Source organism: Bacteroides fluxus YIT 12057 (genome assembly GCF_000195635.1).
Taxonomy (GTDB): domain Bacteria; phylum Bacteroidota; class Bacteroidia; order Bacteroidales; family Bacteroidaceae; genus Bacteroides; species Bacteroides fluxus.
In genome coordinates this window covers 1-55025 of record NZ_GL882613.1, presented here as the reverse complement: position 1 = coordinate 55025, position 55025 = coordinate 1, and the positions used below count along the sequence as shown (strand labels likewise).

Genomic DNA, 55025 nt, shown 5'->3' with positions numbered 1-55025 from the left:
TTCAGTAGTAAAATTGTTGTTTCAGTAGTTTTTTGTATGCTGTCCGATGACGAAAACGAGTCTATGGAAGGAGTTTTGGCTGTGTGTATTTTGTGTTTTTTGTGATGACAGGATGGGATATATATCAAAATTCCGGCAGTATTGTCTTGTTACTGCCGGAATTTTGATATATATGTGTCCGTGAATTATAACCTCGCTGCTATACCGTTATGAGTGTGAAGAAAAATATTTCAGGAACTGCGTGCGCTCGAATGTATTGACTCCCTTCGGGTCGTTTACATTCAGGATGCCTTTGAACTGATTGATATTTTTCATTCCTTGGCGTTCCATCCATGAATCGAGGAAACGGGTGTATTCCGAAATAACCGAGTAGGAATTCTGATAAAGCACGCTGCATATTTCGACTGCGGAAGCACCCGCCAATATTGCTTTGACAACACCTTCCGGTGAATGGATTCCTCCTGATGCGGCATAATCCAGTTTGCCGACAGACGCGGATGCAATGCCGATCCAGCGCAAGGCTTTCGCCAAGTCCGCTTCATTGCTGAATATATTGCCTGATATCTGGGTCAGCTTTTCAATATTGATATCCGGTTGATAGAAACGGTTGAACAATACGACTGCGGCTGCTCCATTGGCGTACAGCTGGTCGATGAGGGCGATAGGATTGGTCAGATTATCCCCCAGCTTCATGATTACGGGAATCTTGACCGTTTTCTTGATATGGCTCAGAATGTCGATATGGCGTTGCTCAAAAGAACCGTACGTGTATTGCACATCCGTCTGCAAAGCCAGAATATTCACTTCCAACGCATCGGCGCCCGCTTCTTCTATCTGTTTCGCAAAGTCAATCCAGTCTGCATCCTGGTAACAGTTTATACTGGCAATGACAGGAATGTCGCAGAGTTGCTTGCTTTCTTTGATCAGATTCAGATATTCACCTAATTTATGTTGGCGGATATAGCCTACGAGGTAATCACTGCCTTCGGGATACATATTGGGGTCTCCCATCCAGTCGGCCTCCATCATGATTTGCTCCTCGAAAAGTGATTTGAGCACGATGGCACCTGCACCTGCTGCAGCCAACTTCTGATTTTTAGCGGCACTGTCTGTAAGCCCGGAACTGCTGACAATAATAGGGTTCTTCAGTTTCAACCCTGCAAAAGTAGTTTCTAATGTTGCCATGATAATGGTGATTTAATGATTAATAGTTTCTTTCTCCAAAAATTCTGCTTCCTACACGTATCAGAGTACTTCCGGCATCGATAGCTTCGTGATAGTCGTGAGACATTCCCATAGACAGTTCCCGGAATGATTCTTCATGGGCGAACCAGCTTGATTTCACTTCCTGGAAGAAGCTGTCTAATGAACAAAATTCAGCCTTGATTTGTTCGGTATTGTCCGTGTTTGTGGCCATTCCCATCAGTCCGCAAATCCGAACATGCGCAAGGTCTTTCCATTCACCGGATGCCAGCATCTCGCGGCACTCTTCAAAGCTGAATCCGAATTTGGTTTCTTCGCGTGCAATGTGCAGTTGAAGCAGGCAATTCACGGTTCTGCCCATTTTCGCTGCCTGTCTGTTGATTTCGACAAGCAGCTTATAGGAATCCACCCCATGAATCAGTGCTACGTATGGAACAATGTATTTTATTTTATTGGTTTGCAGATGTCCGATGAAATGCCATTCTATGTCTTTAGGAAGGCTTTCGTACTTGGCGGTCATTTCCTGCACCTTACTTTCTCCGAACACACGCTGCCCGGCACGATACGCTTCTTCTATCGCCTCATTGGGGTGAAATTTGGAAACAGCTACCAGTCGTACCCCTTCAGGCAGTTCGCTCAGTACTTGTTTTAGATTCTCTGCAATCATCTTTGTTGAATTATAAATCGTGATTAATTTACACTTCCGGTTTGTCATCCGGTTCGGCGCTGTACGGATATACATCCATAATGGCTGTCTCTGCCACTGAAGCAATCTGATAGTCGGCCATAGTGCCTTTCATGCCTTCATCCAGTTTCTTCACGGCGTCGCGCAGGTCGGCAGCCTGTACCAGTACCTGGGTAGATGTTTTCTTTTCAGCGCCACTTTTTTCATCGAGGGTGATGAATACTAATTTGCATTTAAACCAGCGGTCCGCAGCTTCTTCCTCACTGGGGAATAGTTCGCTGTAGTTGGCGCGTTTGATGTCCGATACGGTAAATTCTCCGGAAATGAAAGGAGTCATCTCTTCGATGATACGTGCTTCTGCTTCCGTAAAGCTAAGCGCATCTACGAGATAGGGTTCAGTTACTTTCTTTTGCATTCCGTTTTCCATTGTTTTCTCATAACGGATTTTGCATTCAAACCATGTATGCATTGCCATAATTTTCTGTTTTTTTAAGTTGATAGTTGCTGCAAAGATAATGTTTACTGATTAGAAACCTTCTAATTTTCGGGAACATTTTTTGGAGACGTAAGTACCGCCGGGATTATGTTAATATCGTGTCGGCAGGAAGTTAACATCGTGCAAACACGATATTAATATTTTGTGCTACACGATATTAATGTTTTGTATTAGGGTGTTTCCTTGATGTCTTTCCATATGTTTTATAGCATGTTTAACTATTGTTTACATATTGCCTTCTCTTATTGTTTTGATATTCACCTATATTTGAAATGGAAAAATGAAATATTATTCCAAATATGGAAAACAAAGGCGAAAATATGGAAAAACAGGATGAAAACTATAAAGTGCCTAATCTTGAAAAAGGGATTGCGGTACTTGAATATCTTTCAATTGATTCTGTAGGCAAAAATTTGCAAGATATAAAAAGGGAACTTGATATTTCGCAAACAACGGCTTATCGTATTTTGAATACATTGGTACGTCTGGGCTATTTGATTTATAATGAGAGTACTAAATGCTATAAATTATCGCGAAAACTACTGTCGTTGGGTTACAGGTCGTTGCATGAACATAATTTGCTTGAAATCGTATTGCCTCATTTACGCAATCTGCGTGATCAAGTGAAAGAGACCGCGTGTTTTGGAGTATTAGGTGATAAAAAGGGTATTTTTATAGAGCAGGCTCAAGGCTATCACACTTTCCGGTTTATTCTTTCGCCCGGTAAGCCTTTTGAATTGCATTGTTCGGCACCCGGTAAGGCGATAATGGCTTATCTGCCGGAGAGTGTGCGCGACTACTATTTGTCTCAAATGGAATTTGTGCGTTATAATGCCCGGACCATCGTTACCCTTGAGGCTTATTTGAAAGAGCTGGAAAAAGTAAGGAAATTGGGCTATGCAATGGATAATGAGGAAGAACTGAGTGGAGTGGTCTGTATCGGTGCACCTATTTTTAACTATACCGGTTCTCCTTGCGGGGCTATTTGGATTTCCGGCCCCAAAGACCGGCTGACCAAAGAAGTGGTACGTTTTTCGGCCGAGTGCATTAAAGAGACGGCACAGGTCATCTCCCAAGAATTAGGATACTGTTTAAACCAAGAGAAATAAATCTATATCGTTACTATGAAGAATATACTCAATATTACATTGAAAGGCTTGATGGCGGTTGTCTTTACTGGTATTAGTAGCACATCTTTCGTCTTAGCCGGAACACCTCCCTTTTTTCCTACCGATATCACTCTGAGTGCGAAAGGTGAAATTGTCATGACGGAAAAAGGAATGAACCGAATCAGTCTATTTTCGCCCGATGGAAAAAAGCAACTTCGTTCGTTGCCGGTGGACGAACCGCCTACCGGTATTCTTTTGGATGGAGATAAAGCTTATGTCACCACTACTGCCAACACCGGACACTTGCAAATATTATCTTTAAGTTCCGGAAATAAGGAGGCTTCTATAGTGACGGGGTCGGGAGCGTGTTCGCCCATCTACGGCCCGGACAAGAAATATATATATGTATGTAATCAGTTCCAGAATACAGTCTCGGAAGTCGATCCCGGCAATCGGAAGGTTGTACGTACCGTAAGTGTTTTGCGTGAACCCAAATCTGCCATATTCAGCAAGGACGGACGATATATGTTCGTTACCAACTTCTTGCCTGCGCAGCGGGCTGATATGGATTATGTGGCGGCATGTGTCTCTGTCATTGAAATGGATAATTTCACTAAAGTAAAAGATATCAGGCTGGCAAACGGCAGTAATGCGTTAAGAGGAATATGTATTACTCCGGACGGCAAGTATATTTATGTATCCCACAATTTGGGACGCTTTACGGTTCCTACCTCGCAGTTACAGCAAGGGTGGATGAACACGAGTGCTTTCAGTGTGATAGATGTTGCCAGGCAAGAATTTCTCGGTGCCGTTGTAGTAGATCAGCCCGAACAGGGGGCGGCGGGAATATGGAGTATCGGATGCAACGACAAATTTCTTTTTATCAGTCATTCCGGCACTCATGAAATCAGTGTTATCGACCATCAGGCTATGCTGGATAAGTTCTTGAACTATCCGGACAAGGCTATGCTCGATTATGATTTGAGATTCCTCTATGGTTTGCGGAAATTTGTTCCGCTGAAGGGCAACGGACCGCGGAAAATGATTATGGACGGTGACAGACTTCTGGTTCCGACTTATTTTGCGGATATTTTGAATATAGTGGATATCAATACCCATGAGGTTACTTCAGTCAATTTGAATCCCGACCGGGAAGAAAGTGCTGAAAACAAAGGAGAAAGATTTTTCAACGACGCGTCACATTGTTTTCAGCAATGGCAGAGTTGCAACGGATGCCACCCGGGAGATGCACGCACGGATGGGATGAACTGGGATTTGATGAATGATGGAGTAGGCAATTCAAAGAATTGTAAAAGTCTGCTGTTCAGTCATCCTACCCCGCCCAGTATGATATCGGGTATTCGTGAAACAGCAGAGCATGCCGTACGTGCAGGGTTTAAATTTATCCAGTTTTTTGATATAACAGAGGAAGACGCGGTTTGTGTAGATGCTTATTTAAAGTCTCTCCGTCCGGTTCCAAGTCCTTACCTGGTAGATGGAGAATTGTCTGAGCTGGCAAGGGAAGGGAGAAAGGTTTTTGATAAACTCAAGTGTGGAGAATGCCATAGCGGTACTTATTATACCGATTTTAAAATGCACCGTATCGGTGATGACATTGAATTTGAAAAAGGCTGGGATACTCCTACCTTGCGCGAAGTATGGCGTACGGCTCCTTATCTGTTCGACGGGCGCGCGGCTACCATGCATGAAGTGTTCGATGTGCATAAGCATGGTATAGATAAAAAGGTTTCAAAGAAAGAAATCCGGGCACTTACTGAATATGTGAACTCATTATAACTTCATAAAAAACACACAAAAGCATGAATTACTGCGAAAAAATTCACTATGCGATATATACCACAGGCGTAGATAGCTTCGAACTAATGGCGGATGCCCTGTTGGCGCAACTTCCGCAAGACGGGCATATCTTGCGGTTGGTTTTCTTTGGTACTCCTGTGGATAATGCCCAGTATGTAGCCCGTCGTGCCATATTGCATGACAAAGTGCGGGAACTGTTCGCTGACTGTCGCCCTGTGTTGAGCTATGTGTCTCAACCGGCGCTGGATGGCAAGTTGACGTTGGAGGTGCACAGTTATCGGGCGGACGATACAGACCGTATTGATTACCGTATGAATAATGGTTTTCCATACGTTGTGCTGGAAAATCCTGACGGGCGTTTTCTCTTTGCAGGAGGTTTTCACTGCGATATCATGACTTTCAGTATTCAGCAACAATCCGTAGAGGTTTTCCGGTTGGTTAGCGAGGTCCTTCACCGGGAAGGTTTCCCGATTGAGAATATTATTCGCCAATGGAATTATATTGAGCGGATTACAGAATTTGAGGGATTCGACCAGCACTACCAAATGTTTAATAACGTGCGAAGCAACTTCTATAAACAGGCTGCCTGGAGTAATGGGTATCCTGCCGCGACAGGTATCGGCACTAATCTGGGTGGAGTGCTGGTAGATATCGACGCTGCCGTATTTACCCGCCCCGGGTGTTTTGCGACTCCTATTGACAATAAACTGCAAATTGCGGCTCATGCTTACTCGGCCGAAGTTCTGGAGGCTGCCCATGAACAAAAGGCAACTCCCAAATTTGAACGGGCCAAGAGCATGACCTTCGATGGCAGGAAGCTTATTTATATATCGGGCACAGCGGCCATTCGTGGAGAAGAAAGCTTGACTGATGTAGGCTTTGAACGTCAGCTCCATATCACTATGGAAAACATAGCTCAATTGATTGACAGGGCACAACTGAAAATGCTACGTGTATATCTTAAAGAAAAAAAATATTATAAGGAGGCGCGTGAACTGTTGAATAACTACCGGTTAAACATTCCTATAGCTTATATGTGCGCCGATGTATGCAGGAATGAACTGCTTATAGAGATAGAAGGGATAGCTATCGGTTAAAAATCATTAATCATTTAAAAGATAAGAACATGAAGAGAAAAATTACAAAATCAGTAACTTTAGGGGCACTCCTGTTTTCAATGGTCGCCTGTACAGGCAAAACATCGTCAACGGAATCGACTTGTTGCGGTGATTCAGCGCAATGCACAACAGAATGTAAACAATCAAATAACAAAAAAGAAATGACTTATTCAAAGAAGTACACAAATGCCGATTTTTATAAAGACGGCAAGTTTCAACAAGATGTAGCGATGGAAGCAATGAAAGACATGTTTGCTTTCTATGATGTTCCTTTCACAGACTTAATGGCTAAAGAAATGTGGGTTACCGACTTCGGCCTGGGAGATTTTGAAAACGTGGGTATGGGAGGAATCTTTTGGGTGAATGATGTGGAACATGGATATTTTGCTCACGCCATTTATCTGCTTCCGGGACAAATGATTCCTGAACACGCCCATGTAAAAACCGAGTACCCCGCCAAACATGAATCATGGATGGTTAATAAGGGATGGGCATATAATTTCTCGGAAGTGGGCGAAGAAACTCCCGATGCGCCTGCAATCCCCGCTACTCACGGTGCCGTAAAAAGCAAAAACTTTGTTGTGCAGAAAGTCGGAGAGGTGCTTCCGCTTAAAAAGATAGAGACATTCCACTTTTTGATGGCCGGACCGGAAGGTGCCATCGTAGATGAATGGGCTACCTACCACGACAACGGCGGATTACGCTTCACAAATACAAAAGCTGCATTATAATATAAATTCGCTTATGTTTAATTCAATGAATAAATTGCTGTTACTGACAATTTGTCTCTTCACTTCCGTTCTGGTGTCTGCCGGTCCAAAGCCGAAGAAACAGGAAACTTGGATAGACGCTTCCGTAAAAGCGAAATCCGAGTTAAGGACTCAACTGCAAAAAGCAGGTATGCCTGTTGTTTCCCGCTGGGTAAAGGCTCAGGAAAAAGCGGAACCGTTTGTCGCGGACTTAAAGGGGTGTGACAAGCTTGTATTGATCACATCCGGAGGTCCCGACGGTTCTAGCTATGATCATGCGGTATGGGCCAACGCGCGTTTGATCGCTGCTGACGGCTCTTCCGTTTGGCTGGATCAAATTCCTTTTGAATATGGCATAGCCGGATGGGATAAACCGCGGATGAATATCAACGTATCTGGAAAACCGATTCAGATAGGTGGCAAGACTTACGAACATGGGGTGTTTTGTCATGCCGACGGAATGCTGGTGTATCCTGTCAATGGTAAGTATGTGCGTTTTGAGGCCGAAGTAGGTATTGAGGCCGGCTCCAAGCGAGGCAGTACGTACTTTAAGGCATTAAATGTATTTCCGAGAAATGTCATCGACCAATTGAGCGTAAAGTATCCGGAGCAGATAGGGATGTTAGGTATTCAGGCCGGAAGCCTGGATACATGGCTGACCACTACTGACGCTTCCGTTGAGAAGCAAACGGTAGAGAAGTTGATCAATAAGTTGAAAGACAAAGCTTACTATGAGAAGCTTGCCGGACAGATTGCGGCCGAGAAAGATGTGGATACTCAAATACGTAAGTATCTGGAGCTTTTTGAAAAGGTACAGGATACATATGACCTGCAGTCTGAATTGGAGTGGTTGAATATCGAGGCTGTCAAATTGGCCTTTGCCGATATGAAAAAGCAGCCGGAATATGCTGTGGCTAAATATGAACCGTTATACAATGAACTGCTGGCTCTTTGTAAAGAAGGTTTCAACGGTATATATAGAAATGATGTACAGGCGTGCGAGAATGCCCGTAAGGCTTTAAAGAACAAGCATGCGATTCTTCTCGGCAACCCATTGCTGGATGGAGACAAGATTGTTGCTACCCGTTTTAAATTGGGAACATCGGCACGCAGGGCAATGGCACCGAGCCTGGGCACACAATCCAACAACTGGAGCAATCAGGAGTCGGCACGCCGTAGCGGTTTCGATGCCGAAATTGTCGAATTGTCCAATTTACGTGGTGATATGCGGATGCGCCAGGTTTATAAACCGAAAAACAGTTCTTCGATAGCCGACCTTAAAATGCACTGGGACGGCGACCGCGTGATGTTTACCGCCACTATGCCGGACAATCGCTGGAATATACATGAAGTGAAGCTGGATGGAACAGGATTCAAGGCGTTGGTTGATAATGAAGAACCGGATCTGGAGTTCTATGACGGCACCTATTTGCCCGACGGACGATTGATAGCCACGTCTAATATAGGTTATCAGGGGGTGCCATGCGTAAATGGTTCCGATCCTGTTGGGAATATGGTGTTGTATGATCCTCAGACCAAAGATATGCGGCGCATCACGTTCGATCAGGACGCCAATTGGAATCCGGTGGTAATGAACAACGGACGTGTCATGTACACCCGTTGGGAATATACGGACCTCATGCACTATTATTCCCGTTTCGTGATGCACATGAATCCCGACGGCACCGAGCAAAAGGCTCTGTACGGCAGCGGGTCTGCCTTCCCGAACAGTACATTTGATATCCAGCCGCTTCCCGGTCATGCGTCGGCTTTCGTCGGCATTATTTCCGGCCATCACGGCGTGGCTCGTTCCGGACGTCTTATTGTGTTCGATCCTACCAAGGCACGTAAAGGTGCCGCCGGCATGTTGCAGGAAATTCCTTATCGCAACCGCCCCATTGTAGAGACTATCAAGGATCAGTTGGTGGACGATGTATGGCCCCAGTTCATTAAACCGACTCCGCTGAGTGACAAGTATTATCTGGTGGCTGCCAAATTGCATCCGCAAGATTTGTGGGGTATTTATCTGGTGGATATATTCGATAACGTCACTTGTTTGATGAAACAGGAAGGTGAAGGATTTATCAGCCCGATTATTGTGCGTAAAACGGTGACTCCTCCGGCTATTCCGGACCGTGTGAAGTTAAATGAAAAAGAAGCCACTGTGTTTATTCAGGATATTTATGAAGGCGAAGGATTGCGCGATGTCCCTCGCGGAACCGTAAAAGAAGTTCGTTTGCATTCGTATGAATATGCTTATCTGAAAACAGTTTCCGACCACAACTGGCATGGCATTCAGAGTGGATGGGATATCAAGCGTTATCTGGGAACGGTTCCGGTAGAGGAAGATGGTTCTGTTATTTTCAAGATTCCTGCCAATACTCCTATTTCAATCCAACCGATAGATAAAGACGGAGCCGCCATTCAGCTGATGCGTAGTTGGCTGACCGGACAACCGGGAGAAATCGTTTCTTGCGTAGGGTGTCATGAGGATCAAAACCAGATTCCTGTCCCTAAACGGACAATCGCTTCCAAACGTGCCCCGCATGTGATTAAGGCTCCTGAAGGGGGAGTTCGTTCATTTACTTTCGACTTGGAAGTACAACCGATTCTTGACCGTGCATGTATTGCTTGCCATGATGGGAATAAGGCATTCGACTTGCGTGGAGGAAAGAAAGATGAGCGTGGATATGGTACCTCTTATTTAAAGCTGCACCCGTATGTTCATCGTCAGGGAGCGGAAGCGGATATGGCAGTACTGCAACCTTATGAGTATTATGCCAATACCAGTGAACTGATCCGTATCCTTAAAAAAGGACATGCCAACGTAAAACTGACAGATGCGGAGTGGCGTAAGTTGTATCAATGGATTGACTACAATGCACCGGACAAGGGCTATTTCAACGCAAATAAGATCACGAATTTCCCATACAAGGGATATGACCAGATTGAACGCCGTACGGAGCTTACGAACAAGTATGCCAACGGTATGGGGGTAAACTGGAAAAAGGAGATTGCGGACTATGCGGATTACTTGAAAGGCCAAGGGGAAGTCACTCCGGTCATGCCCGAAGCTCCTGCACCTGTAAAGGCGAAGGATATAAAGGTTAAAAACTGGCCTTTTGACGCCAATGCGATCAAGGCGATGCTGGCGGATGAGAAGGAAACGCGTAAGGTGGTACCGATAGCTCCCGGCATCAATATTACTTTTGTCCGTATCCCTGCCGGAGAATTTGCGATGGGAAGCTGGAACGGAGCGGCTGACCATCGTCCGGTTACCAAGGTCAAGATTGATAAGGCGTTCTGGATGGGTGAGGTGGAAATTACCAATGAACAGTATAATGTCATCTTCCCGAAGCATGATAGCCGTTACGTGGATCAACTATGGAAAGACCATGTTCACTTTGGTTACCCGGCCAATAAACCGGAACAACCGGTAATCCGTGTCAGCTATCAGGAAGCGATGGATTTTTGCAGGCAACTGAGTGAAAAGACCAATCTGAACATTACATTGCCGACTGAAGCGCAGTGGGAATGGGCTTGCCGTGCCGGAAGCAATTCGGATTTTTGGTATGGTAACATGAATTCTGATTTTGGCAAGCAGGAGAATTTGGCGGACGAGAGCTGCAACAAGATGGCGGTAAGCGGCGTTGACCCGCAACCGATGGCGAAAAACTCGTATTGGTACAAATACTATACCTATTTGCCTAAAGAAGAAAGCGTGAATGACGGAGCGATGAACCAGGTTGATTCTAAGAACTATCAAGCCAACCCGTTTGGTCTATACAGCATGCATGGAAACATCGCAGAGTGGACTCGTTCGGATTATGTGCCTTATCCGTATAAAGAAAAGGTGAAAACCCCTTCAGAGTTTAAGGTAGTCCGTGGTGGCTCGTATATTGAACGGCCCAAGTTCTCTACTTCTTATTCGCGTAAAGCTTATTATCCGCATCAACGTGTGTTTAACGTTGGATTCCGCGTGATTATTGAGGATTAACCGACAGGAAGACAATAAAGAGTGTGTCAAAAGCCCGGTAATGCATTGGGCTTTTGACTCTCTCTTCTTAAATTACTCATAGAAATCTTCGTTAATAAAAAATCAATGAAAGTAAGTCTCAATAAAATATGCTCTTCTTCCGTAACAACCATTCTATTGTTGTTCATTTATGCTTGTGCGTTGGCCATCGCTACTTTTATTGAAAAATACCATGGCACGGCAGCAGCCAAAGCAATCATTTATCACTCTCCTTTATTCTTCTTTTTACAATTTTCATTGATTGTCAATTTCATTGCAATCGTCATTAAGCGACAGTATTTCAGAAGTCGTAAATGGGCATTGCTCATTACTCATTTTGCTTTTATCATCATCTTGTCGGGTGCCCTTATTTCTTTTTTATTTGGAGAAGAAGGCATCTTGCATCTGCGCGAAGGAGAAACAAGTAATCGAATTGCTGTTCAGACTTCGGAAAACAGTACAGGTATCCACACACTGCCATTTTCTGTGGAACTCAAGAAATTTACGTTGAGCCGTTACCCCGGCTCTTCCAGCCCATCTTCGTATGAAAGCGAGCTGATTATACGTGTAGATGGGGAGGAACGTCACGAACGGGTCTTTATGAATAATGTGCTGGACATAAAAGGCTATCGTTTTTTTCAGGCATCCTATGATAAGGATGAACAGGGTACGGTTTTGTCTGTCAGCCGTGATGTGGCGGGGCGAAGCGTTACTTATGCGGGTTATTTGCTGTTGCTGATCGGATTGATAGCCTGTTTTGTTACCAAGAATTCCCGTTTTATGTATCTGAATCGATTATTAAAAAAGATACACGCTGCTCCGGTATGGCTTGCTATGTTCTTCATGCAGCTGTCCGGTGCTGTAAACGGGCAAACCAACACGGATCCGTCGGTCATGATGGACATTGTCCAGAACCACCGGATATCTCCTGCACATGCCGAGCGTTTCGGTTCTTTGCCTATGCAGTCCAACAGGGGCCGTATCATGCCCGTCAATACATTCTCTTCTGAGATATTGCGAAAACTGCATAAGGAAAATACAATCGGCCAACTTAATTCCGATCAATTTCTCATCAGTCTTTTGGCGATGCCCGAAGTGTGGATACATATTCCTTTTATAGCCATCTCCAATCCTGAACTATCCGCTTATTACCATCTGCCGGAAAAGCTGTGTTCCTATGCCCAGGTTTTTGATCAGAACGAATCCTATAAGTTGCAGGATAAACTGGAAGCGGCGTACAATAAAATGCCGGCCCATCGTACGCGGTTCGACAAAGACTTGATGAAACTCGATGAACAGGTTAACATTCTTCATCAGCTTGTCAATAAACAGATGATCAACCTTTTTCCCGAAGAAAATGCCCCCGACCATAGATGGTATGCTCCCGGAGATGATTTGTCGGATTTTGCGGGAAAAGATTCCATGTTCGTAGCCCGTATTCTCGATTGGTATCTGGAAGAAGTGCAGGGGGCTTTGAAAAGCAATGATTGGACGAAAGCCGACGAAGTGGTAGATATGATAAATACCTACCAGCAAGCCAAAAGCACTTTGCATCATATCACTCCTGAAAAAATAAAGACTGAAGTGAGGTATAACAAGATGGATGTATTCCGCTATTGCAAGATGGGATATTTAATCCTGGGAGGCTTGTTGCTCATTCTGTCTTTTATCAGGTTGTTTCAGCAAAAACGGTGGATCAAAGGAAGCGTCTGGGCATTGTGCATGCTGGTCCTTCTTGTTTTCTTTTATCATACCTATGGAATGGGGATGCGTTGGTACATAGCAGGCTATGCCCCCTGGAGCAATTCATATGAAACCATGGTCTATGTAGGTTGGGCTACGGTACTGGCCGGCTTCTTGTTTGTCCGGCGCAGTGTTTTGACCCTTGCCTTGGCTACTTTGTTTGGAGGAGTCATTTTGTTTGTCTCCGGACTCAACTGGATGGATCCTGAAATTAACCCATTGGTTCCGGTGCTGAAGTCGCCGTGGCTGATGTTTCATGTTGCGGTGATTGTGGCTGCCTACGGCTTTTTTGGTATCAGTTGCCTGATAGGGTTGACGAATATGGCATTGATTGTTTTCTTTCCCAAACGGCATGCCGTATTGTTTTTCCTCAGAATAAGGGAATTGACCATTGTCAATGAAATGTCATTGCTTGTAGGATTGGCGCTGATGACTATCGGAACCTTTCTTGGTGCGGTATGGGCTAACGAGTCGTGGGGACGTTATTGGGGATGGGATCCCAAAGAAACCTGGGCTTTGATAACCATGATTGTTTATGGTATTGTGACCCATCTTCACTTGATGAAACGTGGCTATTCAATTTGGCTGTTCAACGTTGCGTCTGTCATCGCATTCTCGTCAGTGCTCATGACTTTTTTCGGTGTAAACTACTTCTTGAGCGGAATGCACTCTTATGGACAGAATGACAATGTGAGCCAGATTCTTGTCTATTTGTATGTTGCGTTGGCGGTAGTCGTCATGTTGTCGTTTGTCTCGTATAGATATTGGAGAAAGAATCAAATGGAAGAAGCGAAGTTATAACGCTTAATCATTATAAATTTTAAAACAAATAAACCATGAGAACATTTAATCATTTCGGTGTAGTTACCGATGAAAAAAAAGAAGGGGCTTTTTTCAACGAAGGGCTCAAGGTCTGGTTGACAGACTTCAACAGTAGCCCGAATAAAATTGAATTTCTGAAATTTGAAGAAGGAAGTTGCATGCCTGAACTGGTTCAAAAACAAGGGCACATCGCTTATACAGTGCCTTCATTGGAGGAAGAACTGGTTGGCAAGAAAGTGATTTTTGGTCCTGCTGTTTGTGACGAGCACTTGACGATTGCTTTCATTGAAGAAGAGGGGATCTCTATCGAATTAATGGAAATTAAATAATAAATCAATTAAAATGTAAGGAGGAAAACGTTATGTCGGACATTAAAATAAAATTCATCAATGAACCTGACCGGATTACCCCGGAATTATTGGAAGGTTATGTATTGGCTTATCCCGACCAAGTAAAACTTGGCGGCGAAAATATCGTAGTACGTGCCAACCCGAAAGATGAAAGTAAGGTGGCTGTTGTTACTTTGGGCGGGTCCGGCCATGAACCTGCATTAAGCGGTTTTGTAGGCGAAGGTATGCTGGATTGTTCTGTTGTAGGAGACATCTTTGCCGCTCCGGGTGCTCAACGCTTGTTTCAGGCTTTGCAATTGATGAAGCGTGAGGCCGGTATTTTGTTGATTGTGTTGAATCATTCGGGTGACGTAATGAGCGCAAATATGGCTTGCCAGTTGGCCGAACGTATGGGAATCAAGGTGAAACAGATTTTGACGCATGATGATATCAGCGCAGGCATAGGAGCCGATGCCGGAGACCGCCGCGGCTTGGCTGGTTGTGTTCCTTTGGCTAAAATTCTGGGAGCGGCTGCCGAAGAAGGTAAGTCCTTGGAGGAACTCATCGAAATAGGCGAGCGGTATAACAATCAGGTAGCTACTTTGGCGGTGGCCATGCGTTCGTGTACACACCCTCAGAATGGTGGAGTTATCACTGACTTGCCTGCCGGTGTCATGGAAATCGGGATGGGGCAGCACGGTGAAGGCGGAGGCGGTCAAAAGCCGCTGGTGTCGGCTGATGACACGGCTGCCGAAATGGTTGATCTTCTCTGTCAGCAGATTCAACCGAAAGCGGGCGACAAGATGATGCTTGTCATCAATGGCGTGGGAGCCACTACTTACATGGAGCAGAGCATCATTTTCCGTAAGGCGTATAAAGAGTTGGAGGCACGCGGACTGCAAGTCGTATTCGGCCGCATACAGGAGATACTTACTGTTCAGGAACAGGCAGGTTTCCAAATGATAGTGGCGATTCTTGATGAAGACCATATCGACTATCTGAAAAACAAACGTGCAGATGCACCTTATTGGACAACTATAGGTAAATAATAATAGAAATGACACAACTTACTGTTGAAGACTTCAAAACGATGCTCAGTGTCGCTTTGAAAAACATAAAGGAACGTGAAGATGAATTTTCGCGTCTGGATGCCGTCATTGGCGACGGAGATCATGGACAAGCTATCGTGACGGCTATGACGGCCATTGTCAACACTGCTCAGAAAGGGACTGAGTTCAAAGCAATGTTGAATGATATCGTATTCACGGTGATGCTTGAAGTCAGTGGCTCTACCAGCACATTGCTCGGGGCTCTCTTTCTTGGGATGAGCGATTGTGCAAGTGGTACGGAACTTGATGCGGCCGGTGTGAAAACGATGTTTGCGGGCGGGCTTGCCAATGTGCGGCGGCAAACAAAAGCCCAAAAGGGAGATAAAACCATGATGGATGCCTTGATTCCTGCTGTCGATGCTATTCAGTCCTGCCCTTCCGATGACATCAGGGAAATCATGAACGCCGGTGCTGAAGCGGCAATAGCCGGTGCGGAATCGACTCTTGAAATGAAAGCCAACTTCGGGCGGGCACGCAATTACGGTGAACGCTCGATCGGGCATATTGACAGTGGTGCGGCTTCCTGGAGTTGTATGTTTGCGTCATTTGCAGAAGCATTGAATTGAAAAAACAAATTAAATAAAAAGAAATGGCAGATTTAGATGATTTAAGAGAAGGTGCGAACTTCGGTTTGGGTATTGCATCTCAACAACAAAATTTTCATGTGAAAGGTGCTGAAAATGCGGCATGGGGTATGAAAGACCGTTTATCCCGTATTTTTAACCCTAAAACGGGTAAGTCGGTAATGCTGGCTTGTGATCATGGCTTTATTATGGGACCTACTTCTGGGTTGGAGCGTATCGATCTGACGATTGTTCCTTTGTTGGATTATGCGGACTGTCTGATGTGTACGCGTGGTATCCTGCAGTCGGTGATTCCTCCCCATACCAAGATTCCGGTTTGTTTGCGTTCGGATGCAGGTACTTCTATACTTACTGATTTGAATGATAATGTAATTATGGATATTGAAGACGCTATTCGGATGAATGTTTCTGCGATGGCTGTTATGTTGTCGATTGGTGATGCTGCTCACGAAGCGAAAACCGTAGCCAACCTTTATGGGCTTGTAGATAAGGCGAGTCGTTACAACATCCCGGTGATGGGTGTGACGGCCGTAGGAAAAGACATGGCTCGCGACGCCCGTTACTTTGGACTGGCATCGCGTATCTGTGCGGAAAACGGCGCCAGCATCGTGAAAACATATTACTGCGAAGGTTTTAGCAAGATTGCGGCGGCTTGCCCTGTTCCGGTAGTTATTGCCGGTGGAAAGAAACTTCCTGAAAAAGAAGCTTTGGAATTGTGCTACAATGCTATCAATGATGGTGCGGCCGGTGTGGATATGGGACGTAATGTGTTCCAAAGTGATTCGCCCGCTGCCATGATTCAAGCTGTGCATGCGGTGGTACATGATGGATTGACTCCGGAACAAGGATTTGAAATGTTCCAGGATTTATCTAAGAAATAGTAGGGGCTAGCTTTTGTTTAATACATTCCGGGGACTGGATTGGAGAATATGTTTTCTTGATTGGGTTCCCGGAGTTTGTAAATGGGTCGGAATTCAGTTTATATCATACGACCCTATCAATAGAGAGAATTATGAAGGTATTATATATTATTATAAGTATTGCCCTGCTGGGGATGTCCACAGCCTTCGGACAGAAGAAAACGGAGAAACTGTTATTGGGAGGCTCGGGATGGAATAAGATTGTTATCATAGATAAAGCGACCGGGAAGATTGAATGGGAACATCCTTTGGAAAAAGGATGGGAGTGTAATTCTGTCGCTGCCACTCCGGACGGGAATATTTTGTTCTCTTATGCCAGAGGTGCCAAGGTAGTCAATCGGGAACACAAGGAACTTTGGAACATTGCTGCTCCGGCAGGTTGCGAAATGCAGACAGCCCGTATTTTGCCTGGTGGCAATTGTTTGCTGGCTTGGGCTGGGCATCCGGCTGTTGTAATGGAAGTCAGTTCGGATGGAAAGATTTTATCCCGCACGGAGTATGACACGGGTGTAAAACGGCCGCATTCTCAGTTCCGGCAAGTAAATAAGAATACACGCGGCAATTATCTTGTTCCTATTATTTCCACTTCTGAAGTACATGAAATATCTCCCGAAGGTAAATTGGTGAAGATTACCAAAGTGGAAGGTAACCCGTTCACGGTTTTGTCTTCTAAAGGAAAGAACTATTGGGTGGCTTGCGGTGATGCTCATATTCTGTTGGAAGCAAATTTAGAGAATGGAAAAGTGATTCGTCGCTACGCGGAGCATGATATTGAAGGAACCAATCTTTATTTTGTCGCAGGTTTGTTCCCCTCTGCAAAAGGAGGAATTTATGTGTGTAACTGGCAAGGACACAGCCGTAACGCAAAAGAAACGAACAGTCCTCAACTTTTCGAAATTGATAAGAAAGGCAAGATGGTTTGGAGCTTGAATGACCATGAGGCATTTGGCATGATTTCTGCCGTAAGTACTATAAGATAGGCTGTATGTCATTCATCCGGAGAGTATTGTTGGCAATAAAAAGGGCGACTAACTGTCGCCCTTTTTATTGCCAACAATATTTTTATTGCTATCTGCCATTTTTTATTTAGGCAAATTGAAAGCAACTGTCATTTCTTTCATCTGCTCCTTGGTCATGCCATCCGGTTCGAAACCCATATTCTTGGCGGCGATATAAATCAGTGCGGATTTATTCAATACGTCAATTTGGTCGAATGCTTGCATTGCATCACAGTCAATGGCAAAAACTCCATGTTTTTCCCACATCACAACGTCATACTCCTGAAGTTGCTCCAAGGTTCCTTTTGCCAGTTCCAATGAGCTGGGTAGTTGGTAAGGAATGATGCCTAAACCCTTTGGACAGAATGCTTTTGTTTCAGGAATCATACTCCACAATAAATTGGTGATAACATCTTTTTCAAGGAATTTCTTACAATGGCTCATCGCGATCAATTCGATAGGATGTGTATGTACAGAAGCTTTATAAGGAGAGCCTTTTCCGATTAAGTCATTATGTACCATTAAGTGGGAGGGAAGTTCGGAGGTAGGAGCAACCGGCTGGTCTGCTATTATTACATAGCTTGCGCAGTCATCCAAAATACGAATTACGGAGCCATGTTCCATTGGCCAACGAGCTAAATCACGCATACGCTTATTGGTTCCCTTGCAGTAGAAATAACAACCTTTTAAGTGTGGTAATACCGCACCAATTGATATGACTTCACTTATCGGCTCCATTTGGCGGATTTCGTCGTCTATAAACTCTGTGATGTTAACGGTGATATTGCCACCATTACGCTCTGCCCATCCTTTTTGCCAAAGATATCCGGCAACTTCTGCAGCTTTATACACTTCAGTGGTAAGAGCCGGACGATTTTCTAAAATAGATTTCATTTTATCAATATTATATTTGTTTGCAAAAATAATATAAATAGAATAAGCTTGATGTAAAAAATAAATTTATTTTTTCTGAATAATATTATGGGGGATTATGAAAAGAATCTGCTTTTATATATAGTATAGTGAATTTACAGGATTCTTCCCGAAAATGCCTTAAGGAAAAATGACAATATCCCCAGTGGGGAAGTATGTTGGCTTATTGCCACTATTGCCTTAATAACCGTCCTTTGACAGTGTAAATAACCAATAAACATTTATTAATTATGGCAGTAGTAGCTTATTTGAGAGTAAGTACAGAAAAGCAATTTCTGGAAAATCAGCAGGAGGAAATTATACGCTTTGCTGAGAAAAACGGTCTGAACATCGACCGGTGGTATATGGAAACAGTCAGCGGGAAAGTGAGTACGAAAGAACGGAAATTATCGGGGCTCTTGGAGAAGATGAAACCGGGGGATTCGTTGATTGTAACGGAAATTTCACGGCTCAGCCGTACTTTACTGGAGATTATGACCATTCTTAATTCCTGTATCAAGAAGAAGGTAGTATTGTATAGCACCAAGGAAGGTTATGTGTTTCAGAATGACATCAACAGCAAGGTGCTTGGCTTTGCTTTCGGCTTGATGGCCGAGATTGAGCGTAACTTGATTTCCATGCGTACCAAAGAGGCACTGGCGCGTCGGAAACAAGAGGGGAAACATTTGGGGCGTAGAAAGGGGGATATGCCTAAAATGAAGTTGCTCCGGGAAAATAAGAGACAACTTTTGAAAGCACACCGGAAAGGCGCCTCTTGCGCTTCACTTGCCCGTGAGATGGGGGTATCCCGGACTACAATGTTCCGGTTCCTGAACAGGAGTTAAGCTTTAGGTACGGATTACAAGCCGTAGTCCGTACCTAAAAGAATTTAGAAGGTGCATTTGACCGTCTTTTCCATTGTTGCCATTTACTCTTTTCCTGTTTCAATGTGCTCTTTTCCCCGCTTATGCAGGTTTTTCAGTTCAAACGACAGCATGATGCGGAAAAATCCGATAATCAAAAAGGCGAATGAAATCATATAGACCGCATAGATAGCTCCTACAGCAGGTTGCCACAAAATAATCAGCGAACAAATAACGGCAATGATGCCGAATGCGATGTACCAGCCCCAATCTTTTGTTCCATATCTTTTTAAGTCCATGGAATAGCCGATGGATGAAAATCCGCGGAACATCAGCCAGAATGCAATGATGAACGGAATGACTTCCATGCTTAGTGCAGGATAGGCCACCAGGTAGAATCCTAAGATCATGTCGATGATGCCACCTGCCAGATACCAGCCCCAGCTGGACACGGTTTTGCGGTTACTTACAGCGAAGGCTATTTCCAATAAACCACTGAACAGCATGGAGATGCTGAAGAGAATACTTAAAATTGCATATCCGCTGAATGGAGAAAACATCAGGCTCAAGGCCACTACGATGTATAAGATACCGAGAATCAGCGAGAGCCACCAATTCTTTACTTCCTGTTTTAATTCGTCAAGAATAGTTTTCATGTGAATTTTAGTTTTAAATGATTATTATAAATTCGTTTGTGAGGTAACAATCCATTGATGGAAAAAGTTTTGTTGAACTTTTCCTGCGTCTGGTTTGTTGTATAAACATATAATTGATAAAACTATGGCTACAACAAATTTTAAAGGTCAGCCGGTTAAAGTAATCGGCGAATTTATAAAGGTGGGTTCAGTCGCCCCTAATTTTGATCTGGTGAAAACAGATTTGTCTTCGTTCTCTTTGAAAGAACTGAATGGTAAGAATGTGATACTTAATATCTTTCCAAGTCTGGATACCGGTGTGTGCGCCACTTCCGTACGCAAGTTCAACAAGCTTGCCGCAGGTTTGCCCGATACGGTAGTGCTGGCAATCTCCAAAGACTTGCCTTTTGCGCATGCGCGTTTCTGTACTACCGAAGGTATTGAGCATGTAATTCCATTGTCTGATTTCCGTTTTTCTGATTTTGACGAGAACTATGGCGTGCTTATGGCAGACGGTCCGCTTGCGGGCCTGTTGGCCCGTTCGGTGGTAGTTATCGGTAAGGATGGAAAAATCGCCTATACGGAACTTGTTCCTGAAATTACCCAAGAGCCGGATTATGATAAAGCTATTGCGGCTATAAAGAAGTAATTTGGATAAGCATTAATGAAAAACGGTGGACAAGAGATTCTCTTGTCCACCGTTTTTCATTGTACCGGAAGCCTGATGCTTCTTTATTTTTTCTTCATTCCTTTGTAAACGAGGAAGCCTACTACCAACACGGCTGCGGCTATGATGACATAACCTATTTCATGGCTGTATTTGGTTGCCGTTACATAAACATCGTTCGTGGTCTTAATCTCCGTAAACCGGTATATCATGTAGCCGAGTACGGCAAGAATAGAGTTCCAGATTCCGGCGCCGAGTGTGGTATAGAGCAGGAACGGTCCCAGTTTCATACCCGCTAGTCCGGCAGGGATGCTGATAAGCTGGCGTACGGCGGGAATCAGGCGTCCGAAGAACGTGGAGGCGGCACCGTGTTTTCTGAAATATTCTTCGGCGTGGTGTACTTTCTCCTCGTCAATAAGACACATGTGGCCGAAACGGCTGTTGGCAAATTTATATACGACAGGGCGTCCCAACCAACGTGCCAGATAATAATTGACCAATGCCCCTAAATCGGCACCGACAGTGGCAAAGACGACCACAAGGAAAATATTCATGCTTTCGTCAGCCATGGATTTCCATGCGGCAGGCGGGACGATGACTTCGGACGGGAAAGGGATAAACGAACTTTCAATAGCCATGAATAGGGTGACTATCCAATAGTTCAAGTTCTCTAATACCCATTTGATGAGTTCGGCAGATGATTCCATTTTTTTATTGTTTCTTCAAATGTTATTTTAATGATTCAAAAATGCTCTTCATTACTTTGGCCAAGTCCCCTTGGTCTTCTTCTTCCAGCATCTGCTGTATTTTCTCCAGTTCTTCCAGATTAAACGGTTGCTCGCAGAGCTGGTTGTACTTTATAAAATTTTCCTTGTCTTTAAGCAGCATGTACAAAGAGGTGAGTTTCTCGTTGATTCCGTCAAAATCCGGTTCCATCTCTTTGACGCGTTCAAAGGCAAGTTTGGCATAACTGAGCTGGCCTATCTCCATACTGCATAAGCCTATCTCGTGCCAGGTGTCTGCATCCGGAGCACACTCTAAAGCCTGAGCCCATTGCTTGACTCCTTTCTCGTACTCTCCTTCTTCCATGTAGATGCGCCCTTCAACCAGATGGGGATCCACTTCATCCGGGTTCAGCATGTAGGCTTTCTTACAGTATTGGTGCGCCTTACGTTTTTTACCCATCTTGTGCAGACAAAGCGCGGCGTTGGCGTAGAGGGAAGGCAATGTCAGCGTGTCATCCTCTTCTTTGGAAGCTATGGCTTCTTCCAGATATCTCAGCCCTTCTTCCCATTCTCCCTTGGAGACCTTGTTCAGTCCAATGAAAGTATGTATGAAACCGGGGGAAACGGCATCAAGGTCCTCGGCTTGCTGGTAAGCCTCCAAAGCAGCTTCTTCATTGCCCAGTTGGAAGAAAGAATGTCCTTTCATGATATATGCATCGGCGAATTCATCATCGGCTACGATAGCGTAATCGCATGCCTCAATGGCTTTGTCGAACATTTGCTGGTCAAAATAGCAGCGTGCCAGCCCGAACCAATAAGAAGCCGAATAAGGATTCTTGTCTATCAGCTTGTTATAGAAATAGGCGGCTTTTTCATGCAACCCTTGGGCGTGGTAGCAATCACCGGTGACGGCAAGGAATGCCTCTTCTTCGGCATATTGTTCCAGTCCGCGTGACAACCAGCCTAATGCCTTATCCGGATGTCCCATGTCGATGTACATGTATGCCACTTCAACGATGTTTGCCAGGTCTTCCTTATCCTCTATAGTGTCAAGCAGTTGCTCCGCATCATCTATTTTGCCTTCTGTCAGCAGAAGATTTGCCTTCAGTATTTTCACTTCCGAAGAATCTTCATGTATCTGGTTGGCTATTTCCCATGCTTTCTTCTTTTTTTGAGTATCCATGCATAGATAGGCCTGCTGTACCAATAAGCCGGTATCGTCGGGATGAAGTTTTAATCCATATTCTGCCACTTCTGTAGCTAAGTCATATTTGCTATGGACTGCATACCAATCTGCCAGATCTGCCAAATCGTCTGCATCTAAGTAGATTGGTTTGTTTTCAGCTTGTGCAGCCTCGTATTGTTTTGCAATCTCATGCAACTCTTTGTCTCTTCCAGATAGGAAGCTCTTTTTACTCATGCTATATGTTATTTGTAGAACCGGTCGTTGAAGGAATGATGGTTCATTCCTTCAACGGCCGATTACTTTATTTATTGATTTTGCCCCAGTTATCTTTCAGGCCTACCGTACGGTTGAATACCATTTTTTCCGGTGTGGAGTCACGATCTACATTAAAGTAGCCGATACGTTGGAATTGCAGATAGGTAAGGGGTTGCATACCGGCCGCATACTTCTCTATGTAGCAGCAAGGTAATATATGGAGAGAGTCAGGGTTGATAATCTCCTTCATGGCAGTCAGTGCGTCACAGTTCTTTTCTTCGCGGATAGCGGCAAGTTCGTCACGGGGATTTTCCACTTTCCACAGACGGTCATAGAGACGCACTTCGGCTTCAATGCAGTGATTGCAGCTTACCCAATGAAGCGTACCTTTTACCTTGCGGTTGGCTTCGGGCATGCCACTCTTCGTGTCAGGATCGTATTCGCAATACACTTCTACGATTTCACCTGCCTCATTTTTCTTGCAGCCGGTACATTTTACGATGTACGCATTCTTCAAACGCACTTCTTGTCCCGGAGTCATGCGGAAATATTTTTTCGGAGCATCTTCCATGAAGTCTTCGCGTTCCATCCATAACTCACGGCTAAATTCTATGATGTGGCTGCCTTCTTCCGGCTTTTCCGGATTGTTGATGGCTTCCAGTTCTTCCACTTGTCCTTCCGGATAGTTGGTGATTACCAGTTTCACCGGGTTCAGCACGGCAGATATACGGGTAGCGCGGCTGTTCAAGTCTTCGCGTACGGCACTTTCCAGCAATGCGAATTCGTTCAAGGCATCGTAAGTGGTATAGCCAATCTTGTCGATGAATTTATGGATAGATTCCGGTGAGTAACCACGGCGGCGGAAACCGCAGAGGGTCGGCATGCGGGGATCATCCCAACCGTTGACAAGTCCTTCTTTGACCAATGTCAGCAGGTTGCGCTTGCTCATCAGCGTGTAGCTGAGGTTCAGCTTGTTGAATTCGTACTGGCGGGGGCGGTTGTCGTTCAGGTCCTTGCCTTCCTTCAGCCAGTCGATGAAAAGATCGTACAGCGGACGGTGGACCACAAATTCCAGCGTACACAGAGAGTGGGTCACACCTTCGAAGAAGTCACTTTCCCCGTGGGCGAAATCGTACATCGGATATGCTTTCCAGGTAGTGCCCGTACGGTGGTGCGGATGTTTGACCACCCGGTAGATGATCGGGTCACGAAAGTGCATGTTGGGGTTTGCCATATCTATTTTGGCACGGAGCACCATGGCACCTTCTTCTATTTCACCGCTGTTCATCTTCTGGAACAGTTCAAGGTTCTCCTCGATGGGGCGGTTGCGGTAAGGGCTTTCCACACCCGGCTGGGTAGGGGTACCCTTTTGGGCGGCAATCTGTTCGGATGACTGCTCGTCAATGTAAGCCTTGCCCTCTTTGATGAGGCGGATGGCGAAGTCCCAGAGCTGTTGGAAATAGTCGGAAGCGTAGTACTCATTGCCCCACTGGTAGCCCAGCCACTGGATATCTTCCTTGATGGCCTCTACATATTCCACATCCTCTTTGGTGGGGTTTGTATCGTCGAAACGCAGGTTGCAGACACCGCCATGTGCGGCGGCAATGCCGAAATCAAGGCAGATGGCCTTGGCGTGTCCGATGTGAAGGTAACCGTTCGGTTCGGGCGGGAAGCGTGTCTGTACTTTTCCACCGTTTTTACCTTCTTTCAAATCGTTTTCTACTATTTGTTCTATGAAGTTCAAGCTCTTCTTTTCACTTGTTTCTTCGCTTTTCATTTCTGCCATAATGCTGTCTATTTTCGTATCGTGTGGCAAAGATAGGGTAAAAAAATGAAGAATGAAGAATGAAGAATGAAGAATTTACTGCGCTGTGGGGTTGGGGGAGCCATTCTTCATTTCTCATATTCCCTTCTTCTCCCTTTATTCCTCATTTACCGGAATATATCCGCTCTTTTTAATGATTTCCTGGCCGGCGGGAGACAGGATGAATTGGATCAGGGGCTCCACGTGCCCGGCATTTTTCTTGTTGTAATAATAAAATAACGGACGTACGATGGGATACGATTTATTGATGGCATTTTCCAGGGTGGGAGTGGCGAAGTGTTTGCCGTCGTATGATATGGAGAGGGTCTTGATGCGGGGAGATATGTATGCGAGTCCTACGTAGCCGATGGCGCCGCGCGTTTGGCTTACAGACTGTATGATGGCTCCCGTGGCGGGCATGGAGAGACTGCTACTCATATAATTCTTGTTTTTCAATGCACTTTCCTTAAAGAACTCGTAGGTACCCGAAGAAGTCTCCCGGGAATAGACCACGATTTTCCGGTCATCGCCACCCACTTCCTTCCAGTTAGTGATTTTACCCCGGAAGATACCTTCCAACTGCTGGCGGGTCAGTTGTTTCACCGGGTTGGAGGGATGGATTACCACGGCAAGGGCATCGTAGGCAATGGGAATTTCTGCCAGGTCTTCTCCGGCAGCCTTTGCTTTCATCTTCTCGCTGAACTTGATACTCCGTGAGGCCATGGCGATGTCTGTTGTCTCATCCAGCAGTGCGGAGATGCCTACGCCTGTACCTCCGCCGGTGACGGTGACGCGGGCATTGGGATTCAAAGCCATGAAACGTTCTGCGGTTTGCTGTGCGATAGGGAGTACGGTGTCGCTCCCTTTAATACGTTGCGCCTGCATGCCGGTTGCGGCAAATGCCAGGGCGAGAGATAAGAGAATGGTTCTTGCTTTCATATATAAATCTTGTTATGCACGTTGCAAATTAAGGCAATGAATATTACAATTCCGTTACATGCGGCGGTCTCCTGTCTATTGTAACAGGTTTGTAATATGTTTGAAACATTTCTTTCAAACGTTAGTCACATTCCCTTAACATCCGGCCTGTTTCTTTGCATCAGGAAAATCAATAGGTAATATGAAGAAGATTTTTGAGAAGATAGTGGAGGGTATATTGGCTTGTAGCGGTTTTGTGACAAGCCTTACCATTGTACTTATCGTCTTGTTTCTTTTCTCCGAAGCATTGGGGCTGTTCAGCAGCAAGGTGATTGAAGAAGGGTATGTGCTGGCATTGAATAAGGACAATAGGGTAAGCGAGCTCACTCCGGCTCAGATAAAGAATGTTTTCGATGAAGAGGTGACAAATTGGAAGGAAGTCGGTGGGGAGAACCTTCCTATCCGGCTTTTCCGTTTGGAGGACATTACCCGGTATTATACCGAAGAAGAGTTGGGAGCTGCTTATGAGAATGCGGGGATTTGCATTACAAAACTGGTGGAGCAGACTCCGGGTATCATTGCCTTTGTTCCCGCGCAGTTTATAGTCCGTCCGGATTCCGTGCATCTTCTGAAGGACCATACCATTTCGGCCAAGGACGTCTTTGCCGGTGCGGAATGGTTTCCTACAGCGACTCCGGCACCCCAATTCGGCTTTTTGCCATTGATAACCGGTACGCTATGGGTCAGCTTGTTTGCTATACTCATTGCTTTGCCGTTCGGATTGGCGGTGGCCATATATATGTCCGAAGTGGCCAACCCCAAGATACGCAATCTGATGAAACCGGTCATTGAGTTGCTGAGTGGTATCCCTTCTGTAGTATATGGCTTTTTCGGACTGATAGTTATAGTTCCCTTTATACAGAAAGCATTCGACCTGCCTGTAGGCGAAAGCGGATTGGCGGGAAGCATCGTACTGGCCATAATGGCATTGCCTACCATTATTACCGTTACGGAGGATGCCATGCGGAATTGTCCCAGGGCCATGCGTGAAGCGAGTCTGGCGCTTGGCGCTTCGCAGTGGCAGACCATCTATAAGGTCGTGATTCCCTATTCTATATCGGGCATTACGTCGGGGGTGGTGTTGGGCATAGGCCGGGCGGTAGGAGAGACCATGGCGGTTTTGATGGTTACGGGCAATGCCGCCGTCATTCCCCATACCATTCTGGAACCGTTGCGCACCATTCCGGCCACTATTGCCGCCGAGTTGGGTGAAGCTCCGGCAGGTGGACCGCATTATGAGGCTCTATTCCTTTTGGGTGTAGTTTTGTTCTTCATCAGTTTATTGATAAACTTTACAGTGGAAGCTGTATCAGCAAGACAAAAATGAATATGATAAATCGGAAACATCTTTCTCAAAACATAGCATTCGGCCTGTTTCGTCTGTTCAGCCTGAGTGTAGTGGGCATACTCTTTGCCATTCTTGGTTTTATTGTATATAAAGGTATAGGGGTCATCAGTTGGGAGTTCTTGACTACCGCCCCGTCCGACGGCATGACGGCCGGAGGTATTCTCCCTGCCATTGTGGGAACGTTTTGTCTGATGACAGGCAGTGCGCTGTTTGCTTTCCCGGTGGGAGTGATGAGTGGAATCTACATGAACGAATATGCACCGAAAGGTTGGGTTGTGCGCCTTATCCGTATGATGACCAATAATCTTAGCGGTATCCCCTCCATTGTATTCGGTTTGTTCGGTATGGCGCTGTTTGTCAATTATATGGATTTTGGAGACAGTATTCTGGCAGGTTCGCTCACTTTGGGACTGCTTAGTCTGCCGTTGGTTATCCGTACGACGGAGGAAGCGCTGAAGGCTATTCCCGACAGTTTGCGTGAAGGCAGTCGTGCTTTGGGGGCGACCAAGTTGCAAACCATCTGGCATGTCATTCTCCCTATGGGGATGCCCAATATCATCACCGGGTTGATTCTGGCCTTAGGACGTGTGTCCGGCGAGACGGCACCTATCCTGTTTACCTGTGCCGCCTACTTCCTTCCGCAGCTACCCTCCGGCATCCTGGACCAATGTATGGCATTACCCTATCATTTGTATGTCATCTCTACCAGCGGTACGGATATGGAGGCACAGCTCCCTATAGCCTACGGCACTGCACTGGTATTGATACTGATTATCCTTTTGGTGAATCTGCTGGCAAATGCCTTGAGGAAATATTTTGAGAAGAAAATAAAAACGAATTGAGAAGTTTTGATTATACCGTAAATGAAAATGATAGAGACACGTGACGTAAACTTTTGGTATGGCAGTTTCCATGCCTTGAAGGGTATCAGTATGAATATTGAAGAAAAGTCGGTTGTAGCTTTTATCGGTCCTTCGGGATGCGGGAAATCTACCTTTCTGCGTTTGCTGAACCGCATGAACGACTTGATACCTGATACCCGCCTTACCGGTGAAATTCGTATTGGCGGGCAGGATATTTATGGAAAAGGAGTCCAGGTGGATGAGCTTCGTAAAAATGTAGGTATGGTATTCCAGCGTCCCAATCCTTTTCCGAAGAGCATTTTTGAGAACGTGGCTTACGGGCTCCGGGTAAACGGTGTGACCGACAATGCCTTTATCCGTCAACGGGTGGAAGAGGCTTTGAAAGGAGCCGCCTTATGGGATGAGGTGAAAGACAAACTTAAAGTTTCGGCCTATGCGCTTTCGGGAGGGCAGCAACAGCGTTTATGCATAGCCCGCGCCATGGCAGTGTCGCCTTCCGTTTTGCTGATGGATGAACCTGCTTCCGCCCTTGACCCTATCTCTACAGCCAAAGTAGAGGAACTGATACATGAGTTGAAAAAGCAATATACCATTGTTATCGTGACCCACAACATGCAGCAGGCAGCACGTGTCAGTGACAGCACCGCCTTCTTCTATATGGGGCAAATGGTGGAGTTTGGCGATACTAAAAAGATATTTACCAATCCGGAAAAAACGGACACGCAGAATTACATAACCGGTCGTTTTGGATAATGGTGAAAAACAAGTATATTTGGAAATTAAATAAACAGGAATATTATGGTAAAGTTTATCGAATCGGAACTCGTCTTGCTGAAAAAGGAAATAGACGAAATGTGGACCTTAGTCTATAACCAGCTTGACCGTGCGGGAGAAGCCGTACTTACCTTGGACCGTGAACTGGCGCAGCAGGTGTTGGTGCGCGAGCGCCGTGTCAATGCTTTTGAACTGAAAATAGACAGTGATGTGGAGGATATCATAGCCCTTTACAATCCTGTTGCCATCGACTTGCGCTTCGTTCTTGCCATGCTCAAGATCAATACGAATCTGGAACGTTTGGGTGACTTTGCTGAAGGCATCGCACGTTTTGCCATTCATTGTACGGAACCGGCTTTTGATGCCGAATTGATAAAGAAGCTTCGTCTGGAGGAAATGATTGCAGAGGTGCTTTCCATGCTTGAGTTGGCCAAGACTGCCCTTAAGGAGGAGAGTCAAGAACAGGCGACAACTGTATTTGCCAAGGATAATCTGCTGGATGAAATCAACGCTAATGCTACTTCCATCCTTGCGGATTACATGAACCGTCATCCGGAAAGCGCGCTTTCCTGTTTGAATTTGGTAAGTGTCTTCCGTAAACTGGAACGTTCGGGAGACCATATTACGAATATTGCGGAGGAAATTGTTTTCTTCATTGATGCCAAAGTTCTCAAACACAGCGGCCGGACAGACGAGCATTATTTAAATGATAAGAAATAAGTGGATTTTTAGGATAATTTTAGTGTTTCATGGAAAATAGCTCTATATTTGTCCACTGAAAACGATTGCAGATGTAGAAAAATGCTTTGAAATGATAATAAAATCAAAAGTTTTTTCGAAAAGATGTTATATGACATGTTTTTTAATTTGGTTGGTATCACGAAAAGCGGCTATATTTGCAGCGTTATCCTGAAAACAATCTTTTTACCTTAAAAAAAAACTAATACCTATTGAAAACTGAAAAAGGAGGCTTTGTGAAAAGCTTCCTTTTTTTTATACCCTATTGAACTGGTTTATGCGGATAAAAAAAAGTCCCCACCCGCTTACTGCTATCTTCACAGGCAACATGTAAGCAGGATGAGGAACACAAACAAAACAAACAATAGTTTTCAGTTCTTTAAATTGATATCGAACGTATAATTGCTGTTGCGATAGAGGGAATAGTTCCAGCGTATTCAGATAAGAGATGAGATGTGACTACTATAGGGATACATGCAGCCATACGTCCCATCAGAATGTTCAGGCTTGGGCCATTTGGGATATTTCCTTCGTAATAACCGAACATATACATTTTGTCGGTGTATAGTCCTGTACCGTTTTTATCATGTGCATTTTCCTCATTTTTGAATGATTTACGGTGGCGAAATCAATGTATAGGGGGTGTTTTCACTTTCTGGAAATAGGGAGGTATTTGCCGGATGTAGCGAAGATGTGCCGGACAGCGCAAAGATATATACGCCCTGCGTGAGGAGTCAATAAAAAACAGGTGGGGTATTAAGAGAAAAGTTTCTCGTCATTAGAGGTAAAGTTGTTCTTTGTTATAATAAAACTCTGTTCACAGTGCGCGAATATACATTCGCAGTCTTTGAATACATATCCGCAACCTTTGAATACATATTCGCAGGCTGCGGATAGAGATTTTCACCGGGACGAATGGCGTACGTATAATCTCCTTCCATCAATGCCACGATACCCGGGTTATTCTATCCTGATACCGCCCGAAGACGGTAATTCCGATGCATCCGGCATTGAAGAGAAGGTAAAGGTAGAAGATCCATTTCTCACTGCGGTAATGAAGATTATAGAGGAGAATATGTGTGAGGCGGATTTCAATGTGAAGAAATTGGCTTCGGAACTGAATATGAGTCGGCCGACTTTCTCATTTTATTTTAAACCGCATGGTATAATAAGAACCTTTTCCTATCTTTGCCTTCCGAAAATAGTAACCCGTAAAATTGTAAAGACCTATATGTTTTCCGGAATAGTAGAAGAATGCGCCACATTGGTGGCAATGGTCAAGGACCAGGAAAATGTGCATTTCACTTTCAAATGCTCGTTCGTTAATGAATTGAAGATAGACCAGAGTGTATCTCATAATGGCGTGTGCCTTACTGTAGTCAGCATGACGGATGATACCTATACGGTTACTGCCATGAAGGAGACCCTGGAGCGTTCGAACCTCGGTTTGCTGAAGGTGGGGGATGAAGTCAATGTGGAACGCAGCATGATGATGAACGGCCGTCTTGACGGGCATATCGTCCAGGGTCATGTGGATCAGACTGCAGAATGCATTGATATCAAAGACGCGGAAGGCAGCTATTATTTCACCTTCCGGTATGCTTTTGACAAAGAAATGGCCAAGCGCGGCTATATCACTGTCGATAAGGGATCGGTTACTGTGAATGGTGTCAGCCTGACGGTATGCAACCCCACGGACAATACTTTCCAGGTGGCCATTATCCCTTATACTTTTGAACATACCAATTTCCATACATTCAAGGTAGGCAGTGTCGTCAATCTGGAATTTGATATTATAGGTAAGTATATCAGCCGCTTGGCAAACTGTCAGGCATCACCATCCAACTGATGAATACGGACTTTTTGCAGTTGGCGGCATCTCGCCAAAGTGACCGCGCCTATGACACGGGGCGTGTTGTAGAACCGGAGAAGCTGGAGCATATATTGGAAGCTGCATGCCTGTCACCTTCTGCCTGTAATGCGCAGCCGTGGAAGTTTGTGGTCGTAACGGATCCCGGACTTGCGGCGAAGGTGGGCAAGGCGGCTGCCGGACTGGGGATGAACAAGTTTGCCAAAGAAGCTCCTGTTCACATTCTGGTTGTGGAAGAATCCATGAACATCACCTCTTTTCTGGGAGCTAAAATCAAGGATAAGTATTTTCCGCTGATAGATATCGGCATTGTTGCCGCACATATCACTTTGGCTGCGGAGAGTGAGGGATTAGGCTCCTGCATCTTGGGCTGGTTTGATGAGAAGGAGATAAAAAGGCTTACCGGAATCCCTGCGAACAAGCGTCTTTTGCTTGACATAATTGTCGGTTATCCTGCTAAGGAAAAGCGGAAAAAATCACGGAAGCCGAAAGATAAAGTGATTTCTTATAATCATTATTGATTGGGGTATCAAGGGTGCATGAGCGTTTATATAATGCTTGGAAGAGCATTGCAAGCGTTCTGCACATTCTTATAAGTCCTTGAGCAACACCTTGCTTGCATTTTCGTAATATTCTTCCCGTGCCTGCAACAATGCTTTCCATTGGGCGCTGAATTCATTGTCTTTGTCAATCTTGAAATCCTCGGAGCCGTGTGTGTCCAGCCTGTCCAGCAGTAGGGCAACATTCAGTTTGTTGATGTCCATAGACGGCTGGTAGGCAATATCCTCGCTTTTTTCATCTGTCACTACTTCATGCAGCAGGTTGATTTCCTGTAATTCGTAAAGGGCCTTTTGAGTCAGCCGGATAGGAATCTGGCATTCCTCTGAAATTTCCTCTGCCGTATAAGGAGAATCGTTCTTCTCAAAGCGCTTGGCTATGAGAGACATGATGAGAATGGAAATGAAATCTCGGTAACGGCGGCTGATGTTACGCGTGTCTTTATCGAAACTGAAGTTTCTGATGTTCTGTCCGGCATAGGTCAGTTCGGCACCGAAAAGACAGATAGTCCAGGAAATCTGCAGCCATAGCAAGAACATGGGGAGTGCGGCGAAACTGCCGTAAATGGCATTGTAGCGGGATACCCATAACTGGCTGCTGATATATAGGAACTGGAATGCCTGATGTGCGGTACCTGCAAGGATACCCGATATCAGTGCATGTTTAAGTTTTACTTTCGTGTTGGGCATGAAAACATATAATCCCGTAAACATGAACCATGTCAATGCAAACGGTATGAGTCTGACCAGGAATTTGCCGATAGGAGCCAGCAGGGTAAAATCTTCCACATTTTTCAGCATGGTACTCATGAAGATGGAAATACCTCCCGACAGGACAAGCAGGATTGGTATCAGCAAAAGCATGGAAAAATAATCTGTAATTTTGCGGTACATGCTGCGCGCTTTCTTTACCTGCCAGATGCGGTTGAACGTGATTTCCATATTATTGATCAGGTTGAGCACCGACCACAATAACATCACCAGGCCAACGCCGATGAATATGCCGCTTTTGGTTTGTGACAGATAAGAGTTCACAAACTGAAGGATGACCGTCGTGGTTTCCGTCGGACCACCAAAGCCGCTGATTATCTGGTTTTCCATCAGGTTGTCAAACCCGAATCCGCGTGCAATGGCAAACACGATGGCAAGTATAGGGACAATGGCAAGCAGTGTGCTGTATGTCAATGCGGAAGCTTTGTTGACAATGCGGTCTTTGGTGAATCTGTTGATACAGAGATAAATGGTTTTGATGATATTGTAAACCGAGAAAGTGGTCCGGGTAACTTCATCTTCCGTAATACGCCAGATGTCGTAAGTGAGGAATTTCCAAAGGGCGGCAATACGTTTGTTCATGGGATACGAATTATGAAATTAAAAAAAGCAGTCGGTCTGTAAGCCGGGTTCTGTTCCTTGTTTCACGAAGAATTTTTCATTATTCATTCTTAATTTTTCGTTCATCAAGGCGTCTGTCATTTATCTGAGCCGCATGTCACCATACAGGCTTTAGCGGTCCACCCTCCGACATGGAGCGAGCAGCTCTCATAACGTCGGTTTACATGACCTTACAACTCCCAAGACACACAGCCCTTGTGTCGCCACAAGACTGGTGGGCTCTTACCCCACCTTCTCACCCTTACCGTAACCCGGAGGCTATGGCGGTTATTTTCTTCTGCGTTACTCTACCCTCGCGGACAGCTTTCTGTTAGGAAGTAGGATGCTCTATGTTGCCCGGACTTTCCTCATACGCACAAGGCGCAAGCGACAGACCGACCAACTGCTTTAGGGCGGCAAAGATAGGGAAAATTAATGAAGAATGAAGAATGAAGGATGAAGAATTTAATTTGTGTCACACTTACATGGTGCAGTTGAATTATTCAAGTCAAGTAAATGCCTGCACATGATACTTGTACTGTTAAAACATGTAAATTGTATCTTCCGCGATAAGGGGTGCTTTGTTCCGGGTTGTATTCATTATACAGAGCATTACACATGTACCGGGTCTGATTGTTAGAACAGCTTTCTGCAAATGGATCTATTTTAAATGAATCTTGTAATTAGTCTTTGACTTGTTACTGTGCAAAAAAGAATGAGAATATGCAGCAGGCAGTATCTGAAAATAGTCAATTGACTATAATTATCCCCTTCCTTAATGAGGGAGACGAAATAAGAAATACAGTGCTTTCAATAAAAAGTACCGCTACGGGTAATCCTTGTATTCTTTTAATTAATGATGCCTCTACCGATGGCTATGATTATGAAAGGATAGCAAAAGAAGAAGAGTGTTTGTATATTCTCAATGAAGAGCGTAAGGGAGTTGCCGCTTCGCGGGATTTGGGTATTGGGCTGTGTTCTACTGACTATTTTCTACTCCTCGACGGACATATGCGTTTCTATGAATCCGGTTGGGATGAACGGCTTATAAAGTTATTGCAGAGGCATCCCGAATGCATTTTATGCGGACAAACCAGAAAGTTAGAGAAAGTGGTAGCGGAAATGTTATCAGTCTAGAGCATCGTACATGTTATGGTGCTTATATTGAAATGGGCAGCGATGGACTTTTCAAAACAAGCTGGTGTTATACAAATCCACAGCCTGCCAATAATGATACATGTGTCGAAATCGCTTGTATCCTTGGTGCTGCTTATGCGGGGAGTAAAGACTTCTGGCTTCGTCTTCATGGTCTAAGTGGATTAATGTATTATGGGGGTGACGAAGAGTTGCTAAGCACTAAAGTGTGGAGTATTGGCGGCAAATGTTTATTGGTCAAAGACTGGATGACAGGGCATATTTATCGTTCATCATTTCCTTATGAAGTCCAATCTAAGGAATTATTTTACAATAAATTACTAATTGTCGAGTTGTTTTATCCATATAAGGTAAAACGTAACTTATTTCTTAATATACAGAAACAATGCCACACCGCTTTTGAAGAAGCCTATGAATTGTTGCGTAAGAATTATTCTTTTGTCAAGGAGGAGAAAATGTATTGGAGGTCTATATCTAAACGGCCGATAGATGATTTTGTCCAGAGAAATATTGATTTAGAGCATTCATGCACTAGTAAATAAACTAATTATTAACTTTAAATTTATTATTCAAATGAAAGATTTACAGAAAAAAACAGAGTTTGTGCGAAGAGTTGAACATGAACTTTGATGAAGTAAACGAATTGTTTGCTGAAGAAACATTACAGAGTATGCAAATGGCTAAGATTGTGGGAGGAGGTACTGATGGTGGTCTTATTAAAAGTATATATGAAATAATATCAAAAGCAAATACTGTGATTGAGGCTTGGGAGAATATTAAAAAATATATATTTGAAGTACCGACAAAAGATCCTGATATGTCGGGAGGTACACCAATATACGACAACGGTACAATTAAAATACCTGAAGGGACTATAGAATTTACAGCTGACTCCATTACCATTAGAGGTGCTTTTGGAGTAAAAATACTTATGGGACCCACGCCAATTCCTCAACCTACTCAATACAAATAAAAATATATCCAAAATCACTACTGTCCCGTAAAAGTGGATAAATAGTTCTTTGAAATAATTGAAATATAGTCGATTAAGTGGCGTTTTGAAATGAAACGGATTTGAAATTCTATTTTTGCAGCTATAACGATGGCTGCATATGAATCAAGATCAATACGTTTTTTCTCAACTTTCCACTTTTTTGAACAGAACTCAGTTTAACAACTATGTTCGTAAGTACGATGGCAACCGTTATGTGAAGCATTTTACTTGCTGGAACCAGTTACTTGCAATGATGTTCGGTCAACTCAGTAATCGTGAAAGTCTTCGTGACTTGATTATAGCTTTGGAAGCTCATCAAGGAAAGCGTTATCATTTAGGGTTGGGTCGTGAACCCATTGCCAAAACCACGCTTGCATCAGCCAATCAGAATAGGGATTGCAGAATCTTCGAAGACTTTGCTTTCTACATGATGAAGGAAGCATGTGAAAAACGAGCTACTAATATCTTGGATATTCCAGGAAGAAAGTATGCGTTTGATTCCACTACGATTCCTTTATGTCTGGCTACATTCCCTTGGGCGAAATTCCGTAAGAAGAAAGGTAGAGTTAAAGCTCATGTCCTTTATGACATAGAAGCACAAGTCCCTGCCTTTTATACAGTAACGACAGCATCCAAACATGATTCAACTGTAATGTCTGCAATTAATTATGAACCAAATGCCTATTACATATTCGACAGGGCGCATGACTCGTTTAAGGAACTTTATCGGATTCACCTTACAGGTTCTTTCTTTGTAGTCAGGGCGAAAATCTAAAGTGCAAGTTCTGTAAATGGAAGCGTAGAATGCCGAAGAATATCCTTTCTGATACGGAAGTGAAACTGATTGGGTACACCTCTGAAAAGAAGTATCCTGAATCATTCAGAGCCATCCGCTTCTATGATGAAGAGGATGAACGTGAATTCACTTTCCTGACGAATGCCAAACACATATCTGCACTTGATGTTGCCAATCTTTATAAAAAAAGATGGCTCGTGGAACTGTTCTTCAAATGGTTAAAACAGCACCTCAAGATAAAGAGGTTTTGGGGTACAACTGAGAATGCAGTTCGAATACAGATAAGTGTTGCTATCATCACCTATTGTTTGGTAGCTATTGTCCAACATGATATGCAGCTGAACCGTTCAACTTATGAGATTTTACAAATTCTCAGCATCTCATTGACGGATAAAATACCTTTATAAGATCTGTTCAATAAGACTAATTTCAAGGACGTCAAAGAACAATTTAATCCCTTTTTTCCGGGATTGTTTGATTAATTATTAACTCGTCCCGATTTTAACGGGACACTAATGATCCAAAATCTAAATTATTAAAACTCCCATAGTACGTACATGTATTTTAAATATATACTATCAGTATTGCTATTTATTTCTTGTAGTGAGGCAACAGTTCAGCCTATTTCTGTATGCAAGTTTGAGAATGACGTTCGTTTATATTGTCCTGTAACAATAAACGGGCATACATTTAGTTTTATAATAGATACAGGAGCTGATATGTCGGCTATTGATTATTTCAAAGCAAAAGAAGCAGGCATCCTTCCGACTGACTCTTGTATGAAAAGTATTTCTTTCTATCATTGTGATTGGAAAGGAATAATATACAATATTAAAACAGAGATAAAAATAGGAGATACATTCATGCCTTGTAATCTTACTTTTCTTAATCAAAAGGATGCTCCTGCCCTTGATCTTAGAGAGGGGGATGGTGTTATCGGAATGGATGTCATGTCGCATTTAAACTGGTTTGTAGATCTGAAGAAAGATAGTTTGTGGCTCTCAACTCAAAAGATGGACTATCCCGTAAAATCAGAACCGTCTTTTACTATTGAGATGCTTGAAAATCGAACTGCTTATGTACATATTACTTTATGTGACTCCATAGAACGGAGATTCTTGTTTGATACGGGGTATTCATTAACTAATCCTGTCCAAGATTATAATTTATCTACTGTACTGGTTTTGCCAGATGATTTACTTAATAAATATCTGAATGATACAGCTAGAATGTGTCATATATCTTTCGAAGCTAGAACATGGCTCATTTATGATGATTTGAAAATTCAGAATCTATCACTACCTTATGCGTTGTTGGATAATAATTTGGTAAATAACGGAAACCCCGTGGACTATTTGGGAATTTTAACATGCGAATTTCTTGCTTATTTCGACTATATGGCATACGACAAGGAAAAGAGAAAGATATTTCTCTATAATTATAACAGTGACATAGTGCGAACTAAAGATATGAAGGAAATTTATCATCGGATAAGAAGGGCCTATAAAGAACAAAAGAACTATAATACAATTTTTAAAAGACAACAACCGTGAGAACAACAACATTTGCTATTATTTTAGCCGTCTGTGCACTACTGACTGGCTGTAAGAATTCAACTTCGCTTATACCGGAAGAGGAAAAATTAGTTGGCAAGTATTACACTACTTTATCACATAACTTTGAGAAGATGGATAAAATGTCTGATGCTTCTATGCAGGCGAAAGCTGAAATATACAGTCGATACAACTCTGATAGAACATGTCATTCGGAGGGAATTGTTTTGTTGGTAATCAGTTTAACAGAATTGAAGGGATTTTGTTTATCCATGGAATTCAAGCTTACTACGGAAGGAACTTGGAAAATAGAGGATGGCTATATTAAAGAAAAGACGAATCCTGAGAATATTAAATGGACATTTGTTAAATCGAATGCTGATAACAAAGTATCCGAAACGCTTGTGAAGGCGATAAAGACACTCTTCTATATGGAGTCTTTCAGTTTGAAGGAATCTATTATGCAAGCCGGTGATGCTAAAATAGTAGAATTTACCGATGAAAAACTTGTCGTAGAACAGGAAGGAGAACAAATGACCATGACTAGAATTGAATAGCCCATGTATAAGCAGAGCAACTATAATTATTTTGTTCCTTACAAAGAGGAGAAGTTTATATACTATAATGCGCTCACTCGCAACAGTTTTACCATGAGTAAGGCAGAACATGAGCGTATTCAAATAGAGTTTGCTGATCCTATTAGTTTTGAATTGGGATTTCCAACAGTCTTCCGGCATTTCAAAGAATGTGGGTTCTTTGTAAAAGAGGGAATAGATGAAATTGCTAATCTGCGCTTCAAATATAATAAAGAAGTTGTTTATTGTTCGGATGTTCATATCACTCTTTGCCAGAATAAAGAAGTGCAAAGCATGGAACTGCTGGTTGTTGCAATACAGAAACATCTTTTTGATATAATAAATACAATTCATCCTCCTACGTTGCATTTAGATTCTACTGAAGAAAAAACTTTAAGTTTTTATGAGGAGGTTTTCACTCCTGTAGCTGCTTATGTTGAAAAACAATGCAAACAGAATGGTATCTCATTCAGACAACAAGAAGCAAAAGAAGTAGGTGATGATAAATGTTGTTCGCTAAACCTACCACGCTTGTATCGATATGTGATACTAAATAATGGAGATGTTTATAGTGGTGAGCCTGGAAAAAAAGATTCGGAACTTTGGGGAAAATTGGCAAACGACGGTACAATAGAATGGGATGAGCAGCAACGTGAACAAGCGTTGAGTGTACCATGGTTTGAGACTGAAAAATGCCGTCGTTGCAAGCATTTATATCTTTTCTCGCCCATTTGTTTGCGAGTCATTAACAGTAAAAGAGGAAGGTGCTTTCAAGACTTAGGGGTTGTTACCCCCGAGGAAATGATTGTGAAAGAATTTGAGGAGAAAAATGCATGAAAAAGTTCCCTTTATACCGACAATTGGATTCTGCGGATTGTGGTCCTTCCTGCTTGCGAATGATTGCACGATTCTATGGGCGAAATTTTGAACTGGGTTACCTACGCGAATTGTGCTATGCCAGCAAGAATGGTGTTCCGCTGCTAGGAATCAATGATGCAGCCGAGTATATTGGTTTTCGTTGCACAGCCGTAAAAAGCTCGTTCGGTCGATTTGCGGAAAAAGCAATTCTCCCTTGTATTGTACATTGGCGAGGATATCATTTTGTTGTTGTATATAAAACTAAGCTTAAGAAAGATAAGCAAGGCAAATGGAGTGGGTATATTTATGTAGCCAATCCTGCTTTTGACTGTGTAAAATACACAGTAGAAGAATTTCTGAATGGTTGGATTTCCGACCGCAAAGATGGAGAGGAAAAGGGAACCTTCCTCCTTGTTGTTCCTACACTAGCCTTCTTTCATCCTGACGCGCATGCGGAAAGTAACAATAAAGTTAAATTGCTGTATTTCTTCAGTTACTTAAAACCCTATAGAAGGTTATTCTATCAAGTCTTTTTAGGAATGGCTTTAAGTATGTTGTTCTCATTCATATTTCCTTTCTTATCCCAATCTGTGGTTGATTTGGGCATTATGAATAGTAACTTGAATTTCATTTACTTGGTTCTTGCTGCTCAATTGATACTATCGTTCAGCGAATTGGGAATTGGATTTATACAAAGCTGGATATTCCTACATGTAATATCAAGAGTCAACATAGCATTGGTTTCTGATTTTCTGGCCAAAATGTTGAAACTCCCGATCAACTTCTTTGAGTCTAAAAATACAGGTGATATCATGCAGCGTATAGGTGATCATTCACGCATACAAAGTTTCTTTACTTCAACAACTCTTGGCACAGTGTTTTCTTTTCTCAATTTCTTTGTTTTTTCCATTATTCTTGGATATTACAATTTATACATGTTACTTGTTTTTATTATGGGGCATGCATTGTATGTAGGTTGGGTAATGCTTTTTTTAAAGATAAGGAGAGAATTGGACTTTAAACATTTTGAACGATCTTCGAGAAATCAATCCAGTTTGATTGAAATTATTACTGGAGCCGAAGAAATAAAACTTTATGGATGTGAACAGAGAATGAGAAATAAGTGGGAAGGTATTCAAGCCGACCTGTTCCATTTAGAAATCAAAGGGTTGTCTGTCAGCCAAATCCAATCAACCGGTGCTTTTTTTTTATCCAACGTCACTAATATTATTTTGTCCGTATTCTCGGCCTATTTAGTTATCAACGGAAATATAACTTTGGGTATGATGATGTCTTTGTCTTATATTATAGGGCAATTGAAGGGGCCGGTTTCTTCCTTTATTGGCTTTGTTCATTCTTACCAAGATGCCAAAATGAGTTTGGAACGACTAGGTGAAGTTCACTTTCAGCAGGATGAGGACCAGACTGATGAATTGCGGATTCCGGAACTGCCTAAAGTTAATAGGAATATATTTTTAAAAAATGTCACATTCGGTTATTTAGGAGAAAAGATTGCTCCTGTTTTGAAAAACATATCAATAAGCATACCACATAATAAAATTACAGCCATAGTAGGTGAAAGTGGAAGTGGAAAAACCACTTTGATAAAACTATTATTAGGATATTATGAACCACAATATGGCGATATTTTCATAGGCGATACTAACCTAAAGAATCTCAATGCCAAATATTGGCGTTCAAAATGTGCAGCTGTGATGCAAGATGGTTCTCTTTTCTCGGCAACTGTAGCCGAAAATATAGCTATTAGCGATGCTCGTATTGATAAAGACAAGTTGTATTGTGCTGCTAATTCGGCCAATATACATGAATTTATAGAGCAGATGCCTTCAGCCTACAATACCAAGATAGGGCCGGAAGGATGTGGGGTGAGTCAAGGACAAAGACAACGCCTGCTCATAGCACGGGCTATTTACAAAGCTCCGGAGTTTATATTTTTTGATGAAGCTACAAATGCCCTTGATGCTAATAATGAAAGAAAGGTTATAGAAAATATGTATCACTTTTTCAGCGGAAGGACCTCTGTCATTGTGGCACACCGCCTTAGTACTGTAAAATATGCCGATCAGATTATTGTATTAAAATCGGGTGAGGTAGCCGAGATAGGAACCCATCAAAAGCTGTTGGCATCGAAAGGTGTTTACTATAATCTGGTTAAAAATCAATTGGAGTTATAGATATGAGTGAGTTAAAGAATAAAAAGATTGAATTAAGACATGAAGCTATCCAGGAGTTATTAGGGACTCTTCCTGGATGGCTTATCAGGTGGGGAATAACTCTTTTTTCTTGTATTCTAGCTCTGCTTGTGTTAGGAAGTTATTTCTTCAGATATCCTGAAACGGTGAAAGCATCCATCACCATTACTACAGAACACCCTTCTGTATGGATTGTAGCAAAAAGTTCTGGCAATATAGATTCTATTTATGTGAAAAATCATGATTTCATAAAAAAAGGAGACCTAATTGCCGTTATCCATAATACGGCACACATTGATGACATTGAAAAATTGAATGAAGCATTAGACTCTATTCGGAAGTTTATAGTTTCATTTGCAATAGAAGATATATATGTACCTCAACAGGAGTTGAAAGTAGGTGAGTTGCAAAAAGACTATGCACAACTTGTCAAACTATTGAATGATTATCTTGTTTTTGTAAAAAATAATATTCATGAGATAAAAATAGCTTCAATGCAAAAAGAATTGGCTGAGCAAGAAAAACTGGTACGCCAAGCCCAGAAGCAAGTTGATTTGTATTCTCAATATTCTATTATCAATAAAAAGCAGTACCAACGCGACTCTATTCTGTTTTCTAATCAGGCAGCCATGGCCATTGAAAAAGAAGAGTCGGAAATGAAAGTTTTAAATGGAAAGATACAGTTAGAGCAAGTTAAGCAAAATGCTATTCAAGGGAATATTTCAATTCTAAGACTTAGGCAATCTATTGATGAATATACTGCGGAAATAAATATGCAGAGCGAAAACTACCGCACTAATATTAGAGTTGCATACGAACAATTGCGAAGCTATTTATGGAATTGGGAGCAAACCTATTTGCTTAAAGCACCTTCTAATGGAATTGTTAGTTTTTCTGCTTACTGGGGAAAGGGTCAGCCAATTGCTGTCGGTGAGAAAAGTTTTTCTATTGTACCTCATAACTCGGGAAGAATTATAGGAAAATGTAAAATACCGGTGACTGGTGCCGGAAAGATAAAAAGAGGTCAAAGAGTCATAATCAAGCTTAATGAATATCCTTATATGGAGTTTGGATTACTTGAAGGAGTAGTAGGAGATATATACCTTATCCCTATGGAAAAACAAAGCGCTACGGGTATAGAACGATTCGGAATTGTAGATGTTGCTTTTCCGAAAGCATTGACTAGTATTTATCGCAAGGCAATTCCTTTTCCGGGAGAATTGACAGGCGAGGCAGAAATTGCAGTTAATGAATTGTCTTTATTGGAACATCTTCTTCGCCCCTTCAAATACCTAATCCACAAATGATTATTTTGAGTATAATAGCCCGGCAGATTTTGTTTTTGAAGGTGGTTGTAAAGCCTTATCCGCTGTGATAGATTGACTTATGGCGTAATTTGACTTACAACAGACCGAAAACAAATTCAAAAGGAATTGAAAAAAGCTTTTTGAGGAAAATTCAAACAGGAGTTTAATTCTTAAATTCTCTGAAAATATGTGTCTGTTTTGGAAATATTTTGTAGCTTTGCTAACACTAACAACTCCCAAATCAATATAGTCCATGAAAAACTTATCCTCTGTTTTGGCTTTATTTCTCTTTATTCCCTTTTTTACGTTTGCTTCGGAAGTCGGTGACCGTACTGTTCCTATGGAAGTGACCCAGCTCTCTGACAGTTTGAAACGTGTGTATGCTCCGGACAAGCGTGTGGCTTTGTTCGATGTAGATTATTCTTTTGCCGGTAAAAATGTGATGCTGCGTGGTGTTACAACTTCAGCAGAAGCGAAAGCCGCATTGTTGCAGGGATTGGCAAAAGCAAACTACAAAGTGATGGATTGCCTGCAACTCCTGCCTGATGAAGAAGGCTTGGAAAGTAAAACCTACGGTATTGTAAATGTATCAGTAGCTAATCTGCGTGTAGATCCTGATTTCTCCTCGGAGATGATGACCCAAGGATTGATGGGTATGCCTATCCGGGTACTTCAACGCAATGGCTGGTATCGTATTCAGACCCCCGACAACTACATAGCGTGGGTTCACTCGGTTGGTATTCACCCTGTTACCAAAGCAGAATTGACTGCGTGGAATAATGCAGAAAAAATAGTGGTGACTTCACATTATGGGTTTGTTTATTCCCGGCCTGATCAAAATTCACAAACTGTTTCAGATGTTGTGGCGGGTAATCGTTTGAAGTGGGAGGGAACCAAAGGCGCTTATTATAAAGTGACTTATCCTGATGGCCGTCGTGGTTATATCTCTAAATCCATTTCTATGCCCGAGAAAAAATGGCGTGCAGGTTTGAAGCAAGATGCAGCCGGCATTATCCGTACTGCTCACACATTGATGGGCGTACCTTATCTTTGGGCAGGTACTTCTTCCAAAGGAGTGGATTGCAGCGGATTCATGCGTACCATACTTTTCATGCACGACATTATTATTCCGCGTGATGCATCCCAGCAAGCATACGTAGGCGAGCATATCGATATTGCTCCGGACTTTGGTAATCTGCAACCCGGTGATTTGATTTTCTTTGGACGCAAGGCGACGCCCGACCGTAAGGAACGTGTTGTACATGTAGGCATGTATATAGGTAATAAACGTTTCATCCATTCGCAGGGGGATGTGCACGTCAGCAGTTTCGAACCTGCCGATGAATTGTTTGATGAATATAATCTCGGACGTCTCTTGTTTGCAACCCGTGTATTACCTTATATAAATAAGGAAGCACCGCTGAATACAACAGCTACTAACCCATACTATAAATGGTAGCCGGAACATTGGCAATTAATCATTAAATAGAATACTATATGCAAAACAGAAGAGACTTTCTGAAAACCGCTGCTTTTGCCGCACTTGGCTCTGGTGTAGCCCTTAACGGTGTTTTTGCGGCAGAAGGCAAGGTTCCCGCTTTGTTCAATATCAATAAAAGCGGGATTGTTCCAAGGATGAAGCTACGTTTTTTCCCTTATGAACTGAAACTGCGTCATGTGTTTACAGTGGCTACCTACTCACGTACTACTACTCCGGATGTGCAAGTGGAGATAGAATATGATGGAATCACCGGCTATGGTGAAGCCTCCATGCCTCCTTATTTACAGCATGAGTTAGGTACGATGGATAGCGTGCTGGCTTTCTTAAAGAAGGTACAGGATACTATCGGCCAGTTTTCCGATCCTTATCAACTGGAAGATATTCTGGCTTATATCGACAGCCTTTCTCCCGGGGATGCCGCTGCCAAAACTGCGGTAGATATAGCCCTTCACGATCTTGTGGGTAAGATGCTGCAAGCTCCATGGTACAAGATATGGGGCTTGGATAAAGAAAAAACGCCTTCTACTACATTTACTATCGGCATAGACACCCCGGAGGTAGTGCGCGAGAAGACAAAAGAATGTGCCGGAAAGTTTAATATCCTCAAAGTGAAATTAGGACGGGAAAACGACAAAGAGATGATTGAAACCATACGCTCGGTTACCACCCTTCCGATAGCTGTAGATGCCAATCAAGGATGGACCGACCGGAAGTATGCACTCGATATGATTCACTGGTTGAAAGAAAAAGGCATTGTCATGATAGAACAGCCCATGCCGAAGGAACAATTAGACGATATCGCTTGGGTAACTCAGCAAAGTCCGTTACCGATATTTGCCGATGAATCAGTACAACGCCTGAAAGATGTAGCTGCATTGAAAGGTGCATTTACAGGTATCAACATCAAATTAATGAAATGTACCGGTATGCGTGAAGGTTGGAAAATGGTGAATCTTGCACATGCTTTGGGCATGCGTGCTATGGTAGGCTGTATGACTGAAACCTCTTGCGCTTGTTCTGCTGCCGCCCAATTCTCTCCGGCAGTTGACTTTGCCGACTTGGATGGAAACCTGTTGATTGCTAATGACCGATTCAAAGGAATGGAAGTGGTGAAAGGCAAGATAACGTTACCTGATTTACCGGGTATTGGAGTTGTAAAACTATAATCCTCTCTACTATTATGAAAAAGTTATTATATGCTATTGCCTTGTTTCTTTTGGCTTCTGCCTGTAATACGAAGCCGGCAAGTAAGCCGTATAGTTGGGACGACGATTTACACCAGCGCCTGCTTACAGATTTCTGTATGACAGAAACTCAAGTGAAAGATTATATCCGCAAGTATATTCCTGATGTTACGGATGAACAGATACGCCAATGGGAAGCTTCCAAGGCGTTGGAATGCATGACCTTGGATGGAGAAAAACGCTATTTCCGTAATGCCGGTCCCAATTTGTTCCGTGTGGATTCTGCCTGTTATGATATTAAAATAGCAAAAGAAGGAACCGCTTTAGGAGGCAGCGAAAAAGTGAATATGGAAAACCTGCCCGAGATTATTGCTGCGGTCAAGAAAGAAGGGAAATCCATTGCTGCTCCCAAACGGATGCGTGTCACTTATACTCTGACCGTGGATACCAACGCCGTGCCCGCCGGAAAAATCATCCGTTGCTGGCTGCCGTTTCCCCGTGCCGATCAGGCACGTCAACAGGATGTGAAGTTTATATCTGCCAGTGAGCCGGAATATACCTTTTCGCCCCAAGATTGCCGCCATAGCACTCTCTATATGGAAAAACGTGCCGTGCAGGGAGAGCCTACCGTATTCTCGGAAACCTTTGAATATACCTCCAGCGGTGAATGGTTTGATTTGAAGCCGGAAGATGTACAACCTTACGATACAACTTCTACCTTATATAAAGAATATACAGCCGAACGTGAGAAACATATTATCTTTTCGCCCCGTTTGCGTGAACTTGCTGCCAGATTGACAGCCGGTGAGACCAATCCTTATCTGAAGGCGAAACGCATCTTCCGTTGGGTGAATGACAATTTCCCGTGGGCGTCCGCACGCGAATATTCCACCATCGAAAATATTCCGGAATATGTACTCGATAATCGTCACGGCGATTGCGGGCAGGTCAGCCTGCTGTTCATCACGCTCTGCCGCATCAGCGGCATTCCGGCGCATTTCCAAAGCGGATTCATGATGCACCCGCGTGCATGGAATCTTCACGACTGGGCGGAAGTCTATTTTGAAGGTGTGGGATGGGTACCTGTTGACCAGTCGTTCGGTATCCCCACCTTTGCGCGCAATGCCGATGAGGAGTACTTTTTCCTGGGAGGTATAGACTCCTGGCGTATGATTGTGAATACGGACTATGGCATGCCGCTGGTTCCGGCAAAGAAATATCCGCGTAGCGAGACGGTCGATTTCCAGCGCGGTGAAGTGGAATGGGAGGGAGGCAACCTTTATTTCCCGCAGTGGGACTATCACATGGACATTGATTACCTCAATTATTAGGGTATCATACTTCTCTTCTTTTTTAATTCCTATATGTCAGTCTTTTAACAGTCAGTAATCGTACATAAATGCTAATTTGTCAGTCCTTGCCGTTAACCGCTGTTAAGCCCTAAATATTCACTGTTAAAAGAGAACAAAAAAGAGTGACAGGCGGAATAACTGAACGTTTTTTGTTGTTATTTTAACGTCGAAATGTTAAACGGAATATGAATATTAACAGTTAAAAGAATAAAGATGAATATGAAACAGACAACAAAAAACATCCTTGGAGTTGCGGCTATCGTACTCCTCAGCTCAGGAGTTGCGGGTATTACTACCTATAAGTTGCTGAATAGAGAAAGACCTGCTGCGTTCAGCGAGTTGTTTCAGCAAAATCCTGATAATGTACAATTGGCAGCTTTCCATGCAACGGATGCCCAGCCTGTAGACTTGACACAAGCGGCAGAAAACTCTGTTCATGCGGTGGTTCATATACGTGCTACCCAATTGGGAAAAACGCAGACGGTACAGGGAATGCCCGATATTTTCGATTTCTTCTTTGGAGACGGACGTGGCCAGCAGCGTCAGATACAGACCCAACCCCGTGTAGGTTTCGGTTCCGGTGTCATTATCTCTAAAGACGGATACATCGTGACGAATAACCACGTGGTGGAAGGGGCTGACGAAATTGCTGTCAAGTTGAATGATGAACGTGAGTTGAAAGGCCGTATCATCGGTACGGATCCTGCAACGGATTTGGCTCTGATAAAGATTGAGGGCGATGATTTCCCCACTATCCCGGTAGGAAATTCCGATGCATTGAAAGTAGGCGAGTGGGTGTTGGCGGTAGGTAATCCGTTCAATCTGAACTCTACTGTCACTGCCGGTATTGTCAGTGCCAAAGCGCGTTCCATAGGCGGTGGCGCTGCCAACGGACAGGCTGCCAATATCCAGTCTTTCATCCAGACAGACGCAGCTATCAATTCCGGTAACAGTGGCGGTGCGCTGGTCAATGCGAAAGGTGAGCTGGTGGGTATCAATGCGATGCTGTATTCGCCTACCGGTGCATATTCCGGCTATGGTTTTGCTATTCCTACCAGCATCATGACAAAGGTTATCGCCGACCTGAAGCAATATGGTACCGTACAGCGTGCATTGCTCGGTGTAGTATGTACAGACTTGAATATGGGTCTTGCCGTGGACGAAGAGAATAAGGTTATCAAGGAAATCAAGGAGAAAGCCAAAGAATTGGGTATCAAAGAGGGTATCTGGGTCCGTGAAGTGACTGAAGGCGGTTCTTCTGCCGGTATTTTGAAAGAGAATGATGTGATCATAGCCATTGACGGAAGAAAGATACATCGTTTTGCCGATTTGCAGGAAGAACTTGCCAAGCATCGTCCGGGTGACAAGATCAATGTGACCGTATTGCGTGAAAAGAAAGAAAAGACGGTGGAAATCACTTTGAAGAACGAGCAAGGCACTACGAAAGTGGTAAAAGATGCCGGAATGGAAATCTTGGGTGCGGCCTTCAAGCCTGTATCTTCAGAATTGAAGAAGCAGCTCAACTTAGGTTACGGTCTGGAAGTGACAGGAGTTACCAACGGCAAGATGGCTGATGCCGGTATTCGCAAAGGCTTTATTATCTTGAAAGCCAACGGACAGCCTATGAGAACCGTAGAGGATCTGGAAAAGGCGATGAAGGAAGCACGGAAGTCTCCTGAACAGGGGCTCTTCATTACCGGTATGTTCCCGTCAGGAAAACGTGCAATGTATGCGGTTGATTTGACCCAGGAATAAAGGGGGACGATTACAATGTACGATTTACAGTTCGTGAAGTATGGTTGGAAGTGGTTTTGAAGTAATAGGTATTGGATAATATATAGATAGGTATAATCATTGTAGGATTATATCATAATGCAGCAACTTTCATCCCCCTTGTAATTTGTACATTGTACATCGTTGATAGTCGAAAGGATTGTAATTAAAGCAAACAAAAACGAAAAAGAGGGTGTCGGCAAAATACTTGTCGACATCCTTTTGTTATTAAGGATAAGATATAAATTAGGTGAAAAAGTTAGGATGAGATTGTTGTAACAAAATAAAATGTCGTAACTTTGCAACCCAAATCTGTTTTATAAGAATGAGACAACTAAAAATTACAAAAAGTATCACTAACAGAGAGAGCGCTTCTCTTGACAAGTATTTGCAGGAAATCGGTCGCGAAGACCTCATTACCGTCGAAGAAGAGGTGGAGCTCGCTCAGCGCATCCGCAAGGGTGACCGTATTGCGCTTGAAAAGCTGACACGTGCCAATCTGCGTTTCGTTGTATCTGTAGCCAAACAGTATCAGAACCAAGGCTTGAGTTTGCCCGACTTGATCAATGAGGGTAATTTAGGACTGATCAAGGCTGCCGAAAAGTTTGATGAAACACGTGGTTTCAAGTTTATCAGCTATGCAGTATGGTGGATACGCCAGTCTATTTTGCAAGCTTTGGCAGAGCAGTCACGTATTGTCCGTCTTCCGTTGAACCAGGTAGGCTCATTGAATAAAATCAGTAAGGCCTTTTCTAAGTTTGAACAGGAAAACGAGCGCCGTCCGTCTCCCGAGGAACTTGCGGATGAGCTGGAAATCCCTGTTGACAAGATTTCCGATACGTTGAAGGTATCCGGACGCCACATTTCGGTGGACGCGCCTTTCGTAGAGGGAGAAGACAACAGCTTGCTCGATGTGTTGGTCAACGATGACTCCCCTATGGCCGACCGCTCGTTGGTGAACGAGTCTCTTGCGAGGGAAATTGATAGAGCTCTTTCTACGTTAACCGAGCGCGAAAAAGAAATCATACAGATGTTTTTCGGTATCGGACAACAGGAAATGACACTGGAAGAAATCGGCGACAAATTCGGTCTTACCCGTGAACGTGTACGTCAGATTAAGGAAAAAGCTATTAGAAGATTAAGACAAAGTAATCGTAGCAAATTGCTCAAATCTTATTTGGGATAAATAAGAAATATCAATTTCCGACAAATGGAAGGAATTAAAAAACCGTATGTCTTGGTTAGGCATGCGGTTTTTTTTATATCTTTGTCGCGATTCTTATATTCTTAATTCATAATTCTTAATTCATGAAGTACGTTCGTATATTTTTTGCCATAACTTTGGCTTTCATGTTTTTTTCCTCATTTACTCTCAAAAGTAACGAGAAGCCTGTGTATGCATTCGGTGTAGCTGCTTCTTTCAATGATTCGGTAGTATATTATACGGAGATTCAAGTTCTGGACAGCGTTGGACTGGACAAGGCCGGTTTCCTGCCGAAGCGTGACTTGTATGCTTATCAGCTGAAGAATTATCTGGAATATGATTTAAATAAACCGGACTATACCTGTATGATTTATTTTTCAGAAAATAAAAAGAAACTGGAGAAAGAAGCCTCCAAGATAAAGGGCAAATACAAGAAAGGAAGCGGTTTGGTTCTGCAAGCCGTTGAGCCTTCCGCCTTTACTTTCAAGAAGCCTCAGGAATAAATTCAAGACTGGACCATTAAAATGCAAAGACTATGAACTGTAAATCTTTCTTTTTTGGAATATTGGTAAGTTCTTTATGCTTTCTTTCTTCTTGTGCCGACACCCATGAGACTGTCGTGCCGGTGGAAAGCATCATGTTGGATAAAGAAATGCTTCTCATAGAAGAGAATAAGGATGCGCAGTTTATAGTTACCATAGAACCGTCCGACGCTACTGATAGGCGGATTGAGTGGACATCCGAAGATGGAAGCGTAGCGACCGTAAGCAAGGAAGGAGTCCTGACGGCACTGAAACCGGGAAAAACCACCGTTACTGCCATTGCAAAAGGAGGAGGGGATGCGGTTTCATGTGATGTCTATGTGGCGAAAGGCAAACCTTCCTCCGGTTCGGAACCGGCAGCAAAGCGTACTGTATTGGCCTATGTAGTGGCTGATAACAGTTTGGCGGCTTTGGCTAAAAGCGACTTGGAGGAAATGAAGCGGGGCATGGCTTCCGTTGTGTCCGATTTAATGCACCTGTTGGTCTATGTAGATATGGGCGGTGGAGCTCGGTTGATTGAAATTTCTTCTCAGAATGGAGTTGGCGTGGAGAAAACGATAAAGACTTATCCCGACCGTAATTCTACGGGAATAGCGGAAACTTTGGAAGTTTTTGGTGATGTCTTTGCCAATGAACAGTATAAGTCGGAAAGTTACGGATTGATTTATTGGTCCCACTGTGACGGTTGGATTCCTTATCCGGTACCTTCCACCCGTTGGATAGGGCAGGATACGGGTAATAATAGTGATAACCGCATGAATCTTTCCGATTTCGTGCAAATCATGGAGTATGCTCCCCGCTTTGATTTTCTGATGTTCGACGCTTGCTTTATGCAATCTGTAGAAGTGGCGTATGAACTTCGCAACTATACAGATTATTATATCGCTTCGCCTACCGAGACTCCGGGACCGGGCGCACCTTATGATAAGGTCATTCCTTATATGTTCATGGATGATGCCATTGTAAAGATGGCCGAAGTCTATTTTGACGCCTATAATTCCATTTATAATGGAGGATCGGGCATCAGTAATACTAATTGGACGGGTGGAGTGTCTATTTGCGTTTTGAATACAGCCCGGTTGGAGCAGTTGGCAGCCGTGACCAGGCAAGTTCTGCTTCCGGGAGACACCTCCGGGCTCCGTTCTTCTGTTTTTGATTATGACCGGCGCTCAGGCAGTGGGCACATTGGTTATTACGATATGGTAGCCATGATGCAACATCTTACCGATCCTGCAGGTTTTACTGAATGGAAACAAGTTTATGATGCTGCGGTGGCCTATTGGAATACGACCCCCATGAATTATTCCGCTTTTGCCCGCATGTTTTCGATGGAAGGTAGCAATGGCGTTTCCCACTATATTCCTGCTTCCAATAAGCCTGCCGCACGTAATGCTTATGAGAAGACCGGATGGTATCAGGCAGCAGGACTCTCTAAACTTGGTTGGTAAAGCATATATCCGGCTTTGTAGGTAACACGCGTATTTGCATAAGGTAGATTTCTCTATTTATGCAAATACGTTTTTTTTATCCGTATCTCATGGAATATTATTCAGTTAACATTATTTTCCAATGGAAATTATTTAATATAAGAAATTATTGCTTTATTTGCATCATCAAATTATAAAAAGCTGAATAATTATGAAATATGTAATCATTGGCGGTGTAGCAGGTGGAGCAACCGCTGCCGCCCGACTGAGGAGAGTAGATGAAATGTCCGAAATCATTTTATTGGAAAAAGGCCCTCATATCTCTTATGCGAACTGTGGTTTACCTTATTATATAGGTGGGGTCATAACCGATCGCGAGAAACTGCTGGTGCAAACTCCCGAATCTTTCGGAAAGCGTTTTCGTATTGATGTACGGGTGCAGAATGAAGTGCTTGCCATCCACCCTGCAACTAAAACTTTGACTATACGGCGTGCCGGTGGGGAAGAGTATGAAGAAAGTTACGACAAGCTTTTGCTGTCGCCGGGAGCCAATCCGGTGAAACCGCTACTGGAAGGTATTCATTCCGAAGGCATCTTTACCCTGCGCAATGTGGAAGATACCGACCGTATCAAAGCTTATATAACCGACAATCATGTGAAGCGTGCCGTTGTGGTAGGTGCCGGTTTCATTGGTTTGGAGATGGCGGAAAACTTACACCATGCCGGTGTGGCGGTTTCCATTGTCGAGATGGGGAATCAGGTAATGGCTCCCATAGACTTTTCGATGGCTGCCCACATTCATCAGCACTTGCTGCAAAAAGGAGTATCTCTATATTTGGAAGAGGGTGTCACTCATTTCCGGCGTACCGACCGGGGAATCACTGTTTTCCTGAAGAGCGGCAAGACGATACCTGCCGATATGGTGCTGCTTTCTATCGGCGTACGCCCTGCAACGGCGCTGGCACAACAAGCCGGTTTAAAAATAGGAGAGACAGGAGGGATATGGGTGGACGAGCATTTGGAAACTTCCGTGAAAGACATATATGCGGTGGGTGATGCCATTGAATACCCCCATCCGTTGACGGGCAAGCCTTGGCTGAATTACCTTGCCAATCCGGCCAACCGCCAGGGGCGTATCGTAGCAGATAATATGGTATCCGGCAATACGGTTTCATACGAAGGAGCCATCGGTACCTCTATCGCCAAAGTTTTCGATATGACAGTGGCATCTACCGGGCTTGCTGCCAAGCGCTTGAAGCAGTGGGGGATGGAATATCAGAGTTCGGTGACTCATTCCGCTTCTCATGCCGGTTATTATCCGGACGCTTTGCCACTGACGTTGAAGCTGACTTTCCATCCCCGGACCGGTAAACTTTACGGTGCACAGTGTGTGGGTTACGAAGGTGTAGATAAACGCATCGACCAGATAGCTGAATTGATTAAACACGGGGGTACGGTATATGACCTTATGGAAACGGAACATGCTTACGCACCTCCTTTCTCTTCTGCCAAAGACCCGATAGCCATTGGAGGGTATGTGGCTTCCAATATCATCAGTGGTGCCATGCCTGTTATTTCGTGGCGTGAACTGGTGGAGCAGAAGGACCGGGTGATGTTGATAGATACCCGTACTCCGGAGGAATATTCTTTCGGCACTATTCCGGGGGCAGTCAATATGCCTTTGGATGAAATCCGGGAGCATCTTTCCGAAATTCCTACGGATAAGCCGGTGGTACTATTCTGTGCGGTCGGATTACGTGGCTATCTGGCACAACGTATTTTGATGGGGCGTGGTTATCGCAATGTCCGCAATTTGATTGGCGGTTATAAGACATATTCCACAAGTGTGGCTCCCGTGCCGATATCTTTGGTTGAGCCTTCTTCTTCTGTCGCGCCAGTTTCACCGGAACCGGATGCCTCTTCTGCTTCCACATCTGAAAAAGAAACATTGAAAATCAATGCGTGTGGCTTGCAGTGTCCCGGTCCCATCATGCAGGTAAAGAAAGCGATGGACAGTATCGCTGTCGGTGAACGTGTGGAGATTGTAGCGACCGATGCCGGTTTTGCCCGTGATGCTTCTGCCTGGTGTGATACGACCGGGAACAAGCTGGTTGAGAAGTATGAGGAAAAAGGGCGCTATACGGTTGTGATAGAGAAAGGTGATCCGGATTGTGCTTGCCCTACTAACTCTCATATAGGTGGAGGCAGGGGAAAGACTCTGATTCTATTCAGTGATGACTTGGATAAGGCACTGGCTACATTTGTCTTGGCAAATGGTGCGGCTGCAACGGGGCAGAAGGTGACCGTCTTCTTCACTTTCTGGGGACTGAATGTACTGAAAAAAGTGCAAAAGCCTAAAGTACAAAAGGACATTTTCGGGAAGATGTTCGGCATGATGTTGCCGTCCAGTTCGCTGAAGCTCAAATTATCGCAGATGAATATGCTGGGTATGGGTAGCCGCATGATGCGATATCTGATGAAACGTAAAGGAGTGGATTCACTGGAGTCTTTACGTTCCCAAGCATTGGCACAGGGAGTAGAGTTCATTGCTTGCCAGATGTCTATGGATATGATGGGTATCCGGCGTGAAGAACTGCTGGATCAAGTTACCATAGGCGGTGTGGCAACCTATATGGAGCGTGCTGACAAAGCCAATGTCAACCTTTTCATATAGTAATGACGTTTGAAAGGGAATATTCTTTATTTTTGCACCGCTAAAAACAGGAAACAATATGGATACTTTATGTAAAATCCGTGATATTTATCGGGCAATTGCTGAGTTTGAGGTTCAATTTATGCAGTTGTATGACCTTTCATTGAATGAGGGAATGCTGCTGTGTACCCTGTTGAACCGTCCTAAACTTACTTCCAGTGAGATAGCGGAGGCTTTAGGATTGTCCGCCTCCAACACATCCAAAGTTATTCGTTCGGTGGAAGATAAAAAGCTGATTACCCGTCTCATTGGCAGGGAGGACAAGCGCCAGATGCATTTCGCGCTGACGGTGGAAGGAAAGAGCAGGATTACGGATATCAAAAATGCTGTTTTTGAGATGCCCGAACTACTGCAACAGGTGGTTCGGCTCGTATAGCCGATAAGGCAACTGCCATTCCTGAAAAATAGCTTTTCGGGGATATTGATACCGTGTCTGTACGAAGTTAACATTGTGCAGGCACGGTATTAATATATTGTACTGCACGATATTAACACTTTGTCTGACACGATGTTAATTCCTTGTCTGGCATGACGTTAACTTTATGTTTTTTCCTATCCTTGGCCAATATGGAGATGATATATCCCCCCTTGCAGTTCACCTTGAGGGGGAAATATAGCATTCCTCCATACATCA

General features: G+C 43.7%; 46 protein-coding genes, 1 other RNA gene and 1 pseudogene. 37 read left to right on the top strand and 11 right to left on the bottom strand.

Going from position 1 to position 55025, the window contains the following annotated elements:
* Positions 1–207 precede the first annotated feature (207 nt).
* From HMPREF9446_RS03075 to HMPREF9446_RS03065, 3 genes are read right to left on the bottom strand one after another with little or no spacing between them, the layout of a single operon-like run.
* Positions 208–1185 carry a dihydroorotate dehydrogenase-like protein gene (locus tag HMPREF9446_RS03075; protein WP_009123943.1) on the bottom strand — a complete coding sequence of 326 codons (978 nt, stop codon included), beginning with the start codon at positions 1183–1185 and terminating at the stop codon, positions 208–210.
* A 19-nt stretch (positions 1186–1204) separates the two neighbouring features.
* The gene (locus tag HMPREF9446_RS03070; RefSeq protein WP_009123942.1) at positions 1205–1870 is read right to left on the bottom strand and encodes a YggS family pyridoxal phosphate-dependent enzyme; all 666 of its coding nucleotides are present in this window, start codon (positions 1868–1870) and stop codon (positions 1205–1207) included.
* Between the two features lie 28 nt (positions 1871–1898).
* On the bottom strand, positions 1899–2363 hold the full coding sequence (locus HMPREF9446_RS03065; protein WP_009123941.1) for a DUF4494 domain-containing protein: 465 nt from the start codon (positions 2361–2363) through the stop codon (positions 1899–1901).
* Positions 2364–2683: 320 nt separating this feature from the next.
* On the opposite strand from HMPREF9446_RS03065, the gene HMPREF9446_RS03060 reads away from it, so the two are divergent.
* The 11 genes from HMPREF9446_RS03060 (at position 2684) to HMPREF9446_RS03010 (ending at position 17680) form a co-directional block, all read left to right on the top strand.
* Positions 2684–3493, top strand: coding sequence for an IclR family transcriptional regulator (locus HMPREF9446_RS03060; protein ID WP_009123940.1), 810 nt, complete (start codon positions 2684–2686; stop codon positions 3491–3493).
* Between the two features lie 51 nt (positions 3494–3544).
* Positions 3545–5290, top strand: a complete 1746-nt coding sequence (locus HMPREF9446_RS03055; protein ID WP_087943532.1) for a cytochrome D1 domain-containing protein — start codon at positions 3545–3547, stop codon at positions 5288–5290.
* Between the two features lie 23 nt (positions 5291–5313).
* A complete protein-coding gene (locus tag HMPREF9446_RS03050) occupies positions 5314–6408 on the top strand; it encodes a chorismate transformation enzyme, FkbO/Hyg5 family (protein ID WP_009123938.1) in 1095 nt (364 codons plus the stop codon).
* Positions 6409–6437: 29 nt separating this feature from the next.
* Positions 6438–7160, top strand: a complete 723-nt coding sequence (locus tag HMPREF9446_RS03045) for a cupin domain-containing protein (protein WP_039968363.1) — start codon at positions 6438–6440, stop codon at positions 7158–7160.
* Positions 7161–7185: 25 nt separating this feature from the next.
* Positions 7186–11175, top strand: coding sequence for an SUMF1/EgtB/PvdO family nonheme iron enzyme (locus HMPREF9446_RS03040; protein ID WP_039968368.1), 3990 nt, complete (start codon positions 7186–7188; stop codon positions 11173–11175).
* A 105-nt stretch (positions 11176–11280) separates the two neighbouring features.
* Positions 11281–13737, top strand: a complete 2457-nt coding sequence (locus HMPREF9446_RS03035; RefSeq protein WP_009123934.1) for a cytochrome c biogenesis protein CcsA — start codon at positions 11281–11283, stop codon at positions 13735–13737.
* Between the two features lie 35 nt (positions 13738–13772).
* A complete protein-coding gene (locus HMPREF9446_RS03030) occupies positions 13773–14087 on the top strand; it encodes a hypothetical protein (RefSeq protein ID WP_009123933.1) in 315 nt (104 codons plus the stop codon).
* 32 nt (positions 14088–14119) lie between these two features.
* Positions 14120–15136, top strand: coding sequence for a dihydroxyacetone kinase subunit DhaK (locus HMPREF9446_RS03025; protein ID WP_009123932.1), 1017 nt, complete (start codon positions 14120–14122; stop codon positions 15134–15136).
* Positions 15137–15144: 8 nt separating this feature from the next.
* Positions 15145–15762, top strand: coding sequence for a DAK2 domain-containing protein (locus HMPREF9446_RS03020; RefSeq protein ID WP_009123931.1), 618 nt, complete (start codon positions 15145–15147; stop codon positions 15760–15762).
* 23 nt (positions 15763–15785) lie between these two features.
* Positions 15786–16661: a 3-hydroxy-5-phosphonooxypentane-2,4-dione thiolase gene (gene lsrF / locus HMPREF9446_RS03015; protein ID WP_009123930.1), complete on the top strand. Its 876-nt coding sequence runs from the start codon at positions 15786–15788 to the stop codon at positions 16659–16661.
* Positions 16662–16792: 131 nt separating this feature from the next.
* The gene (locus tag HMPREF9446_RS03010) at positions 16793–17680 is read left to right on the top strand and encodes a beta-propeller domain-containing protein (protein WP_009123929.1); all 888 of its coding nucleotides are present in this window, start codon (positions 16793–16795) and stop codon (positions 17678–17680) included.
* A 102-nt stretch (positions 17681–17782) separates the two neighbouring features.
* Here the strand turns inward: HMPREF9446_RS03010 and rhaD are convergent, their stop codons facing one another.
* Positions 17783–18592 (bottom strand): rhamnulose-1-phosphate aldolase, encoded by an 810-nt coding sequence (gene rhaD / locus HMPREF9446_RS03005; protein WP_009123928.1) that lies wholly within the window; start codon positions 18590–18592, stop codon positions 17783–17785.
* A gap of 269 nt (positions 18593–18861) precedes the next feature.
* Here rhaD and HMPREF9446_RS03000 point away from each other — a divergent pair, with 269 nt between their 5' ends.
* Positions 18862–19455, top strand: coding sequence for a master DNA invertase Mpi family serine-type recombinase (locus HMPREF9446_RS03000; protein WP_009123927.1), 594 nt, complete (start codon positions 18862–18864; stop codon positions 19453–19455).
* An 83-nt stretch (positions 19456–19538) separates the two neighbouring features.
* On the opposite strand, the gene HMPREF9446_RS02995 is transcribed toward HMPREF9446_RS03000, so the two are convergent.
* Entirely contained in the window at positions 19539–20129 is a 591-nt protein-coding gene (locus HMPREF9446_RS02995) for an HdeD family acid-resistance protein (RefSeq protein WP_009123926.1), read from the bottom strand.
* A 124-nt stretch (positions 20130–20253) separates the two neighbouring features.
* Here HMPREF9446_RS02995 and tpx point away from each other — a divergent pair, with 124 nt between their 5' ends.
* Entirely contained in the window at positions 20254–20757 is a 504-nt protein-coding gene (gene tpx, locus HMPREF9446_RS02990; RefSeq protein ID WP_009123925.1) for a thiol peroxidase, read from the top strand.
* 83 nt (positions 20758–20840) lie between these two features.
* Here the strand turns inward: tpx and HMPREF9446_RS02985 are convergent, their stop codons facing one another.
* The 4 genes from HMPREF9446_RS02985 to HMPREF9446_RS02970 all read right to left on the bottom strand — a co-directional run bounded on the left by HMPREF9446_RS02985 (position 20841) and on the right by HMPREF9446_RS02970 (position 25684).
* On the bottom strand, positions 20841–21482 hold the full coding sequence (locus tag HMPREF9446_RS02985; protein ID WP_009123924.1) for a DedA family protein: 642 nt from the start codon (positions 21480–21482) through the stop codon (positions 20841–20843).
* Between the two features lie 22 nt (positions 21483–21504).
* Complete coding sequence (locus tag HMPREF9446_RS02980) at positions 21505–22920, bottom strand: tetratricopeptide repeat protein (RefSeq protein WP_009123923.1); 1416 nt, start codon at positions 22918–22920, stop codon at positions 21505–21507.
* 67 nt (positions 22921–22987) lie between these two features.
* Positions 22988–24727, bottom strand: a complete 1740-nt coding sequence (locus HMPREF9446_RS02975; protein ID WP_009123922.1) for a glutamine--tRNA ligase/YqeY domain fusion protein — start codon at positions 24725–24727, stop codon at positions 22988–22990.
* A gap of 135 nt (positions 24728–24862) precedes the next feature.
* Positions 24863–25684, bottom strand: coding sequence for a PstS family phosphate ABC transporter substrate-binding protein (locus HMPREF9446_RS02970; protein WP_009123921.1), 822 nt, complete (start codon positions 25682–25684; stop codon positions 24863–24865).
* Between the two features lie 181 nt (positions 25685–25865).
* Here HMPREF9446_RS02970 and pstC point away from each other — a divergent pair, with 181 nt between their 5' ends.
* The 6 genes from pstC (at position 25866) to HMPREF9446_RS02940 (ending at position 31837) form a co-directional block, all read left to right on the top strand.
* A complete protein-coding gene (pstC, locus tag HMPREF9446_RS02965; RefSeq protein WP_009123920.1) occupies positions 25866–27050 on the top strand; it encodes a phosphate ABC transporter permease subunit PstC in 1185 nt (394 codons plus the stop codon).
* A 2-nt stretch (positions 27051–27052) separates the two neighbouring features.
* Positions 27053–27913 (top strand): phosphate ABC transporter permease PstA, encoded by an 861-nt coding sequence (gene pstA / locus HMPREF9446_RS02960; protein ID WP_039968367.1) that lies wholly within the window; start codon positions 27053–27055, stop codon positions 27911–27913.
* A gap of 21 nt (positions 27914–27934) precedes the next feature.
* Positions 27935–28687, top strand: coding sequence for a phosphate ABC transporter ATP-binding protein PstB (pstB, locus tag HMPREF9446_RS02955; RefSeq protein ID WP_009123918.1), 753 nt, complete (start codon positions 27935–27937; stop codon positions 28685–28687).
* Positions 28688–28732: 45 nt separating this feature from the next.
* On the top strand, positions 28733–29428 hold the full coding sequence (gene phoU / locus HMPREF9446_RS02950) for a phosphate signaling complex protein PhoU (RefSeq protein ID WP_009123917.1): 696 nt from the start codon (positions 28733–28735) through the stop codon (positions 29426–29428).
* A gap of 1249 nt (positions 29429–30677) precedes the next feature.
* A complete protein-coding gene (locus HMPREF9446_RS02945) occupies positions 30678–31295 on the top strand; it encodes a riboflavin synthase (protein WP_039968365.1) in 618 nt (205 codons plus the stop codon).
* Positions 31295–31837: a nitroreductase family protein gene (locus tag HMPREF9446_RS02940; protein ID WP_009123914.1), complete on the top strand. Its 543-nt coding sequence runs from the start codon at positions 31295–31297 to the stop codon at positions 31835–31837. The genes HMPREF9446_RS02945 and HMPREF9446_RS02940 overlap by 1 nt, the downstream gene beginning before the upstream one ends.
* Positions 31838–31906: 69 nt before the next feature.
* Here HMPREF9446_RS02940 and HMPREF9446_RS02935 read toward each other — a convergent pair whose 3' ends face one another.
* Positions 31907–33226 (bottom strand): YihY/virulence factor BrkB family protein, encoded by a 1320-nt coding sequence (locus tag HMPREF9446_RS02935; RefSeq protein WP_009123913.1) that lies wholly within the window; start codon positions 33224–33226, stop codon positions 31907–31909.
* Positions 33227–33249: 23 nt separating this feature from the next.
* Positions 33250–33651, bottom strand: an RNA gene (rnpB, locus tag HMPREF9446_RS17845) — RNase P RNA component class A.
* 316 nt (positions 33652–33967) lie between these two features.
* Here rnpB and HMPREF9446_RS02930 point away from each other — a divergent pair.
* From HMPREF9446_RS02930 to HMPREF9446_RS02840, 18 genes and pseudogenes are all read left to right on the top strand, one after another.
* On the top strand, positions 33968–34381 hold the full coding sequence (locus HMPREF9446_RS02930) for a glycosyltransferase family 2 protein (RefSeq protein WP_009123912.1): 414 nt from the start codon (positions 33968–33970) through the stop codon (positions 34379–34381).
* A 32-nt stretch (positions 34382–34413) separates the two neighbouring features.
* Positions 34414–34941: a hypothetical protein gene (locus tag HMPREF9446_RS02925; RefSeq protein ID WP_009123911.1), complete on the top strand. Its 528-nt coding sequence runs from the start codon at positions 34414–34416 to the stop codon at positions 34939–34941.
* 77 nt (positions 34942–35018) lie between these two features.
* Positions 35019–35372, top strand: a complete 354-nt coding sequence (locus tag HMPREF9446_RS02920; RefSeq protein ID WP_009123910.1) for a hypothetical protein — start codon at positions 35019–35021, stop codon at positions 35370–35372.
* A 139-nt stretch (positions 35373–35511) separates the two neighbouring features.
* Positions 35512–36671, top strand: a pseudogene (locus tag HMPREF9446_RS02915) (IS4 family transposase).
* A gap of 75 nt (positions 36672–36746) precedes the next feature.
* On the top strand, positions 36747–37742 hold the full coding sequence (locus tag HMPREF9446_RS02910; RefSeq protein ID WP_009123907.1) for a retropepsin-like aspartic protease: 996 nt from the start codon (positions 36747–36749) through the stop codon (positions 37740–37742).
* Positions 37739–38299, top strand: a complete 561-nt coding sequence (locus HMPREF9446_RS02905; protein ID WP_009123906.1) for a hypothetical protein — start codon at positions 37739–37741, stop codon at positions 38297–38299. The genes HMPREF9446_RS02910 and HMPREF9446_RS02905 overlap by 4 nt, the downstream gene beginning before the upstream one ends.
* Before the next feature lie 93 nt (positions 38300–38392).
* Positions 38393–39154 carry a hypothetical protein gene (locus HMPREF9446_RS02900; RefSeq protein WP_148345700.1) on the top strand — a complete coding sequence of 254 codons (762 nt, stop codon included), beginning with the start codon at positions 38393–38395 and terminating at the stop codon, positions 39152–39154.
* Complete coding sequence (locus HMPREF9446_RS02895) at positions 39151–41370, top strand: peptidase domain-containing ABC transporter (protein ID WP_039968360.1); 2220 nt, start codon at positions 39151–39153, stop codon at positions 41368–41370. The genes HMPREF9446_RS02900 and HMPREF9446_RS02895 overlap by 4 nt, the downstream gene beginning before the upstream one ends.
* A gap of 2 nt (positions 41371–41372) precedes the next feature.
* Positions 41373–42695: an HlyD family secretion protein gene (locus HMPREF9446_RS02890; RefSeq protein WP_009123903.1), complete on the top strand. Its 1323-nt coding sequence runs from the start codon at positions 41373–41375 to the stop codon at positions 42693–42695.
* A 253-nt stretch (positions 42696–42948) separates the two neighbouring features.
* Positions 42949–44154, top strand: a complete 1206-nt coding sequence (locus HMPREF9446_RS02880; RefSeq protein ID WP_009123902.1) for a C40 family peptidase — start codon at positions 42949–42951, stop codon at positions 44152–44154.
* Positions 44155–44192: 38 nt separating this feature from the next.
* Complete coding sequence (locus HMPREF9446_RS02875; protein ID WP_009123900.1) at positions 44193–45362, top strand: dipeptide epimerase; 1170 nt, start codon at positions 44193–44195, stop codon at positions 45360–45362.
* 14 nt (positions 45363–45376) lie between these two features.
* Complete coding sequence (locus HMPREF9446_RS02870; protein ID WP_009123899.1) at positions 45377–46711, top strand: transglutaminase-like domain-containing protein; 1335 nt, start codon at positions 45377–45379, stop codon at positions 46709–46711.
* 240 nt (positions 46712–46951) lie between these two features.
* Positions 46952–48487 carry a trypsin-like peptidase domain-containing protein gene (locus HMPREF9446_RS02865; protein ID WP_039968364.1) on the top strand — a complete coding sequence of 512 codons (1536 nt, stop codon included), beginning with the start codon at positions 46952–46954 and terminating at the stop codon, positions 48485–48487.
* 343 nt (positions 48488–48830) lie between these two features.
* Positions 48831–49691 carry a sigma-70 family RNA polymerase sigma factor gene (locus HMPREF9446_RS02860; protein ID WP_009123897.1) on the top strand — a complete coding sequence of 287 codons (861 nt, stop codon included), beginning with the start codon at positions 48831–48833 and terminating at the stop codon, positions 49689–49691.
* Between the two features lie 122 nt (positions 49692–49813).
* Positions 49814–50212 carry a hypothetical protein gene (locus HMPREF9446_RS02855; RefSeq protein WP_009123896.1) on the top strand — a complete coding sequence of 133 codons (399 nt, stop codon included), beginning with the start codon at positions 49814–49816 and terminating at the stop codon, positions 50210–50212.
* Positions 50213–50244: 32 nt separating this feature from the next.
* Complete coding sequence (locus HMPREF9446_RS02850; RefSeq protein ID WP_039968359.1) at positions 50245–51699, top strand: clostripain-related cysteine peptidase; 1455 nt, start codon at positions 50245–50247, stop codon at positions 51697–51699.
* A gap of 190 nt (positions 51700–51889) precedes the next feature.
* A complete protein-coding gene (locus tag HMPREF9446_RS02845) occupies positions 51890–54352 on the top strand; it encodes an FAD-dependent oxidoreductase (RefSeq protein WP_009123893.1) in 2463 nt (820 codons plus the stop codon).
* A 58-nt stretch (positions 54353–54410) separates the two neighbouring features.
* The gene (locus HMPREF9446_RS02840; protein ID WP_009123892.1) at positions 54411–54767 is read left to right on the top strand and encodes a MarR family transcriptional regulator; all 357 of its coding nucleotides are present in this window, start codon (positions 54411–54413) and stop codon (positions 54765–54767) included.
* Positions 54768–55025: the final 258 nt, after the last annotated feature.

Excerpts from the sequence above, each read along its gene's own strand:
- HMPREF9446_RS03070 (WP_009123942.1), bottom strand. The coding sequence starts at position 1,870 with ATGATTGCAGAGAATCTAAAACAAGTACTGAGCGAACTGCCTGAAGGG.
- HMPREF9446_RS02935 (WP_009123913.1), bottom strand. The coding sequence starts at position 33,226 with ATGAACAAACGTATTGCCGCCCTTTGGAAATTCCTCACTTACGACATC.
- HMPREF9446_RS03060 (WP_009123940.1), top strand. The coding sequence starts at position 2,684 with ATGGAAAACAAAGGCGAAAATATGGAAAAACAGGATGAAAACTATAAA.
- phoU (WP_009123917.1), top strand. The coding sequence starts at position 28,733 with ATGGTAAAGTTTATCGAATCGGAACTCGTCTTGCTGAAAAAGGAAATA.
- HMPREF9446_RS03040 (WP_039968368.1), top strand. The coding sequence starts at position 7,186 with ATGAATAAATTGCTGTTACTGACAATTTGTCTCTTCACTTCCGTTCTG.
- HMPREF9446_RS02845 (WP_009123893.1), top strand. The coding sequence starts at position 51,890 with ATGAAATATGTAATCATTGGCGGTGTAGCAGGTGGAGCAACCGCTGCC.
- HMPREF9446_RS02840 (WP_009123892.1), top strand. The coding sequence starts at position 54,411 with ATGGATACTTTATGTAAAATCCGTGATATTTATCGGGCAATTGCTGAG.
- HMPREF9446_RS02980 (WP_009123923.1), bottom strand. The coding sequence starts at position 22,920 with ATGAGTAAAAAGAGCTTCCTATCTGGAAGAGACAAAGAGTTGCATGAG.
- lsrF (WP_009123930.1), top strand. The coding sequence starts at position 15,786 with ATGGCAGATTTAGATGATTTAAGAGAAGGTGCGAACTTCGGTTTGGGT.
- HMPREF9446_RS02875 (WP_009123900.1), top strand. The coding sequence starts at position 44,193 with ATGCAAAACAGAAGAGACTTTCTGAAAACCGCTGCTTTTGCCGCACTT.
- tpx (WP_009123925.1), top strand. The coding sequence starts at position 20,254 with ATGGCTACAACAAATTTTAAAGGTCAGCCGGTTAAAGTAATCGGCGAA.
- HMPREF9446_RS02995 (WP_009123926.1), bottom strand. The coding sequence starts at position 20,129 with ATGAAAACTATTCTTGACGAATTAAAACAGGAAGTAAAGAATTGGTGG.
- HMPREF9446_RS02930 (WP_009123912.1), top strand. The coding sequence starts at position 33,968 with ATGCAGCAGGCAGTATCTGAAAATAGTCAATTGACTATAATTATCCCC.
- HMPREF9446_RS03000 (WP_009123927.1), top strand. The coding sequence starts at position 18,862 with ATGGCAGTAGTAGCTTATTTGAGAGTAAGTACAGAAAAGCAATTTCTG.
- rhaD (WP_009123928.1), bottom strand. The coding sequence starts at position 18,592 with ATGAAATCTATTTTAGAAAATCGTCCGGCTCTTACCACTGAAGTGTAT.
- HMPREF9446_RS02910 (WP_009123907.1), top strand. The coding sequence starts at position 36,747 with ATGTATTTTAAATATATACTATCAGTATTGCTATTTATTTCTTGTAGT.
- HMPREF9446_RS03055 (WP_087943532.1), top strand. The coding sequence starts at position 3,545 with ATGGCGGTTGTCTTTACTGGTATTAGTAGCACATCTTTCGTCTTAGCC.
- HMPREF9446_RS02860 (WP_009123897.1), top strand. The coding sequence starts at position 48,831 with ATGAGACAACTAAAAATTACAAAAAGTATCACTAACAGAGAGAGCGCT.
- HMPREF9446_RS02970 (WP_009123921.1), bottom strand. The coding sequence starts at position 25,684 with ATGAAAGCAAGAACCATTCTCTTATCTCTCGCCCTGGCATTTGCCGCA.
- HMPREF9446_RS02975 (WP_009123922.1), bottom strand. The coding sequence starts at position 24,727 with ATGGCAGAAATGAAAAGCGAAGAAACAAGTGAAAAGAAGAGCTTGAAC.
- HMPREF9446_RS03025 (WP_009123932.1), top strand. The coding sequence starts at position 14,120 with ATGTCGGACATTAAAATAAAATTCATCAATGAACCTGACCGGATTACC.
- HMPREF9446_RS02895 (WP_039968360.1), top strand. The coding sequence starts at position 39,151 with ATGAAAAAGTTCCCTTTATACCGACAATTGGATTCTGCGGATTGTGGT.
- HMPREF9446_RS02850 (WP_039968359.1), top strand. The coding sequence starts at position 50,245 with ATGAACTGTAAATCTTTCTTTTTTGGAATATTGGTAAGTTCTTTATGC.
- HMPREF9446_RS02890 (WP_009123903.1), top strand. The coding sequence starts at position 41,373 with ATGAGTGAGTTAAAGAATAAAAAGATTGAATTAAGACATGAAGCTATC.
- HMPREF9446_RS03030 (WP_009123933.1), top strand. The coding sequence starts at position 13,773 with ATGAGAACATTTAATCATTTCGGTGTAGTTACCGATGAAAAAAAAGAA.
- HMPREF9446_RS02985 (WP_009123924.1), bottom strand. The coding sequence starts at position 21,482 with ATGGAATCATCTGCCGAACTCATCAAATGGGTATTAGAGAACTTGAAC.
- HMPREF9446_RS02900 (WP_148345700.1), top strand. The coding sequence starts at position 38,393 with ATGAGTAAGGCAGAACATGAGCGTATTCAAATAGAGTTTGCTGATCCT.
- HMPREF9446_RS03065 (WP_009123941.1), bottom strand. The coding sequence starts at position 2,363 with ATGGCAATGCATACATGGTTTGAATGCAAAATCCGTTATGAGAAAACA.
- HMPREF9446_RS02880 (WP_009123902.1), top strand. The coding sequence starts at position 42,949 with ATGAAAAACTTATCCTCTGTTTTGGCTTTATTTCTCTTTATTCCCTTT.
- HMPREF9446_RS03010 (WP_009123929.1), top strand. The coding sequence starts at position 16,793 with ATGAAGGTATTATATATTATTATAAGTATTGCCCTGCTGGGGATGTCC.
- HMPREF9446_RS02870 (WP_009123899.1), top strand. The coding sequence starts at position 45,377 with ATGAAAAAGTTATTATATGCTATTGCCTTGTTTCTTTTGGCTTCTGCC.
- HMPREF9446_RS02925 (WP_009123911.1), top strand. The coding sequence starts at position 34,414 with ATGGGCAGCGATGGACTTTTCAAAACAAGCTGGTGTTATACAAATCCA.
- HMPREF9446_RS03045 (WP_039968363.1), top strand. The coding sequence starts at position 6,438 with ATGAAGAGAAAAATTACAAAATCAGTAACTTTAGGGGCACTCCTGTTT.
- pstB (WP_009123918.1), top strand. The coding sequence starts at position 27,935 with ATGAAAATGATAGAGACACGTGACGTAAACTTTTGGTATGGCAGTTTC.
- HMPREF9446_RS02865 (WP_039968364.1), top strand. The coding sequence starts at position 46,952 with ATGAAACAGACAACAAAAAACATCCTTGGAGTTGCGGCTATCGTACTC.
- HMPREF9446_RS03020 (WP_009123931.1), top strand. The coding sequence starts at position 15,145 with ATGACACAACTTACTGTTGAAGACTTCAAAACGATGCTCAGTGTCGCT.
- HMPREF9446_RS02855 (WP_009123896.1), top strand. The coding sequence starts at position 49,814 with ATGAAGTACGTTCGTATATTTTTTGCCATAACTTTGGCTTTCATGTTT.
- HMPREF9446_RS03075 (WP_009123943.1), bottom strand. The coding sequence starts at position 1,185 with ATGGCAACATTAGAAACTACTTTTGCAGGGTTGAAACTGAAGAACCCT.
- HMPREF9446_RS02940 (WP_009123914.1), top strand. The coding sequence starts at position 31,295 with ATGAATACGGACTTTTTGCAGTTGGCGGCATCTCGCCAAAGTGACCGC.
- HMPREF9446_RS02945 (WP_039968365.1), top strand. The coding sequence starts at position 30,678 with ATGTTTTCCGGAATAGTAGAAGAATGCGCCACATTGGTGGCAATGGTC.
- HMPREF9446_RS02920 (WP_009123910.1), top strand. The coding sequence starts at position 35,019 with ATGAACTTTGATGAAGTAAACGAATTGTTTGCTGAAGAAACATTACAG.
- HMPREF9446_RS03050 (WP_009123938.1), top strand. The coding sequence starts at position 5,314 with ATGAATTACTGCGAAAAAATTCACTATGCGATATATACCACAGGCGTA.
- pstA (WP_039968367.1), top strand. The coding sequence starts at position 27,053 with ATGATAAATCGGAAACATCTTTCTCAAAACATAGCATTCGGCCTGTTT.
- pstC (WP_009123920.1), top strand. The coding sequence starts at position 25,866 with ATGAAGAAGATTTTTGAGAAGATAGTGGAGGGTATATTGGCTTGTAGC.
- HMPREF9446_RS03035 (WP_009123934.1), top strand. The coding sequence starts at position 11,281 with ATGAAAGTAAGTCTCAATAAAATATGCTCTTCTTCCGTAACAACCATT.